General features: G+C 62.4%; 50 protein-coding genes (2 of these 50 running past the window's edge). 23 read left to right on the top strand and 27 right to left on the bottom strand.

Annotation, left to right across the window (positions count from 1 at the left end; genetic code table 11):
- On the top strand, nucleotides 1-336 hold the 3' end of the coding sequence (locus LDN90_RS08660; RefSeq protein WP_223948671.1) for a benzoate/H(+) symporter BenE family transporter. Its footprint begins 885 nt before the window's first position; only the last 336 of its 1,221 coding nucleotides appear in the window; its start codon lies off the left edge, out of view; the stop codon is at nucleotides 334-336.
- Nucleotides 337-349: 13 nt separating this feature from the next.
- On the opposite strand, the gene zapE is transcribed toward LDN90_RS08660, so the two are convergent.
- Nucleotides 350-1,390, bottom strand: coding sequence for a cell division protein ZapE (gene zapE, locus LDN90_RS08655; RefSeq protein ID WP_216923802.1), 1,041 nt, complete (start codon nucleotides 1,388-1,390; stop codon nucleotides 350-352).
- Nucleotides 1,391-1,600: 210 nt separating this feature from the next.
- Here zapE and LDN90_RS08650 point away from each other — a divergent pair, with 210 nt between their 5' ends.
- From LDN90_RS08650 to ybaK, 3 genes are read left to right on the top strand one after another with little or no spacing between them, the layout of a single operon-like run.
- Nucleotides 1,601-2,527, top strand: coding sequence for a sulfurtransferase (locus LDN90_RS08650; RefSeq protein ID WP_223948670.1), 927 nt, complete (start codon nucleotides 1,601-1,603; stop codon nucleotides 2,525-2,527).
- A 37-nt stretch (nucleotides 2,528-2,564) separates the two neighbouring features.
- Entirely contained in the window at nucleotides 2,565-3,032 is a 468-nt protein-coding gene (locus LDN90_RS08645; RefSeq protein WP_216923126.1) for a SufE family protein, read from the top strand.
- Nucleotides 3,033-3,091: 59 nt separating this feature from the next.
- The gene (gene ybaK, locus LDN90_RS08640; RefSeq protein ID WP_216923125.1) at nucleotides 3,092-3,586 is read left to right on the top strand and encodes a Cys-tRNA(Pro) deacylase; all 495 of its coding nucleotides are present in this window, start codon (nucleotides 3,092-3,094) and stop codon (nucleotides 3,584-3,586) included.
- A gap of 33 nt (nucleotides 3,587-3,619) precedes the next feature.
- Here ybaK and LDN90_RS08635 read toward each other — a convergent pair whose 3' ends face one another.
- Nucleotides 3,620-4,876, bottom strand: a complete 1,257-nt coding sequence (locus LDN90_RS08635; protein ID WP_223948669.1) for an alpha/beta fold hydrolase — start codon at nucleotides 4,874-4,876, stop codon at nucleotides 3,620-3,622.
- 137 nt (nucleotides 4,877-5,013) lie between these two features.
- Between LDN90_RS08635 and LDN90_RS08630 the strand changes: the two genes are divergently transcribed.
- The 9 genes from LDN90_RS08630 (at nucleotide 5,014) to LDN90_RS08590 (ending at nucleotide 15,176) form a co-directional block, all read left to right on the top strand.
- Nucleotides 5,014-5,505 carry a hypothetical protein gene (locus LDN90_RS08630; RefSeq protein ID WP_216923124.1) on the top strand — a complete coding sequence of 164 codons (492 nt, stop codon included), beginning with the start codon at nucleotides 5,014-5,016 and terminating at the stop codon, nucleotides 5,503-5,505.
- Between the two features lie 14 nt (nucleotides 5,506-5,519).
- Nucleotides 5,520-6,014 carry a peptide-methionine (R)-S-oxide reductase MsrB gene (gene msrB / locus LDN90_RS08625; protein WP_223948668.1) on the top strand — a complete coding sequence of 165 codons (495 nt, stop codon included), beginning with the start codon at nucleotides 5,520-5,522 and terminating at the stop codon, nucleotides 6,012-6,014.
- 184 nt (nucleotides 6,015-6,198) lie between these two features.
- The gene (locus tag LDN90_RS08620; protein WP_223948667.1) at nucleotides 6,199-7,566 is read left to right on the top strand and encodes a DUF6421 family protein; all 1,368 of its coding nucleotides are present in this window, start codon (nucleotides 6,199-6,201) and stop codon (nucleotides 7,564-7,566) included.
- A complete protein-coding gene (locus LDN90_RS08615) occupies nucleotides 7,566-8,294 on the top strand; it encodes an SDR family NAD(P)-dependent oxidoreductase (RefSeq protein WP_216923120.1) in 729 nt (242 codons plus the stop codon). Before LDN90_RS08620 ends, LDN90_RS08615 begins: the two co-directional genes overlap by 1 nt.
- Nucleotides 8,295-8,316: 22 nt before the next feature.
- Nucleotides 8,317-9,429, top strand: coding sequence for a low specificity L-threonine aldolase (locus LDN90_RS08610; RefSeq protein ID WP_216923800.1), 1,113 nt, complete (start codon nucleotides 8,317-8,319; stop codon nucleotides 9,427-9,429).
- Between the two features lie 69 nt (nucleotides 9,430-9,498).
- Nucleotides 9,499-10,158, top strand: coding sequence for a DUF3000 domain-containing protein (locus LDN90_RS08605; RefSeq protein WP_216923118.1), 660 nt, complete (start codon nucleotides 9,499-9,501; stop codon nucleotides 10,156-10,158).
- A gap of 59 nt (nucleotides 10,159-10,217) precedes the next feature.
- Nucleotides 10,218-11,561, top strand: a complete 1,344-nt coding sequence (locus tag LDN90_RS08600) for an HRDC domain-containing protein (protein WP_216923116.1) — start codon at nucleotides 10,218-10,220, stop codon at nucleotides 11,559-11,561.
- A 205-nt stretch (nucleotides 11,562-11,766) separates the two neighbouring features.
- Complete coding sequence (locus LDN90_RS08595; protein WP_223948666.1) at nucleotides 11,767-13,035, top strand: acetyl-CoA C-acyltransferase; 1,269 nt, start codon at nucleotides 11,767-11,769, stop codon at nucleotides 13,033-13,035.
- Complete coding sequence (locus tag LDN90_RS08590) at nucleotides 13,032-15,176, top strand: 3-hydroxyacyl-CoA dehydrogenase NAD-binding domain-containing protein (protein ID WP_223948665.1); 2,145 nt, start codon at nucleotides 13,032-13,034, stop codon at nucleotides 15,174-15,176. Before LDN90_RS08595 ends, LDN90_RS08590 begins: the two co-directional genes overlap by 4 nt.
- Before the next feature lie 77 nt (nucleotides 15,177-15,253).
- On the opposite strand, the gene LDN90_RS08585 is transcribed toward LDN90_RS08590, so the two are convergent.
- From LDN90_RS08585 to LDN90_RS08550, 8 genes are all read right to left on the bottom strand, one after another.
- On the bottom strand, nucleotides 15,254-16,231 hold the full coding sequence (locus LDN90_RS08585; protein WP_223948664.1) for an aldo/keto reductase: 978 nt from the start codon (nucleotides 16,229-16,231) through the stop codon (nucleotides 15,254-15,256).
- Between the two features lie 42 nt (nucleotides 16,232-16,273).
- Nucleotides 16,274-16,492, bottom strand: coding sequence for a hypothetical protein (locus tag LDN90_RS08580; RefSeq protein WP_223948663.1), 219 nt, complete (start codon nucleotides 16,490-16,492; stop codon nucleotides 16,274-16,276).
- Between the two features lie 32 nt (nucleotides 16,493-16,524).
- Nucleotides 16,525-17,085, bottom strand: a complete 561-nt coding sequence (locus LDN90_RS08575; RefSeq protein ID WP_223948662.1) for a hypothetical protein — start codon at nucleotides 17,083-17,085, stop codon at nucleotides 16,525-16,527.
- Nucleotides 17,082-17,651 carry a DUF402 domain-containing protein gene (locus LDN90_RS08570; RefSeq protein WP_223948661.1) on the bottom strand — a complete coding sequence of 190 codons (570 nt, stop codon included), beginning with the start codon at nucleotides 17,649-17,651 and terminating at the stop codon, nucleotides 17,082-17,084. Before LDN90_RS08570 ends, LDN90_RS08575 begins: the two co-directional genes overlap by 4 nt.
- On the bottom strand, nucleotides 17,648-19,621 hold the full coding sequence (gene dxs / locus LDN90_RS08565) for a 1-deoxy-D-xylulose-5-phosphate synthase (RefSeq protein ID WP_216923102.1): 1,974 nt from the start codon (nucleotides 19,619-19,621) through the stop codon (nucleotides 17,648-17,650). The genes LDN90_RS08570 and dxs overlap by 4 nt, the downstream gene beginning before the upstream one ends.
- A 173-nt stretch (nucleotides 19,622-19,794) precedes the next feature.
- Nucleotides 19,795-22,605 (bottom strand): aconitate hydratase AcnA, encoded by a 2,811-nt coding sequence (gene acnA, locus LDN90_RS08560; RefSeq protein ID WP_223948660.1) that lies wholly within the window; start codon nucleotides 22,603-22,605, stop codon nucleotides 19,795-19,797.
- Between the two features lie 266 nt (nucleotides 22,606-22,871).
- Nucleotides 22,872-24,239: a TRAM domain-containing protein gene (locus LDN90_RS08555; protein WP_223948659.1), complete on the bottom strand. Its 1,368-nt coding sequence runs from the start codon at nucleotides 24,237-24,239 to the stop codon at nucleotides 22,872-22,874.
- The gene (locus LDN90_RS08550; protein WP_223948658.1) at nucleotides 24,236-26,239 is read right to left on the bottom strand and encodes an APC family permease; all 2,004 of its coding nucleotides are present in this window, start codon (nucleotides 26,237-26,239) and stop codon (nucleotides 24,236-24,238) included. The genes LDN90_RS08555 and LDN90_RS08550 overlap by 4 nt, the downstream gene beginning before the upstream one ends.
- 88 nt (nucleotides 26,240-26,327) lie before the next feature.
- Here LDN90_RS08550 and LDN90_RS08545 point away from each other — a divergent pair, with 88 nt between their 5' ends.
- A complete protein-coding gene (locus tag LDN90_RS08545) occupies nucleotides 26,328-26,999 on the top strand; it encodes a TrkA family potassium uptake protein (protein WP_216923088.1) in 672 nt (223 codons plus the stop codon).
- Complete coding sequence (locus tag LDN90_RS08540; RefSeq protein WP_216923086.1) at nucleotides 26,999-27,733, top strand: NAD-binding protein; 735 nt, start codon at nucleotides 26,999-27,001, stop codon at nucleotides 27,731-27,733. Before LDN90_RS08545 ends, LDN90_RS08540 begins: the two co-directional genes overlap by 1 nt.
- On the opposite strand, the gene LDN90_RS08535 is transcribed toward LDN90_RS08540, so the two are convergent.
- Genes LDN90_RS08535 through dut form a run of 4 tightly spaced genes read right to left on the bottom strand, consistent with a single transcriptional unit; the run spans nucleotide 27,703 to nucleotide 30,179 of the window.
- Nucleotides 27,703-28,485: a DUF3159 domain-containing protein gene (locus tag LDN90_RS08535; protein WP_216923084.1), complete on the bottom strand. Its 783-nt coding sequence runs from the start codon at nucleotides 28,483-28,485 to the stop codon at nucleotides 27,703-27,705. The genes LDN90_RS08540 and LDN90_RS08535 overlap by 31 nt on opposite strands.
- Nucleotides 28,482-28,808, bottom strand: coding sequence for a hypothetical protein (locus tag LDN90_RS08530; protein ID WP_216923082.1), 327 nt, complete (start codon nucleotides 28,806-28,808; stop codon nucleotides 28,482-28,484). Before LDN90_RS08530 ends, LDN90_RS08535 begins: the two co-directional genes overlap by 4 nt.
- A gap of 43 nt (nucleotides 28,809-28,851) precedes the next feature.
- Complete coding sequence (locus LDN90_RS08525) at nucleotides 28,852-29,613, bottom strand: DUF3710 domain-containing protein (RefSeq protein ID WP_216923080.1); 762 nt, start codon at nucleotides 29,611-29,613, stop codon at nucleotides 28,852-28,854.
- Between the two features lie 56 nt (nucleotides 29,614-29,669).
- Nucleotides 29,670-30,179 (bottom strand): dUTP diphosphatase, encoded by a 510-nt coding sequence (gene dut / locus LDN90_RS08520; protein WP_216923078.1) that lies wholly within the window; start codon nucleotides 30,177-30,179, stop codon nucleotides 29,670-29,672.
- A 79-nt stretch (nucleotides 30,180-30,258) separates the two neighbouring features.
- Between dut and LDN90_RS08515 the strand changes: the two genes are divergently transcribed.
- Nucleotides 30,259-30,744, top strand: coding sequence for a DUF3093 domain-containing protein (locus LDN90_RS08515; RefSeq protein ID WP_223948657.1), 486 nt, complete (start codon nucleotides 30,259-30,261; stop codon nucleotides 30,742-30,744).
- Between the two features lie 78 nt (nucleotides 30,745-30,822).
- Here the strand turns inward: LDN90_RS08515 and LDN90_RS08510 are convergent, their stop codons facing one another.
- On the bottom strand, nucleotides 30,823-31,122 hold the full coding sequence (locus tag LDN90_RS08510) for a DUF4193 domain-containing protein (RefSeq protein WP_216923072.1): 300 nt from the start codon (nucleotides 31,120-31,122) through the stop codon (nucleotides 30,823-30,825).
- A 306-nt stretch (nucleotides 31,123-31,428) separates the two neighbouring features.
- On the opposite strand from LDN90_RS08510, the gene sepH reads away from it, so the two are divergent.
- Complete coding sequence (gene sepH, locus LDN90_RS08505; RefSeq protein ID WP_223948656.1) at nucleotides 31,429-32,820, top strand: septation protein SepH; 1,392 nt, start codon at nucleotides 31,429-31,431, stop codon at nucleotides 32,818-32,820.
- Between the two features lie 41 nt (nucleotides 32,821-32,861).
- Here sepH and LDN90_RS08500 read toward each other — a convergent pair whose 3' ends face one another.
- From LDN90_RS08500 to LDN90_RS08485, 4 genes are all read right to left on the bottom strand, one after another.
- Nucleotides 32,862-33,620 carry a thymidine kinase gene (locus LDN90_RS08500; RefSeq protein ID WP_223948655.1) on the bottom strand — a complete coding sequence of 253 codons (759 nt, stop codon included), beginning with the start codon at nucleotides 33,618-33,620 and terminating at the stop codon, nucleotides 32,862-32,864.
- Nucleotides 33,613-34,836 (bottom strand): nucleotide pyrophosphatase/phosphodiesterase family protein, encoded by a 1,224-nt coding sequence (locus LDN90_RS08495; protein WP_223948654.1) that lies wholly within the window; start codon nucleotides 34,834-34,836, stop codon nucleotides 33,613-33,615. The genes LDN90_RS08500 and LDN90_RS08495 overlap by 8 nt, the downstream gene beginning before the upstream one ends.
- A gap of 2 nt (nucleotides 34,837-34,838) precedes the next feature.
- Nucleotides 34,839-35,564 carry a DUF5998 family protein gene (locus LDN90_RS08490; RefSeq protein WP_216923064.1) on the bottom strand — a complete coding sequence of 242 codons (726 nt, stop codon included), beginning with the start codon at nucleotides 35,562-35,564 and terminating at the stop codon, nucleotides 34,839-34,841.
- Between the two features lie 81 nt (nucleotides 35,565-35,645).
- Nucleotides 35,646-38,333: a bifunctional GNAT family N-acetyltransferase/acetate--CoA ligase family protein gene (locus LDN90_RS08485; protein ID WP_223948653.1), complete on the bottom strand. Its 2,688-nt coding sequence runs from the start codon at nucleotides 38,331-38,333 to the stop codon at nucleotides 35,646-35,648.
- Nucleotides 38,334-38,387: 54 nt separating this feature from the next.
- Between LDN90_RS08485 and LDN90_RS08480 the strand changes: the two genes are divergently transcribed.
- On the top strand, nucleotides 38,388-40,913 hold the full coding sequence (locus tag LDN90_RS08480; RefSeq protein ID WP_223948652.1) for a DNA topoisomerase IV subunit A: 2,526 nt from the start codon (nucleotides 38,388-38,390) through the stop codon (nucleotides 40,911-40,913).
- Nucleotides 40,914-41,027: 114 nt separating this feature from the next.
- Here the strand turns inward: LDN90_RS08480 and LDN90_RS08475 are convergent, their stop codons facing one another.
- Entirely contained in the window at nucleotides 41,028-41,411 is a 384-nt protein-coding gene (locus tag LDN90_RS08475; protein WP_216923059.1) for a VOC family protein, read from the bottom strand.
- A 128-nt stretch (nucleotides 41,412-41,539) separates the two neighbouring features.
- On the opposite strand from LDN90_RS08475, the gene LDN90_RS08470 reads away from it, so the two are divergent.
- Complete coding sequence (locus LDN90_RS08470) at nucleotides 41,540-42,058, top strand: DinB family protein (protein ID WP_216923057.1); 519 nt, start codon at nucleotides 41,540-41,542, stop codon at nucleotides 42,056-42,058.
- Between the two features lie 10 nt (nucleotides 42,059-42,068).
- Here the strand turns inward: LDN90_RS08470 and LDN90_RS08465 are convergent, their stop codons facing one another.
- From LDN90_RS08465 to LDN90_RS08450, 4 genes are read right to left on the bottom strand one after another with little or no spacing between them, the layout of a single operon-like run.
- Nucleotides 42,069-43,079, bottom strand: a complete 1,011-nt coding sequence (locus LDN90_RS08465) for a GNAT family N-acetyltransferase (RefSeq protein WP_223948651.1) — start codon at nucleotides 43,077-43,079, stop codon at nucleotides 42,069-42,071.
- Nucleotides 43,080-43,088: 9 nt separating this feature from the next.
- Nucleotides 43,089-46,511: a thiol reductant ABC exporter subunit CydD gene (cydD, locus tag LDN90_RS08460; RefSeq protein ID WP_223948650.1), complete on the bottom strand. Its 3,423-nt coding sequence runs from the start codon at nucleotides 46,509-46,511 to the stop codon at nucleotides 43,089-43,091.
- Between the two features lie 7 nt (nucleotides 46,512-46,518).
- Nucleotides 46,519-47,595: a cytochrome d ubiquinol oxidase subunit II gene (gene cydB / locus LDN90_RS08455; protein WP_216923051.1), complete on the bottom strand. Its 1,077-nt coding sequence runs from the start codon at nucleotides 47,593-47,595 to the stop codon at nucleotides 46,519-46,521.
- A gap of 17 nt (nucleotides 47,596-47,612) precedes the next feature.
- Nucleotides 47,613-49,205 (bottom strand): cytochrome ubiquinol oxidase subunit I, encoded by a 1,593-nt coding sequence (locus LDN90_RS08450; RefSeq protein WP_223948649.1) that lies wholly within the window; start codon nucleotides 49,203-49,205, stop codon nucleotides 47,613-47,615.
- 280 nt (nucleotides 49,206-49,485) lie between these two features.
- On the opposite strand from LDN90_RS08450, the gene LDN90_RS08445 reads away from it, so the two are divergent.
- The 3 genes from LDN90_RS08445 (at nucleotide 49,486) to LDN90_RS08435 (ending at nucleotide 52,244) form a co-directional block, all read left to right on the top strand.
- Nucleotides 49,486-49,872, top strand: coding sequence for a BlaI/MecI/CopY family transcriptional regulator (locus LDN90_RS08445; RefSeq protein WP_189016115.1), 387 nt, complete (start codon nucleotides 49,486-49,488; stop codon nucleotides 49,870-49,872).
- A gap of 5 nt (nucleotides 49,873-49,877) precedes the next feature.
- On the top strand, nucleotides 49,878-50,879 hold the full coding sequence (locus tag LDN90_RS08440; RefSeq protein WP_223948648.1) for a M56 family metallopeptidase: 1,002 nt from the start codon (nucleotides 49,878-49,880) through the stop codon (nucleotides 50,877-50,879).
- 123 nt (nucleotides 50,880-51,002) lie between these two features.
- Nucleotides 51,003-52,244, top strand: a complete 1,242-nt coding sequence (locus LDN90_RS08435) for an MFS transporter (RefSeq protein WP_223948647.1) — start codon at nucleotides 51,003-51,005, stop codon at nucleotides 52,242-52,244.
- Between the two features lie 2 nt (nucleotides 52,245-52,246).
- On the opposite strand, the gene LDN90_RS08430 is transcribed toward LDN90_RS08435, so the two are convergent.
- Nucleotides 52,247-54,355, bottom strand: a complete 2,109-nt coding sequence (locus LDN90_RS08430) for a DNA topoisomerase IV subunit B (RefSeq protein WP_216923045.1) — start codon at nucleotides 54,353-54,355, stop codon at nucleotides 52,247-52,249.
- A gap of 220 nt (nucleotides 54,356-54,575) precedes the next feature.
- Here LDN90_RS08430 and LDN90_RS08425 point away from each other — a divergent pair, with 220 nt between their 5' ends.
- Nucleotides 54,576-54,797 (top strand): hypothetical protein, encoded by a 222-nt coding sequence (locus LDN90_RS08425; RefSeq protein ID WP_021473125.1) that lies wholly within the window; start codon nucleotides 54,576-54,578, stop codon nucleotides 54,795-54,797.
- Nucleotides 54,798-54,969: 172 nt separating this feature from the next.
- Here LDN90_RS08425 and LDN90_RS08420 read toward each other — a convergent pair whose 3' ends face one another.
- Entirely contained in the window at nucleotides 54,970-56,289 is a 1,320-nt protein-coding gene (locus LDN90_RS08420; RefSeq protein ID WP_216923043.1) for an RNA polymerase sigma factor, read from the bottom strand.
- 244 nt (nucleotides 56,290-56,533) lie between these two features.
- Nucleotides 56,534-57,671, bottom strand: partial view of a DUF4192 domain-containing protein gene (locus LDN90_RS08415; protein ID WP_223948646.1) — the 3' portion only. The gene runs 131 nt beyond the window's last position; 1,138 of the gene's 1,269 nt are visible here — the last part of the coding sequence; its start codon lies off the right edge, out of view — the gene reads right to left on this strand; its stop codon occupies nucleotides 56,534-56,536.

The following is a 57,671-nucleotide window of genomic DNA, read 5'->3' as shown; positions in this document are numbered from 1 at the left end:
GACCACGGCAGGCGCTGGATCGCGGCATTCGTGGCTGGTGTGGCCTACCTGATGCTGGCAGCGTTCTCCGCAGCCCTTGTCACAGTGGTGGCTGCCGCACCCGCCGGCTTGCTTGAAGCGGTCGCAGGCCTGGCGTTGCTCGGCACGCTGGCCTCAGCCATCTCCTCCGCATTGGCAGTTGCCGAAGAACGCGTACCCGCGTGCATCACTTTCCTGCTTGCCGCCTCAGGGATCAGCTTCGCAGGAGTGGGTGCGGCATTCTGGGCGTTGGCGGGAGGCATCCTGGTCCGCTGGTTGCTGAAAGACCGGGAACCGCTGACGCCTTCACACAAGTAAAGCCGGAACCGAATCAGGCAGGTTCGTGGTTCTGTCCCTCTCGGGCAAGAGCCGTGAGCCTGGACACGGCACGGAAGTACTTCTTCATGTACCCGCCGGTCATCATTTCTTCGGTGAAGAGTTTGTCGAAGGGGACGCCGCTGGCAAGAATCGGCACATCTTTGTCATAGAGACGGTCGGCGAGGACAACGAAGCGGAGGGCCACTGCCTGCTCGGTAATGGTCTCGACGTCGCGCCACACCACGGCCTCGACGCCGGAGATCAGCTGCCGGTAGCGGCTGGGATGGACGCCAGCGAGGTGGTGCACAAGAGTGCGGAAATCATCCACGGCAACTGTTTGTCCGTCAAACTCGGCGTGCATGCGGTGCTTGAGCTCTTCAGTCTTCAAAGGTGACGGAGCTGCGGGCAGGCCACGGTGGCGGAAGTCTTCGCCGTCGATCCTGACGACGTCGAACTGGTCGGCAAGGACCTGGATTTCACGTTGGAAGTCCACGGCTGCGAAGCGGCCTTCGCCCAAGGAACCCGGCAGTGTGTTGGAGGTAGCCGCCAGCTTTACGCCGGCGTCGGCCAGTTCGCGCATCAGGCGGGACATCAGCACAGTGTCGCCGGGATCATCGAGTTCGAATTCGTCAATGCAGACAAGCTTGTAGTTGCTGAGGGCTTCGACGGTCTTCCGGAACGAGAGCGCGCCTACGAGGTTGGTGTATTCAACGAACGTACCGAAGGCCTTGGGACCCGGAGACCGGTGCCAAAGGGAGGCCAAAAGGTGGGTCTTGCCGACGCCGAAGCCACCGTCGAGGTAAATGCCGGCACGGGTGGCGGGGGCCTTCTTGGCGAACAACTTCTTGAAGAGGCCACCGCCGTCATCGGCCCCCACACCGTCAGCGAATGCCGAGAGCAGCTTGACCGCATTGGCTTGGCTGGGCTGGGCGGGGTCCGGGCGGTAGCTGTCGAACGATACCTCTCCAAATCGCGGAGACGGGTAGAAACCCTTGAGGAGTTCCTCCACGGAGACTGCCGGTGTGCGGGCAGCCAGTTGTTCGATCTGTACCACGGTGGTCCGTTCTTCAGTATTTGGGTCCCCAGCAAGAATACCGGCATCGGGCGTCCCGAAAACGGTGACGTGACCAATGCCATGTTTCACCATGTGACCAGCGGGGAAGCATTCCGCGCGGCCCGTGGTTAGTGTTGGAGCACGCCGGGCCGGCAATTGATGCAGCTTCCAGGGCCTGGCTCCGCCCGTTGTCAGTGAAAGGCCATCACCATGTCCTACCCCGTTGAACAAAACGAAAAGTTCGCGTCCTACGCGAACCCTGAACGACTCGTGTCCACGCAGTGGCTTGCCGAAGCACTTGCCGATGACGCCATCGCCGATGGCAAGCTGGTGGTTGTGGAGTCCGATGAGGACGTCCTGCTGTACGAAACCGGCCACATTCCCGGTGCCGTAAAGATCGACTGGCACACGGACCTGAACGATGAAGTGACCCGCGACTACGTGGACGGCGCCGCATTCGCTGCTTTGGCAGCATCCAAGGGCATCTCCCGTGACACCACCGTGGTGATCTACGGCGACAAATCCAACTGGTGGGCCGCCTACGCCCTCTGGGTCTTCACGCTGTTCGGACACGACGATGTGCGCCTGCTCGACGGTGGCCGCGACAAGTGGATCGCTGAAGGCCGCGAATTGACCACGGACGTATCGACGCCTGCCCCGGGCACCTACCCCGAAGTAGAGCGCAACGACGCTCCCATCCGGGCCTTCAAAGAGGACGTCCTGGCTCACCTGGGCAACCCGCTGATCGACGTCCGCTCCCCCGAGGAGTACACGGGCCAGCGCACCCACATGCCCGCGTACCCGGAAGAAGGCGCACTGCGTGGCGGCCACATCCCTACGGCTGCTTCGATTCCGTGGGCCCGTGCTGCAGCTGAGGATGGCACCTACCGTTCCCGTGAGGAACTGGAAGCCCTCTACCTGGGCGAAGCAGGTTTGACGGCCGGCGACGACGTCGTGGCGTACTGCCGCATTGGCGAGCGGTCCAGCCACACCTGGTTCGCGCTGAAGTACCTGCTGGGCTTTGAAACCGTCCGCAATTACGACGGTTCCTGGACCGAGTGGGGCAACGCGGTCCGCGTACCCATCGTCAAGGGCGCCGAGCGCGGTTCCGTGCCGGCAGCCTTGGTCCGTAACTAGCAATGCAATCAGCGCCGTTGTGCGTAAGCTGGAAGTGATGAGTACCAACACCTTGCCCGCCGCACTGGCGGAAATCGTCGATGACTTCCAGGCACTGACGGAGCCTGACCGCCTGCAACTGCTGCTCGAGTTCTCCCGTGGGTTGCCGGAACTTCCGGAGCGCCTCAAGGACCACCCGGAGCTGCTGGAGCAGGTTGTGGAGTGCCAGTCACCTTTGTTCCTCACGATCGAATCCGAGAAGAACAAGGACAATGCCGAAGGCCCGCGCGCCTACCGGTTGTTTTTCAAGGCTCCGCCCGAGGCTCCCACTACGCGTGGATTCGCCGGGGTGCTGCACGAAGGACTCGATGGGTTGACGGCCCAGGAAATCCTGGACGTTCCGGATGACATGCCGGAGTTGCTGGGATTGACCAGGGCCATCACTCCCCTGCGTATGCGCGGCATGACCGCCATGCTGGGCCGTATCAAGCGGAAAGTTGCAGCCGCAAGCCGCTTGGAACACTAAACAGCTTCTGTAAGCAAAGCGGACTTTCTGCAAGGCAAAGCTGAGAGGCGTCCTGGCACATGGCCAAGAAGATGGCATCACAGGGAACGCCGGCCACTGCAGCACTAGCTGCGGCCGGCGTTTCCTTCGTGCTGCACCCGTATTCCCATGATCCCTCGGCCGCCAGCTATGGGTTGGAAGCTGCCGAAGTCCTGGGCATCGATCCCAAGCGGGTTTTCAAGACATTGATGGTGGAAGTCGAAGGCAAACTCGCCGTGGGCATCGTCCCCGTTTCAGGAAACCTGGACCTCAAGTCAGTGGCGGCAGCCCTGGGTTCGAAGAAGGCAGCCATGGCCGACCCCAAGGCGGCAGAGCGTCGTACCGGCTACGTCTTGGGCGGAATCTCCCCCTTGGGCCAGCGCCAGCCCTCCCCTACCGTCCTGGACGAGTCCGCATTGTCCTATGACACCATTCTGGTTTCCGGTGGGCGACGCGGCCTCGACATCGAAATTGCCCCAGGGGACCTGATTCGACTGACCAAGGCAGTGACGGCGCCCATCGGCGCCAAGGGCTAACGTCGCCCCGGGTAAGCTCACCCAGCCTGCCCGTTACACACCCTCTGACTGCCCAGGGTTGTTCCGGGGAGCCAACTGGCGCTGCAGCCACGAGCGAACCAGCCGTTCCCATTTCTCCGGGTCAACGTTCCACTCCTTCGTGTGCCGCGCTCCGTGGAACGGTTCGAACGTCACCATTTCAGGGTTCTTCTCTGCAAGGCTGGCGGAAGGTTCAAAGGGGACGTAGTCGTCGTCGACACTGTGTATCAGCAGGGTTGGGGTTCGTAACTCAATGGCTCGTGCTTCCCAGTCCATCGCTTTGAAATCCACGGGAGCGGAAAGTCCAGTGAGCCTGCGGCCCAGCGGATGTCCGAGCATCAGCTGTCCGTATCGGCCTACGTTATAGGGGATCCTGTTCATCTCTGCATGGTGGGCCATCACGTTGACCCAATTGATCACTGGCGCGTCCAGCACCAAAGCACGGATCAGGTGCCTGTACTTGGATAAATCGGCTGTTTGGAGGCTAATCGCTCCACCCATGGACCAGCCGAACAGGACCACTTCCCGGGCGCCATGAGCCATCGCATATTCGATAGCGGCTTCCACGTCCCGCCACTCCGTGGAGCCCAGGCCGTACCGCCCATCAAGTGCCGATGGCGCAAGCCCGTCATTCCGGTACGAAATCAGCAGGCTGTCCAGTCCCAACTCCCGCGCGGTCCGGACAGCTCTGAGGCATTCAAGCCTGGTGGCACCCCGGCCGTGCACCATGATCGCCCAGATGGGCGCGTGGGCAGCTGCATCCGCCCGGACCAGCCATGCCGGCGCCTTCCCGACGTCGAGGTCAATCTCCACGTCATCGGCGGCCAGGCCGATGGCCGCGGGATCCGGGTACGTTGCGCCGCTCCACCATCCCCGGCGGGCTTCAGCGAGGTTGCCACTGTAAACCTCTTCGACCTCGCGCAGCACCGTTTGTTCAGCTGGCGAGTAGGAGACGATCCTGCCAATCCTGGCATGGCCTTTTCCGCCCTCGAAGAAGAGACTGAACACGCCGTCGATGGTGGTGTCAGGGGTGGCCGCAAGGATGACCTGCAGTCCCTTGTCGCTGCGGATGACGGCGAGAACCTCCTGGTCCTCATGACGGGCAGCGGGCGTAATGACGCGGCGGGCAAAATACACTGCGAGCGCGGAAGATCCGGCACCGACGAGTCCTGCGAGTGTCCCTCCGGTGAGGATTCCGGCGATGGCCCATTTGGTTCGCACGGACATTTTCTTCTCTGCAGCCTCGCTCGCTGACCGGGTATTCAATGCCATGGCTCCATTGTCGCCGTTCCCTGGCCGTCGTCCATGCAGGTGGGGGGCGCGCGGCGGATTGGTTGCCGGGAATGCTCTGGCAGGAATTGAGTGCCGAAAATCTGCGTCGTCTCGTTCGGCGGGACTACGCTGTAGCCATGAGCGATCCCATCGTCATCCTGACAGAAGAGCCCCTTGGTCCCGACGACCGCGTCAACATCGCCAAATTGGTCGACGGCGGCGACGCACCCTTGGTTGTCCTGGTCCCGGCCAATACCGAGCGACATCTCCTGGTTGATTTCCTGGAGAACCTTTCCATGCTCGATATTGCCAAAGCGTTCCGGGAACTTGGTGGCCAGTCCCCCAACCCGGATGCTGAGAGGGCGGAGGCGTCGGAAACCTTGGCAACGTCGTTGGCTGCGCTGGAAGGTTTGGGCGGCGGTGTCACGGGGGAGATTGTCGACGGCGGTGCCGTGGCCGGCTTGGTAGCGAAGGTCCGGGCCTTGGATGCCGCGCAAGCTGTGGTGGTAACACGTCCGCACGCAATCGCGGATACGTTCCACACGGATTGGGCCAATAAGGCGCAGGACCAGTTGGGCCTTCCCGTTCTTCACTTGTATGCGGGTTCGGGATTTATCGGCGACTCGTGAGCGTTGCATAAGACATGAACACTCCTGAGAACACCAGCAAGACCACCGGCGTGCCCTTGGAGAAGTCCGATGCCCAGTGGCGTGAAGAGCTGACTCCGGATGAGTACCGCGTGCTGCGTCAGGCCGGTACTGAGCGGCCTTACACCGGCGAGTACTGGGACACGCATACCGAAGGCGTTTATCAGTGCCGCGCTTGTGGCAGCCAGTTGTTCACCAGCCACGAAAAGTTCGATTCCCATTGTGGTTGGCCGTCCTTCTGGGCGCCGTTAGCCGAGGGCACGGTGCGTTACCTGCATGACCGCACGATGGGGATGGACCGTGTGGAAGTCCGGTGCGCGAACTGCGACTCGCATTTGGGTCACGTGTTTGAAGGCGAGGGCTACGGCACTCCCACGGACCAGCGGTTCTGCATTAACTCGATTTCGCTGCGGCTTGTGGAGTCGAAAGAGCCGGTTGAGTCCAAGGACCCGGTTGAGTCCAAGGAGCCCGCTGAATCCGAAAGGAAGTAGGCAGCTTCCGGGCGGGCCCACATGCGGGGCCCGTCCCGGAAAGCGCATTGCTACATCTCGGACGCTTTGAAACAACCCTTTGCACCAGAGTTTCTTACGCTCAACCCTTTTTTGGATTAGCTAAACTTTTCGGTTGCTACGCTCACATCAGAAGCAAGAACCACTTCTGAAAGGACGAGCATCAATGACCATCACCGCCACCGCCGCCCTCCCGCGTGTCACTGCCGACAACGCGGAATGGACTGCGCTCAAGGCCGCCGCCACCGCACTCCAGGCATACCAGGAGCAGGACGGCTCCATTACGGATCCGGCTGCCCACCATGAAGCTGCCCAACTGGTGGCAACGATTTCGGATGCCATTAACGCGCTGGCCCCGCACTTCGCGCATGACGCCCGGTACCTTGAACTGTTGGTGGAAGACTTCAGCCGCTGGGTCCAGGGAGGCTTTGGAGTTCCGGACTTCCTTGACTCCCTCCAAGCCTTCCAGCCCCAGAAGCAGCGGGTGGATGGACTCCAGCATCTGGTGGTCTTCCCGATGTACACCCAGAACGGCAGCACCAACCGGCTGGTCGAAGCTGTCTTGATCGAGGTCATTTGGCCGGAGTTCATTGGTGGACTGGAAGCTGGCGAGTACTCCAACAAGTTGTTCGTTCCGATCCGTTTTGTGGATTTCACACCGGGCTACGACACCAATTCGGCAGTCCTCTTCCCGGAAACAGTGGCTGTCCGCGAGACGCCGACGTTCACGTGGGGCGCCATCTTTGCAGACCGCGAAGCGGCCCGCTTCCGCCGCGTACTCAAGGCTGCGGCTGCCACCACGTCACTTGAACTCCCTGCGGACGCCGCGGAGCTCCTTGAAGACCAGGAACTCACCCAGCGCACCTTCGTCATGTGGGACTTGATCCACGACCGCACGCACATGCGCGGCGATCTTCCCTTTGATCCGTTCATGATCAAGCAGCGCATGCCGTTCTTCCTCTACTCTTTGGAAGAGCTCCGATGCGACCTGACGGCCTTCCGCGAGTCCGTACGCATCGAAAAGGACGAGAACGCCGATCCTGATGCCCGCAAGCACGCCAAGCTCGTGCAGTACGCTGTGATCTTTGACCGGATCTTCCGGTTCGCCATCACAGGCAGCCGGGTCCGTAATTACGACGGCCTTGGTGGTCAGCTCCTGTTCGCGTGGATGCACCAACACCACGTGCTGCACTGGACGGACAGCAAGCTCAGCATCGACTGGGATGAAGCAGCAGAGGTAGTTGTGGAACTTGGTGCCAGGATCGAGGAGCTGTACTGGCGTTCCATCGATCGCCCGAAGGCCGCCCACTGGCTTGCGGCCTATGAACTCATTTCCGGTACAGTAACTCCACACCCGGCGTCGATCTGGGCCAAGGGCCCTGAAGCCCTGCCTTTGAACGGTGCTCCCCGCGGCCTTACCGATCAAGTCCTGGACGATGAGTTCCCGCTGTCCATGTTCTACGAAGCATTGGAGAAGAAAATGCGACCTGTCATCGAATCCACCACCGGCATCACTGGCGCGACGGCGGCCTGATGAGCCCACTGACAGTCCTCGTGACCGGCGGCAGCAGCGCGTCCGGCGTCGCCGCGGCGCGCGCTTTGGCGGCCGCCGGTCACAGGGTTTTCACTATCGGTTCGGACGACGTCCGCATCAAGACCGCAGCCTTGGAGGCCGGAGATGGGGTGACTCCGCTGGTTTGCGACCTCGCAAGCCTTGACGCCGTCGGCGAACTTGCAGAGACGATTCGTCAACTCGGCGTCGACCGGGTAGACGGCGTCATCCATCTTGTGGGCGGCTGGCGCAGCGCGACCGGCATCGAGGACCAGTCCGACGACGACTGGGAGTCCCTTCAAGAGGGCGCGATTACCACCCTGCGCAACGTCTCGCGCGTTTTCTATCGCCAGTTGGAAGAATCACCCCGCGGCCGCTTTGCCATGGTTTCATCCACTGTCGCGTCCGCACCCACCGCCGCCACAGCCAGTTACGCAGCTGCCAAGGCCGCCGCGGAGGCCTGGACCCTCGCGGTAGCCGACGGTTTCCGGCAAGACCAGTCAGGAAACAAGCAAGCCCCGGCACCCCAACACAGCGCCGCCGCGATTTTCGTGGTCAAGTCCCTCGTCGATGCCGCCATGCGGCGCGAGCACCCGGAGCGGCGGTTCCCCGGCTACACGGACGTCGAAGAACTGGCCGCTGCCGTGGTCGAACTCTTTAACGAACCGGCGGCCACCCTCAACGGCCAGCGCATCCTGTTGGCCAAATAGACTTGAAAGCGTGAATGAACCAGTGACGAGCACAACAGAGGCGCTCCATAGCGCCACCGCCACAAACGGCCACGGCCAACTCCACGACCCCTCGGTTCGAGGCTTTGCGTCGGACAATTATTCCGGAGTCCACCCCGAGGTCCTGTCTGCTCTGGCTACCGCCAACGGAGGCCACCAGGTCTCCTACGGCGAGGACGTCTACACCGCCCGGCTCCAGGAGGTCCTGGAACAGCAGTTCGGCAGCGGCATCGAAACCTTCCCGGTCTTCAATGGCACAGGCGCCAACGTCCTGGCCCTGCAATCGCTCCTCCCCCGCTGGGGTGCCGTCATTTGCGCTTCCACGGCGCACATCAATATGGACGAGAACGGGGCGCCCGAGCGGGTTGGCGGTATCAAGCTCCTGCAGGTACCCACGGAAGACGGAAAGCTCACGCCTGCATTGATCGACCGCGAAGCCTGGGGCTGGGGAGATGAGCACCGCGCCCAGCCCCTGGTTGTCTCCATCACCCAGACCACAGAGTTGGGCACGTGCTACACACCCGAAGAAGTGCGCGCCATCGCCGATCACGCCCATGCCAAGGGCATGAAGTTGCACATGGACGGAGCACGGCTGGCAAACGCCGCAGCTCACCTTGGAGTCCCCCTACGTACGTTTACGCGCGACGCCGGTGTGGACGTCCTGTCGTTCGGCGGTACCAAGAACGGACTGCTTTTTGGTGAAGTCGTGGTTGCCCTCAACCCCGAAGCCGCCGACGGCCTGAAGTTCCTTCGGAAAATGAACATGCAGCTGGCCTCGAAGATGCGCTTCATCTCCGCGCAGTTCATAGCCCTGCTTGAGGACGGCCTGTGGCTGCGGTCAGCTGCCCACGCCAACGCGATGGCAGCACGCCTGCGCTCGGCCATCGAGGGTATCGACGGCGTGGAGCCCACCCAGGCCACGCAGTCGAACGGCGTCTTTGCGATTCTGCCGGCCGGAGTCGCCGACCGCCTGCGCTCATCCTTCGCCTTTTACGATTGGGACGCTGCCCGAGGTGAAGTCAGGTGGATGTGTTCCTTCGATACCACGGAGGAAGATATTGATGCCTTCGTCGCCGCCATTAAGCGGGAGATGGCCAGCGATTTGGCGGCCAGCTAACAAGTGAACAAGGAATTGTCCGGGGCGGCGAGCCTACAGGGATTCGCCGCCCCGGACGCATAATCTGCGATGGTGAACGCCCTCGCCCAGGTTCCCTCGGAATTTCTTTTCGCCTTGGGAACGCTACGAAAAGCACAATGCCGCAGCGAATTGCGGTTGGACGAAATCCCCGCGCCCGCCCGTCTCGCACCATATGCGGTAGCCCTTGGAGCGGAAGTCTTCAGCCCCACGGCAGCCACCCGGCAAGTACCGGTCCATGGCCCTGCAGCCAAAGCCTTCGCCGAAAAGCAGAACGCCGGCCCTCCGGATGAAGAGGATGAGGAACTGGCCACGGGCCGTTTCATCCTGCTGTACGATCCCGATGGATCAGCCGTTTGGGAAGGCGAATTCAGGATTGTCACCTACATCCGCGCCCAGATGGATGCCGAAATGGGAAACGACACCATGCTGGGTTCCGTGGCCTGGACCTGGCTGGTGGAAGCCCTCGAAAACCATGCTGCCCAGTACCGGGCTGCCGGAGGGACCGCAACGAGGATTCTCTCGGAGAGCTTCGGTACCCTGTCCGATCGCCCCGACACGATAGATATCGAATTGCGCGCCTCTTGGACCCCTGCCACGGCCAATGTCCAAGCGCATCTGGAGGCCTGGTCTGACATGGTTTGTACGTTCGCCGGACTGCCGCCCCTTCCGCCTGGGGTCACTGGACTACCCAACAGGAGGCTCAATTGAATGCCCTGAATTCGTCCGCAAGGGCCTGCAGCAGCAGGACTCGGTAAGCTTAAGCCACCATGACCCCTGAAAACCTGGATAAAACCACAGCCGGCGATCCGGTTGCTGATCCCACGACCCACATCAAAGTTGAAGGCTTCGACAGCCACATCCCTGAAGTCATCGATCTCGATACCCCGCGCGAAGGCGTGCCACTGGTCATCGATACCTTGGCAGGCCTGGAGCGATGTGCCGCAGCTATTGCGGCCGGAACCGGTCCCGCCGGCGTCGATGCTGAACGCGCTTCCGGATTCCGCTACGGCCAACGCGCATTCCTGGTACAAATTCGGCGCGAAGGCGCAGGCACCTGGTTGATCGACCCCGAGCCCTTTGACAACCTGGACATCGTCAATGACGCTCTGCGGGGCGTCGAATGGATCCTGCACGCAGCCACCCAGGACCTTCCGTGCCTTTCGGAGCTGGGCATGTGGCCGGACAAACTCTTCGATACCGAACTCGCGGCCCGTCTCGCCGGACTTCCCCGCGTAGGGCTCGCTGCCGTCATCGAACAACTCCTTGGATTCGGTCTCGCCAAAGAACATTCCGCGGCAGACTGGTCCACCCGGCCGTTGCCGGAACCCTGGCTGCGCTACGCCGCCCTCGATGTCGAAGTCCTGGCTGAACTGCGCGAGGAACTTATCGAACTTCTGGAGGCCGACGGCAAGCTCGAATTCGCCGAGCAGGAATTCGCAGGGATCCTTGCTGCTGGTATCGCACCGCCCCGCGTGGATCCATGGCGGAAGACATCCGGGCTGCACCAGATCCGTGACCGCCGCCAGCTGGCCGCCGTTCGGGAACTGTGGCAGGAGCGTGATCAGCTTGCCCGCAAGCGTGATGTCGCTCCCGGGCGGCTCATCCCGGATTCCGCACTCGTCGCGGCAGCCAAGGCGCTTCCCACCACCGTTCCCCAGCTTCTGGCTACCAAAGGCTTCCACGGCAGGTCAGCCCAGCGCGAAGCCCCGAGATGGCTGCGCTGCATAACAACAGCCCGCACGCTCACGGACTTGCCTCCACTGCACTTGGCCACCAATGCCCCACCCCCGCCGCGCGTATGGGCGGACAGGGATCCGGCAGCTGCAGCACGTCTTGCCACAGCCCGCCCTGCGCTCCAAGCAAAGGCTGACGAACTCAAGCTTCCTATCGAGAACCTGCTCACCCCGGACTACCTCCGGCGCGTGGCGTGGCGGCCGCCGTCGGACGTCTCCCTGGAATCGGTGGCCGATGAGCTACGCTCCCTGGGCGCGCGGGAATGGCAAATCTCCTTCGCCGCACCAATCCTGACTGAGGCATGCCTGAACCCCAAGCCATTGCCCGGCAAGGAGTCCAAGCCGAAGGAAACGCAGCAATCCAAGGATTCTGACTGAATCACTACCCCGCTCACAGGTCCGTCACGCGAACTACGGTTCGACGCGGCGGGCCTTCTGCGTCCCGGGACACGCCTGGCATTCATCGCACGCTGGTTCCTCAGTACCTTGCAAGCTAAGTTACTCACGAGTAACATTGACATCAATGCCAAACGGAGTTCCTCCCTACGGAATCCGGCACCATGTCTCAACGAGGAGTTAACACATGAGTCCATCACGCAATGCTCAGAGGAGCGTCCGCGACGTCGTGTTCGTGGATGGTGTGCGGACACCCTTCGGTAAAGCCGGCGAGAAAGGCATCTATGCGGGTACGCGCGCTGATGACCTCGTCGTGAAATGCATCCGGGAACTGATGCGCCGCAATCCGTCATTGCCTGCTGACCGCATTGACGAGGTAGCCATCGCCGCGACCACCCAGACGGGCGATCAAGGCCTCACCATTGGCAGGACGGCGGCCCTCCTGGCAGGCCTTCCCCGCACGGTGCCTGGCTTCGCAATCGACCGCATGTGCGCCGGAGCCATGACAGCAGTGACGACGACGGCGAGCGGCATCGGCTTCGGCGCGTACGACGTCGTCATTGCCGGCGGCGTGGAGCACATGGGCAACCACCCTATGGGTTCCGGCGCTGATCCCAATCCGCGGTTCATGTCCGAGCGGCTCGTGGATCCAGCAGCACTGAACATGGGCAACACGGCCGAGAATTTGCACGACCGCTTCCCTGACATCACCAAAGACCGAACGGACGCATACGCGGCCGCGTCCCAGGCGAAACTGGCCGAAGCATATTCCCGCCAGCAGATCCAGGAAGACCTTGTCCCAGTCGCCACCAAGAAGCCAGGGCAGGGTTGGGCACTTCACACCCAGGATGAGCCGCCCCGCCCAGGAACCACGGTAGAGGATCTCGCCGAACTGCGAACGCCATTCCGGGCCCATGGGCGGGTTACGGCGGGCAACGCAGCAGGCTTGAACGACGGCGCGACGGCTGCGGTACTCGCTTCGGCAGAAGCCGCTGCGGAATTGGGCCTGCCGGTCAAGATGCGCTTGGTTTCCTATGCCTTCGCGGGAGTGGAACCTGAAGTCATGGGAATCGGCCCCGTGCCAGCCACGGAAAAGGCCCTCAAGAACGCGGGCCTCACCATCGAAGACATCGGACTATTCGAGATTAACGAGGCCTTCGCCGTGCAGGTCTTGAGCTTCCTTGACCACTTCGGCATCGCTGATGACGACCCCCGGGTCAACCGCTACGGCGGGGCGATCGCCGTAGGACATCCGCTCGCTTCCTCAGGCGTTCGGCTGATGAACCAACTGGCCCGGCAGTTCAAGGAAGACCCCTCTGTCCGTTATGGGATTACCACCATGTGCATCGGCCTGGGGATGGGTGCCACAGTGATCTGGGAGAACCCGAACCACGCTGACTTCGAATCATCCGTCCAGGCTTCAGGCCAGACCACCACAGAAGGAGCCGCCGCATGAGCGCCACAGAATTCCAGAAGCTCGCCTCCCTCTTTCCTGACGAGATCGTGACGCATTCCTACGTTCAGGACATCCAGCTTCCAGGCGGTGCAGGCACCTTTGCGTTAATCACCCTGGACAACGGACTGGACCACTCCAAACCCACCACCTTGGGTCCAAACACGCTGGTGGAACTGGGCGAAGTCCTCGAAGGGCTCAAGGAGCGCGCCGCCAAGGGCGAAATAGTCGGAGTGGGCGTGACCGGCAAACCATACTTCCTGGTCGCTGGCGCAGACCTGTCTGCCGTGAAGACCCTCAAAGAACGGGATCACGGCCTGTGGATGGCCCAGCTCGGACACTCGGTCTACTCCACCCTGGCCAACCTCGGGGTGCCCAGCTTCGCCTTCATCAACGGCCTTGCCCTTGGCGGCGGCCTGGAGATCGCCCTGCAGTCCACCTACCGGACCGTCTCCACCGGCGCAGGCGCCCTCGCACTGCCTGAGGCATTCATTGGCCTTGTTCCGGGCTGGGGCGGCGTTTACATTCTTCCCCGCCTGATCGGACCCGAAAACGCCGTCAAGGTTATGATCGAGAACCCGCTCAGCAACAACCGCACACTGACCGGCCCACAGGCATTTGAGCTCGGTCTTGCCGATGCCCTCTTCGAGCCGGCAGACTTCGTGGAGCAGTCCCTGGCATGGGCTGCCCGTGTCATCGCCGGCGAAGAAACACCAGCGCGGAAGAACGCCGTCGACCCCTCGGACGAGGACGTCGCCCGCCGCTGGGCAGCAGCGGTCTTCGCAGGGCGAACCTTTGTGGAGGCGAAGACCTCCAATGCCTCGCCTGCGCCTGCCAAGGTGCTGGACATCATGGAAGCAAACCGCACCATGAGCCAGGGCGAGTCGGCTGGACTGGAATGTGAAACCCTTGCTGGCCTGATGCAGACGGATGAGTTCCGCTCCACCGTGTATGCCTTCCTGGACCTCGTCCAGAAGCGCTCCAAGAGGCCAGCAGGCGCCCCGGACCGTAAGCTGGCCAGGCCTGTCACCAAGGTGGGTGTGCTAGGCGCGGGGCTCATGGCAAGCCAGTTGGCCTTACTTTTCGCCCGCCAACTCAAGGTGCCTGTCGTGATGACCGACATTGATCAGGCCAGGGTGGACAAGGGCGTTGCGTACGTCCACGCAGAAGTCGACAAATTGCTGGCAAAGAAGCGAATCAAGCCCGACGCCGCCAACCGGACCAAGGCGCTCGTCACCGGTTCGGTATCCAAGGAAGTCTTCGCTGATGCCGACTTCGTCATCGAGGCCGTGTTTGAAGAACTGAACATCAAGAAGCAGGTCTTCGCGGAAGTGGAAGAGATCGTCTCCCCCGAGTGCATCCTCGCCACCAACACTTCCTCGCTGTCTGTTACCGCCATGGCCGAGGACCTCCGCTACCCGGAGCGGCTGGTGGGCTTCCATTTCTTCAACCCTGTTGCCGTCATGCCTCTCCTGGAAATTGTCAGGGCGCCAAAGACTGACGACGCCGTACTTGCTACGGCTTTTGAACTCGCCAAGGGCCTGAAGAAGACCGCCGTCCTCGTAAAGGACGCGCCGGCGTTCGTCGTGAACCGCATCCTGCTCCGCCTCATGGGCGAGGTTATCGCCGCATTCGACGAAGGCACCCCGGCAGAGGTGGCAGACACTGCTTTGCGGCCCATGGGCCTGCCAATGACTCCCTTCACCTTGAGCGCCATGGTGGGGCTACCGGTTGCACAGCATGTGCAGGAGTCCCTCCATAATGCCTTCGGAGACCGTTTCCCCGTTTCACAGAACCTGCAAAAGCTCATCGACAACGGCGTCACGTCCCTCTGGGCCCCCGGGCCCGATGGAGAGCCCGTCATCCCTGCTGAGACCCTCGCCATCATGTCCTTCGGTAACAACCCCTCTACACGCGAGGAAGTGCTGCGGCGAACACAGGATGCACTGGCCGAAGAAATCGGACTGATGCTTGAAGAAGATGTGGTTGCCGGGCCAGAGGACATCGACCTCTGCGTCATTCTGGGCGCCGGCTGGCCCATGTTCCTGGGTGGCATCACTCCCTACCTGGACCGTGTCGGCGCCTCTGAACGCGTCAACGGGAAGCGATTCCTGGAACCGGGCGTCGCCTCCGCACCAGCCTAAAGCGGCAAGAGAGAAGGGCAGTGGCCGGAGCGAAAGCCCGCGCCACTGCCCTTCCCCTTCTATGAGCCTTTTACGGTCTAGAAGAGTGCCACCTTGGGAGCACGCGGGAAGATCTCGTCCAGTTCCTCGCGCTCCGCCTGGCTCGGGATCCAGCACACTGCTTCCGCGTTCTCACGAATCTGCTCCGGACGCGTCGCTCCAGCGATGACACTGCTGACGCCGGGTTGGGCTGCCAACCACGAGAACGCCAGCTGGAGTTCGGTGATGCCCCGTTCCTTGGCGAACTGGCCAAAGCGGCCCAGCTGCTGCCAGTCAGCATCATGCACCAGATTGGTCCGTGTGTGGCTCAGGCGCGAGCCCTCGGGGGCATGACCGGCGGAGTACTTGCCGGTGAGCAAGCCGTTGGCCAGGGGGAAGTAAGGAAGCACGCCAAGCGAGAAGGCGCCTGCCGCCGGAAGAACCTCGAGCTCCGCGCGGCGGTCCAGCAGGTTGTAGTGGTTCTGGGTTGAAATGAAGCGAACCCCTCCAGACTGCCGCCCAACGTACTCGGCCTCTGCGATCTGCCACCCTGCGAAGTTCGAGTGTCCGATGTAGCGGACCTTGCCGCTGCTGACCAGGACATCCAACGCTGCAAGGGTTTCCTCGATGGGCGTCTGTGGGTCCGGGGTGTGGAACTGGTAGAGGTCGATCCAGTCTGTGCCCAGCCTGCGTAGGGAGGCTTCCACTGCCTTAAGAATGTAGCGCCGGGAACCACGCGCCCCAAGGTCGTTGCCATTGGCCCCGTGCATATCCATGCCAAACTTGGTACCGATGACGACGTCGTCGCGATGTCCCTTCAGCGCTTTGCCAAGCATGGCCTCGCTGAGGCCAGGCTCCCGGCCGTAGACATCTGCGACGTCGAAGAAGGTGACGCCGGCGTCGATCGCAGCATGAACAACGGCATCCGTGCCTTGCTGCGACTCGGTGGGAGTGTTGGCGCGTCCCAGGTTGTTACAACCAAGCCCTACAGCTGATACGGTCAGTCCGGAGTGGCCAAGGCGTCGATATTCAGTCATGGAACCCAGCCTATAACGCTCTTCCAGTGGCTATGGCCGACGTTAAAGCGAGCCGAAAGTGATGCCGGATTCCTCCATTGCCTCCTCGAGTTGGGCTATGGCTACCGGTCCCATACCGTGGAGCTTGGAGGCCTTCTGCTCGCCATACTCGGCCAACTGTTCCAAGGTTTCGATGCCCTCATGCGCAAGCGCCCGTTTTGCCGGGGCCGCAAGGCCTTTGGGTAGCGGCGTATGCCCGGGCCAATTGCTCTTGGACGACATGGAACATCCCTCCTGAGTGCGTTGGATCCTACTTAGAGGGTAAAGCCCACACCTTGCTTGGGCGAGTGCTTCAGGCGGAATGCGGTGGGGTCGCTGTGCGGAGCCGCTGCGACGGAGAGCTTGGTGAAATCCAGGTCCTCATTGCGAACGCAGATCTTGATGGCATTGACGGCCTTGTTGACGTCCGGGCAAAGGCAAAAGACATTCAGTCGCGAATTTCCGATCTCCGTGCGGTCCACGATTCCCAGTCCTCGCCAAGCCAGTTCACCAGTCAGCGCCGCCTTCGCCTTGCGCTCGAAGTGACGGTCACGTTCGGTGCCGTCCTTGGTCTTCAGGGCGAACTGTGCCACCACCCAAAACTGCTCGGACTCGGGGATCTCGGCGAATCCGTCCTCCTCACACTGGGCAGCGAAAGCCGTCATCAAACCATCTACGGAAGAGTCGTCGTCGACGTCTGTTTCATCCGTCTTGCTTTGGTGGCCCACCACACCGTGATTGATCACGAACTGCTGGTCGTCCTCGTCGTACCAAGCTTCACGGAAGTGAAGTACTCCCTCATCGTCGCGCTTGTATGCCCGGATAATGCCGCTCATGTCCGTCCTTTCCTGAACCACTCTGCACTGGTGTTGCTGGTGCCCTCGACGTCGAATGGAGCCTTCATGGCGTCCACTGCTTCACGAAGGGCTGCGCACTCCGCACGCATGGTTTCCACGGTTTCTGCGGGATATCCCATGCCTACCCTGTGGTCCTCAAACTCATCCTCGTCATCGACGAACACACCGTGGAGGGTGGAGCGGATGACGTCCAGGTCCATATCAATCATGTGGAACTCGGTAACGCCCGGCTTGATGGTGTTCCATCCATGACCGGTTGCCAGGTCTACGTAAACCCGGAAGTCACCCGGATACGTGTCGTCATAGAAAGTGGCTACGAATTCGCCGGTCCGCGGTACCAGCAGGACCGCATCCGAGGCTGTGTAGAAGGCAGCACCGGGACGCGAACAGAACTCCCCCGCGCGTTGGAAAATCCACCACCCGTGGATGTCCTCACCCAGGTAGCGGCCCGGCACAACCCAGTGTGCCTTGCCATTCCACTTCCTGTTTCTCGCCACCACGAGGTCGCCGGGCTGCAGTGAGCCCGGCTCGCGATCGGAGCTCACAGCTTGGGCAGACTGCCGGTGGTGGGGTGTTCCTGACCTGGCAGTGGCCGTGCAAAGGGGACCTTTGTACCCAGGACCTGGGCTACGACGTCGTGGGCTATCTTCTGGGCCGTCAGTCCGACGCGCTCCAGGACCTGGCTCCTGGATCCGTGCACCAGGAACTCAACAGGCAAGCCAACCTCGTTCAAAGCCGTGTCAACGCCGGCTGCGCGCATTTCCTGGCGGATGCGCGAACCCACGCCGCCTGCACGGACGCCGTCTTCGATGCAGATGACCAGGCGATGCCGGGCGGCAAGGGCGATGATCGATTTGCGGACGGGCAGGAGCCAACGGGGGTCAACCACTGTGGAGCTGATTCCCTGGGCGCCAAGACGGCCGGAGACATCCAGGGCGAGCTCGGACATGGCGCCAACGCTGATGATGAGGACATCGTTTTCGGTGGAACCCTCGGGACGGCGTGCCAGGATATCCACGCCGTCATGGAGCCGCTCAATGGCCTCCACTTCAGAGCCAACGCTGCCCTTGGAAAACCGCACCACTGTGGGGGCGTCATTGATGGCGACCGCCTCGCGCAGTTCTTCCCGGAGCCGGGTGGCGTCGCGCGGGGCCGCCAAATGGAGTCCGGGAACAATCTGGACCATCGCCATGTCCCACATCCCGTGATGACTGGGACCGTCCGGCCCTGTAACACCTGCACGGTCCAGGACAATCGTGACCCCTGCCTTGTGGAGTGCGACATCCATCAGCAACTGGTCGAAGGCACGGTTCAGGAAGGTTGCATAAACGGCCACCACCGGGTGCAGGCCACCGTACGCCATCCCCGCAGCAGACGTGAGTGCATGCTGTTCGGCGATACCGACGTCGATAACGCGTTCAGGATGGCGCTCCGCGAACTTGTGCAGACCGACAGGTATCAGCATTGCCCCGGTGATACCGACAATGTCAGGACGCTCATCAGCGATGTCGGCGATTTCCTCGGCGAAGACCGAGGTCCAGGACCTGGCGCCGGGCCTTTCGGTCGGCTCACCCGTCTCTGGATCGATGATTCCTACGGCGTGGAATTGATCGGCCTCATTGGCAAGGGCCGGAGCATATCCATGGCCTTTTTCGGTCATCGCATGCACGATCACCGGGCCACCGTAGGCCTTGGCCGTGGTGAGGGCGTGTTCCATGGCCTGGAGGTTGTGTCCGTCCACCGGACCGATGTACTTCATGCCCAGATCTTCAAACATTCCCTGGGGCGCCCACCAGTCCTTGATGCCCTTCTTCATGGCGTGCAGGCTCTTGTAGGTGAACTGACCTACGGGACCACCGTTCTGGAGCTTCTTCTTCCACCAGTCAAGCATCCGCTCATAGGCCGGCGTCGTCCGCAAGGTGTCGATGGTGGGGCGCAGCGATGCCAGGTAGTCGGCAAAACCGCCCACAGTGGGTGCATAGGAGCGGCCGTTGTCGTTGACCACAATCACCACGCGGCGCCGCTTATCAGCCGCAATATTATTGATGGCCTCCCACGTCATTCCGCCAGTGAGGGCACCATCACCTACAACCGCGACGACGAACCGGTCGCCTTCGCCGGTTAGCTGGCGGGCCCGGGAAATGCCGTCCGCCCAGGACAAAGACGAGGAAGCGTGGGAGCTTTCGACGATGTCATGCTCGGATTCTGCGCGGTCGGGGTAACCGGAGAGGCCACCCTGCTGCCGGAGCGTACTGAAGTCCTGCCTGCCCGTGAGGAGCTTGTGGACATAGGACTGGTGCCCGGTATCAAAGACAATGCTGTCCCGGGGAGACTCGAAGATGCGATGCACAGCAAGCGTGAGCTCGACGACGCCGAGGTTGGGACCCAGGTGTCCACCCGTAGCGGCTACGTTGGTAATCAGGAAGTTCCTGATCTCGCCGGCCAGCTGTTCCAGCTCTTGGCCGGATAGTTTGGCCAGGTCCTGTGGATCCTTGATGGTTTCCAAGAGTCCCAACGGCCCTCCTTAGGGTGAATGACGTGCCTGTTAACTTTAGCGCGTGCCCGGGGCAGGCGTTTCGCGCCGGCGCGAGGAATGAATTGACGTCCGGAGACGCAGGAGCCCCGGCTGGTCGGGCGACCAGCCGGGGCTGCCTGGTTTGGAGAATCAGCTGAAAACCAGCCGGCTCGCTATGCTGCGGAGATCTGCCGCAGGACGTACTGCAGGATTCCACCGTTGCGGTAGTAGTCCGCTTCACCCGGGGTATCGATGCGCAGGACGGCGTCGAAGGACTTGGACGTGCCGTCCTCCGCCGTTGCCGTTACCTTTAGCGTCTTGGGCGTGGTGCCGTTGTTCAGCGCCGTGACGCCTTCAACCGCGAAGGTCTCCGTGCCGGTCAGGCCCAGCGTTGCAGCGGACTCGCCGGCGGGGAACTGCAGCGGAAGAACGCCCATGCCGATGAGGTTGGAGCGGTGGATGCGCTCGTAGCTCTCGGCAACGACTGCCTTGACACCCAGGAGTGCAGTGCCCTTGGCTGCCCAGTCACGGGAGGATCCGGAACCGTATTCCTTGCCTGCAAGGACAACCAGCGGCGTTCCCGCAGCCTGGTAGTTCTGCGCGGCATCGTAAACGTAGGCCTGGGGTGCGCCTTCCTGGCTGAAGTCGCGGGTGAAGCCACCCTCGACGCCGTCCAGGAGCTGGTTCTTGATGCGGATGTTGGCGAAGGTACCGCGGATCATGACTTCGTGGTTACCACGGCGGGAGCCGTAGGAGTTGAAGTCCTTGCGCTCCACGCCGTTTGCCAGGAGGTACTGGCCAGCGGGGGTGTCCGACTTGAAGGAGCCGGCCGGGGAGATGTGGTCCGTGGTGACGGAATCGCCCAGCTTCAGCAACACACGGGCGCCCTGGATGTCCTGGACGGGGTCCGGCTGTGCCTTCATGCCCTCGAAGTATGGGGGCTTGCGTACGTACGTGGAGTCCTCGGCCCAGGCGAAGGTGTCGCCTGCAGGCGTGTCGAGTGCCTTCCAGCGCTCGTCGCCGTCGAAGACGCCCTCGTAACCCTTGGCGAACATGGCTTCGTCGATCGAGGAATCGATGACTTCCTGGACCTCGGTGGGGTTCGGCCAGATGTCCTTCAGGAAGACCTCGTTGCCCTCGGAGTCCGTGCCCAGGGCATCGGTGTCGAAGTCGAAGTCCATGGAACCGGCCAGGGCGTAAGCGATGACCAGCGGCGGGGACGCCAGGTAGTTCATCTTGACGTCCGGGTTGATGCGGCCTTCGAAGTTGCGGTTGCCCGAGAGGACGGCCGTCACGGAGAGGTCGTTGGCCTGGATAGCCTCGGAAATTTCCGGTTCCAGCGGGCCGGAGTTGCCGATGCAGGTGGCGCAGCCGTAGCCCACGATGTAGAAGCCGAGCTTCTCCAAGTACGGGGTAAGACCGGACTTCTCGTAGTAGTCCGTGACAACCTTCGAGCCCGGAGCCACGGAAGTCTTGACCCACGGCTTGGCAGTCAGGCCCTTGTCAACAGCGTTGCGTGCAAGCAGCGCAGCGGCCAACATGACGGACGGGTTGGACGTGTTGGTGCAGGAAGTGATCGAGGCGATCGACACGGCACCGTGGTCCAACTCAAATTCACGGCCATCTGCGGTCTTCACGTGCACGGGTGCGGACGGACGGCCCTGCGCACCGTTGGCGGCGGACACAACGCGTGCCGTTTCCGTGGTGTGCGAGTCGGCGTGGGTGAAGGACGGAGCATCCGAAGCCGGGAACGATTCGTCCAATGATTCGTCCACGCTGCCGTCTTCAATTGCGACGTAGTTGTGGATGTCCTTGCGGAACTGCTCCTTGGCATCCGTCAGCTCGATGCGGTCCTGGGGACGCTTCGGACCGGAGATGGAGGGAACAACCGTTGAAAGGTCCAGCTCGAGGAACTCGGAGAAGCGCAGCTCGCGGGAAGGATCGTGCCAGAGGCCCTGTTCCTTGGTGTAGGCCTCCACAAGGGCGACATTCTCTTCGGACCGGCCGGTCAGGCGCAGGTACTCCAAGGTGACATCGTCAATCGGGAACATAGCGGCCGTGGAACCGAATTCCGGGCTCATGTTTCCGATGGTGGCGCGGTTCGCCAGCGGCACAGCGGCAACGCCTTCACCGTAGAATTCAACGAACTTGCCCACCACGCCGTGCTTGCGCAGCATTTCGGTGATGGTCAGCACGACGTCCGTTGCGGTGGCGCCGGCCGGGATGCTGCCGCTGAGCTTGAAGCCCACAACGCGCGGAATCAGCATGGAGACGGGCTGGCCAAGCATGGCAGCCTCTGCTTCGATGCCGCCGACGCCCCAGCCCAGGATGCCCAGGCCGTTGACCATGGTGGTGTGGGAGTCGGTTCCAACGCAGGTGTCCGGGTAGGCACGCAGCACGCCGTCGATCTCACGGGTCATGACGGTGCGGGCCAGGTACTCGATGTTGACCTGGTGGACAATACCGGTTCCCGGGGGAACAACCTTGAAGTCATCGAAGGCCGTCTGGCCCCACCGCAGGAACTGGTAGCGCTCACCATTGCGCTGGTATTCGATCTCCATGTTGCGCTCCAGTGCGCCGGAGTTACCGAAGGCGTCGATCTGGACGGAGTGGTCGATGACCATTTCGGCGGGTGCCAGCGGGTTGACGCGCTTGGGGTCGCCGCCAAGTTCCTTCACGGCCTCGCGCATGGTGGCGAGGTCTACAACGCAGGGTACGCCGGTGAAGTCCTGCATGATGACGCGGGCAGGGGTGAACTGGATTTCCGTGTCGGGCTCCGCATTGGGGTCCCAACCGGCCAGGGCGCGGACGTGGTCAGCCGTTATATTGGCGCCATCCTCAGTCCGCAGGAGGTTTTCAAGCAATACTTTGAGGCTGAACGGAAGGCTGTCTGCGCCCTCTACGGAGTTCAACCGGAAAATTTCATAATCGGTGCCGGCTACATTCAGTACGCCTTTGGAACCGAAGCTGTCCACAGTGCTCATGGCAGGACTCCTCTCGCAACAGTTTCATCTTTGTCGCGTGGTTGGCCGCTAGCCAGTTAGGCGCACCTTACTTAGCCGGGCGGCACTCTCAGTTGGTCAACCCCTGTCCCCCGCGCGGAACCATGCGGAGCGGGGCTGCTATGTGGGACTACTATGCCCATCGTAGTGGCATCGATCACGTTCAAGCACGGCTGCACGGCAGCTCCACTAAATGCGGCACCCCACGTATCGCCCGCCATCCGGTGGCGTGGCGGGCGATAACCGGCCTAACCGGCGGGAACGATGAGGCTGACGGTCTCCAAGTGATGCGTGTGGGGGTACAGGTCGAATGCCCTCAATGACTCCAACCGCCAACCGCCTTGCTGGAAGTAACCCAGATCACGTGCAAAAGAAGCCGGATCACAGGACACATAGGCAATTGCCCGGGGATGTGAGGCCATGAGTTGGTTTACCACCGCTTTTCCGGCCCCCGCGCGCGGTGGGTCAAGGACCAGGGAATCGAAGTTCCGGGGACGCTGGTGCAATACCCGCTCCACTCGTCCCTGCACGATCTCAACGTGGGATTCTCCGTGCAGGTTCTTGCGCGCGTCACGGCTGGTGCCGGGCGATCCTTCAACGGACAATACCGAGCCCGTAATGCCTACCGCATCAGCCAAAGGAGCCGTAAACAGGCCGGCACCGGCGTAGAGGTCCGCCACCGCAGCACCGGGTTGGAGATACCCTCCGCCTGCGAGGTAGCCGGTCACCGCGTCCACCAGGGTCTCCGGCGCGTCCTTATGAATCTGCCAGAAGCCTTCGCCCGTCACACGGTACTCATGCCCTGCCGCCGATTCCTGCACCCAGGTCCGCCCCCGAAGTTGCAGCACCTGGCCCTTGCCGGGATCGAAGCTCGCTACGGAGACGTCATTCGGCAACTGCGAAAGGACGCTGTGCAGCCGCTTGGGACTGGTCGTTTCCTCCGGCGCCAGCAGCACCAGCGGCCTGGAGCCATTGGCAGGCGTCGCCACTTCTACGCGTGCTATCCCGCTGAGATCGAGGTCCCACAGCTTGAGGTCGTTGATTCCCGGAAGCGCCAACGGCATCTCCCGGATGGGCACCACGACGTCGGAACGGTGGGCGTGCATGCCCAGCCGCCCCTTGGGGGTCACAGCAAAGCTGGCGCGCGTACGCCAGCCGAGTCCGCCGTCGTCGTTCGCACCTACACCCTCAACCTCCACCCCAAGGTCCAGGCCAGCGAGTCTCTTGAGCTGTTCGGACAGCACTTCAGCCTTAAGGGCGCGCTGCCGCTGCAGGGAAATGTGGCCGAGCTCGGCACCGCCCACGGGCGGATTTCCGTGCTGCCAGGCCGTCAGCGAATCCGCCGGCTTCCAGAAGTGCGGCACGCGGTCCGGCGAGGCTTGCAGGACCTCCACGACGTCGGCACGCCAGAATCGGGACGAGTCGCCGGAGTCGGTCAATCGAATCCGGACCTTCTCCCCTGGAATGCCGTGGCGTACGAAGATGACGCGACCCTCGTGGCGTGCGACGAAATGGCCGCCATGCGCGACAGGGCCAACGTCAACGGTCAGCTCGGTGCCGGGTGCACCTTGGCCTCCGCTGGTGTCAGTGACGGGTGAAATGCTGTGGGAGGTCATTGGGTATCCTGCAGTGCCTTTGCTTCTTCGGAGGACTTTAGCTGCCACGGAACGCTGGCAACCATGACTCCAGGTTCAAAGTGGAGCCGCGTCTTGATTCTGAGTGCCGTCTGGTTGTGGACCAACTGCTCCCACCATTTGCCCACGACGTACTCAGGGATGTACACCACGATCAAGTCGCGGGGTGAGTCGCGTCTCATGTTCTTGATGTACTCCATGATGGGAGTCACGGTTTCACGGTAGGGGCTGGCCAGTACCGTGAGCGGTACTGGAATTTCCAGCTTCTCCCAATCCCGGACGGTATGTTCTGTCTCTTCGGAGTTGATATCCACGGTGACCGCGTCGAGTCGCGAAGGCCGCGAGGCCCGGGCATAGGCCAGGGCACGCAAAACAGGCTTGCGGACGTGCGAAACAAGCAGTACGGCGTGGACACGGGTAGGCAATGCGCGCGGCGATGAATCCTCGTCAACTGCCAACTCCTTGGCAACATTGTCATAGTGTGCCCGGATACTCCACATGATGAGGAACAGCACGAACATTGCCAGAAGGGCGATCCAGGCACCTTGCTCAAACTTGGTGATCAGGACGATGACCAAGACCAGCCCGGTCATGCCGAAGCCCACCATGTTGATGGTCCTCGACTTGATGATCCTGCGGCGGACCGATTTGTCCCGCGCCAGTTTCAGTTCACGCCCCCAGTGGCGGACCATGCCAAGCTGGCTGGCGGTGAAGGAAATGAAGACACCCACGATGTACAGCTGGATGAGCTTGGTGACATCAGCGTTGAACGAAAGGATGAGCACCAGCGCTCCGGCAGCCAAGGCCAGCACACCGTTGCTGAATGCCAGCCTGTCGCCGCGGGTGCGGAGCTGGCGGGGAAGGTAGCCGTCCTGCGCCAGGATGGAACCCAGGACAGGAAAGCCGTTGAAAGCGGTGTTGGAAGCGAAAACAAGAATGACGCCGGTGGCAGCCACCACGATATAAAACGGGATGGAACCTGCCCCAAAAATGGTGTCTGCGATCTGGCTGATGGCCGGGTTCTGGATATAGCCCTCGGGCAACGGCTTGCCATCAAGAAGGAACTCTTTGGCGGGATCCAGAACAATGTGGACCTTCGTGGCGTTGGCGAGGTAAAGGATGCCGGCCAGCATGGCGGCCGCGATCGCTCCCAGTAACAGCAGGGTTGTGGCAGCGTTCTTGCTCTTGGGCTTCTGGAAATTGGGCACGCCGTTGCTGATCGCCTCCACGCCCGTCAAGGCCGCGGCGCCCGAGGAAAACGCACGGAGCAACAGGAACGCACCGGCAAGTCCAACGAGACCTTCATCGAAGCCGGCCTGGGGCACGATGGTGAAGTTGGCGGACGGCGCCTGGCCCAGTTGTCCCGTAAGGGCCTGGAAGATGCCCACGAGGGTCATGCCCAGGATGGACGCCATGAAGATATAGGTGGGGACGGCAAAGACCGAGCCGGCCTCCTTGATGCCACGCAGGTTGACCAAGGCGAGAATGATCACGCCCACAGTCGCGATCATCGCCTGTTGCCCGTGCAATGAAGGGATCGCCGTGGTGAGGTAGGCGGCGGCGGACGACATCGACACCGCAACGGTCAGGACGTAGTCCACCAGGAGCGCCGAAGCGACGGTGAGCCCGGCATATTTGCCCAGGTTGACGTTGGCGATCTCATAGTCGCCTCCGCCCGATGGGTAGGCGTGCACATTCTGCCGATAGGAGGCAACCACTGTGAGCAACACCACCATCACGGCCAAGCCGACGAAGGGGGAGAATGCCACGGCACTGACACCGGCGAGAGCAAGGGTCAGCAGGATTTCATCCGGCGCGTAGGCCACTGAAGACAGGGCGTCCGAGGCGAAGATCGGCAAAGCGATGCGTTTGGGCAAGAGGGTGTGGGATAGGCGGTCATTCCGGACTGGCCGGCCCACCAACACACGCTTCGCAGCATTCAGTATTGTCAACACTTTCGCAAAACTACTCTGAATCCCCATCGATGTCATGACGGCGGTCTCCGCCTTACGTCCATCGCACCGGTAAAGTCTTACGCAGCGGCACGGTAAACACACATAAGGAGACACGGTGGCTCACTTCGTGATCATGGGTTGCGGCCGTGTTGGCGCAACCCTGGCACACACTTTGGAAGACGCCGGCCATTCGGTGGCCATCATCGACCAGGACGAGCGGGCGTTCCGTAGGCTTCGCAACACGTTTACCGGCCGCAAGGTCACCGGCGTGGGTTTCGACAGGGACACACTCAAGCAGGCCGGAGTGGAAGAGGCTTACGCATTCGCCGCAGTTTCCAGTGGTGACAATTCCAATATCCTGGCCACCCGGGTAGCACGTGAGACTTTCCATGTGGCACACGTCGTGGCCCGCATCTACGATCCCGGACGCGCCGAAATTTACCAGCGCCTCGGCATTCCCACCGTAGCTGCCGTGCGCTGGAGCGCCGACCAGGTCCTCAGGCGCATCCTTCCCGAACAGCACCTCGCCGGCGATTACCGGGAGCCATCCGGGCGGCTCGTCCTGGCAGAGGTGGACCTGCACGAGGGGTGGATCGGCCATAGCCTGACGTCCATTGAAGCTGCCGCGGGGATTCGCGTCGCCTTCCTGACCCGTTTTGGTGAAGGCCTCCTGCCCCTGCCGGGCACGGCCTATCAGGAAGGCGATACCGTCCACGCAATGTTGAGCCTGGACAGGACCTCGGAGATCAGCCGCGTCCTCGCCAAAGCACCGGCCAAGGAGTCTTAGTGAAAGTTGTCATCGTTGGCGCAGGCAGCGTCGGCTCGTCCATTGCCCGTGAGCTCCTGGCCCACAACCATCAGATCCTGCTCATCGACCTCAAGCCTGAAGTCATTGGCCGCAGCGGCCTTCGGGGTGCGCGCTGGCTGGTGGGCGATGCCTGCGAACTCAGTACCCTGCAGGACGCCAAACTTGAGGATGCCGACGTCGTGGTTTCCGCGACGGGTGATGACAAAGTGAACCTGGTGGTGTCCCTGCTGGCCAAGACGGAATTCGCCGTAGGGCGCACTGTTGGACGCGTCAACAACCCCAAGAACGACTGGATGTTCAATGACTCATGGGGTGTGGACGTCGCCGTCAACACTCCCCAGCTAATGACTGCCCTGGTTGAGGAAGCCGTGGAAATCGGCGACATCGTCCGGCTGTTGACTCTGCAGACCGGCGTCGCCTCGATTGTGGAATTCACCGTTCCCCACGACTCCCACGTCATTGGGAGCACAGTGGGCGCAATCGAATGGCCGGAAGACGCCACCTTGGTAGCCATCCTGCGCGATCAGGCACCCATCACCCCAAGCCGGGACGATGTCCTCGATGGTGGCGACGAGCTGTTCTTCGTCACCACCATCCAGGCAGAGGACGGCCTGCGCGCCCTGTTGTCACCGGCGTCGATGGCAGGCCAAGGGCCCCGCGACGGCGATGCCAACGTTGCGGATCAGGCCGAGGACGACGGCTTCGACGGCTGAGGTGCCGGCTTGGTAACAAGCCAGGCCACCCACAGGCCAAGGATGTACAGCGGTGCACCCATGAGGAGCCGGGTAGTAGCCAAGGCCGTCAGGCCTGGCTCACCCAGGAAGTACAGGGGCACCTGCACCACCAGCCGCAGCGCCAGCACCGCCACAACAATCCAGGTGCCAAGCTGGTACGCCCGCAGGCGTTCGGGATCCTTGCGCCATTCGAGACCCTCATTACGGACGAATCCGAACAGCAACCCGGCAAGGGGCCACTTGAGGACGATGGAAAGCACCATGCCCGCGATATAGGCAATGTTGGTGAAGAAGCCGAGAACGTAGAAGTCCTCGGCCTTCCCTGTAGTGTTGGCCAACCAAGCAGAAATCCCGACGCCGACCACACCGGCGAGTGCCTGCGTCAACGGGCGTCGTTGGATCAGGCGGACAACAGTGAAGATTGCCGCCGTCGCCAGCGCCGCCACCAGGGAAACCGTCAAGTCGCGGCTTACAGTGAAGGCCACAAGGAAAACGAGGCCCGGGAGGATACTCTCCGCGATGCCTTGCACTCCCCCGGCAGACTTCAACATGTCTACATGGCCGGCACTGTTGCGCTGAAGCCCTGCCTTCTCTGCATAGCCCGCAGCCAAATCCGCGACCCCCGGGGTTTCGACCGCCGGGGTCTTGGCTGATCCTGTGGCAGTGGCTTCACTCTTGCCTGGCGTAGGCTGTGCGGAATCCTTCGGCTCTGATCCATTGGCCACGGTCATAGGTGCTCCTGACGGGAAAGTATTTCGTAGCGTGGATTGAACATCGCAGGCAGGCCGTCCACTTGCGTCACCATGCCGTTCAAGCGCAGTTCCACTCCTGCTTCAATCCCGGGTACACGGTTCCTGCCCAACCAGATGACGCGCAACCGTGCATAAGGCCTTTTAACTCCCCCGCCACCAACAGAGGGCTGGAAACTGTGCTCCAACGCATCCACCACAACTGCTGAAAAGAAGGGTTGCTCACTTGGCGGCTGATGCGTGACAGACTCGATGAATCCAGTGCAGGTGGCCCTGCCGCGGGCAGGGAGATCACGAACCCCCACTGGCGGAGACTGCTGGCCTGCCGGTCCTGGCGAGCCGGGCTTATCAGCCAATCTGGGTGATCTCCGGTCCCCGCTCCGGCTGCTGCATGGCAGGACCGCCTTGCTGTGCACCGGGATCGGGAACGTGGGATGGAGCCTGGGCGGCAGCGTCCTTGGGCAGACGCAGCTGCAAGAGTTCGCGCGGAGGCATCGGATTGTCGCCGCGGACAACCACTACTCGCCGGAAGAGCTCCTCCAAGGCAGCCGCAGCGTCCCGATCCAGTGCGGCTTCGCCGCCGAGGACACCACGCAGGAACCACCGGGGACCATCCACGCCCATGAAGCGGGCAGCGCGGAAACCCCGGCTGCCGTCCGTAGCTTCCGCGGGGAGCTTGGCGACGAGTTCCGTGCCAAACGTTCCAGCTACTTCTTCTGTCTCGCCACCCTGGCTGGCTACGGATTGGCCGATCTGCTCGCGGATCTCGTCCCACAGACCCTCCGAACGCGGAGCAGCGAACGCCTGGAGCTGAAGGCTTGAGCCAGCCAGGTCCATGGTCACAGCCACCACGCGCTGGGTAGCTTCTTCCACCTCCAGCCGCAGCTGGAGTCCGTCGGAGGGTGCGATCAGCAGAGCGCCGAGGTCCACGTATCCGTCGCGGTCCTCGATCTCATCGATGTCCCAAGGACCTTTGCCAAGCCGGAAATCACCCTTGGTACCGGACGGGCCGGTTGCAGGGGCTGTTGCCTCAGCCGCGTCGTTTTCCTCGACGGTGCCAGCGGTTTCCAGCCGCTCGGCCTTGGACTTTTTACCGCGCCCAAAAAGCATTGGGTTGTCTCCTTAGTAGTGGTCTATCCCCAAGTAAACCGCAACCCCGTGGGTTATCAGGCCACCGGTGCGTTGAATCCGCCAGTGGAACCAAAGCCGCCCGTACCGCGGGCGGAGTCGGATAGATCATCAACCATCACGAAGCGTGCGTACTCGACGCGCTGAATCACCATTTGGGCAATTCTATCGCCGCGCTTGAGCTCAATGGCCTGGTTTTGGTCAGTGTTCAACAAGGTGACCGCGATTTCGCCGCGGTAGCCTGCGTCCACAGTCCCGGGTGCGTTGACAACGGTGAGGCCATGTTTGGTCGCGAGTCCGGACCGCGGGTGGATCAGTGCCACAAAGCCATCCGGGAGGGCAATCGAAACGCCCGTCGGAACCAATTTCCGTTCCCCAGGGGCAAGTTTCACGTCCTCGCGGGCCCGCAGGTCCGCGCCGGCATCGCCCGGGTGCGCGTAGGACGGTGCTTCCAGCCCGGCGTCGAGCATTTTCAGCTGAACGTCCAAAGTGGGCGCGCCATACGCTGCGGTGGTGTCATTACTGAATACTGCGGTCTCGTTGCTCACAGTGGTTCATTCTACGTGGGGCACATCCATGCGGGCACTCCGGGCATATAGCCGGTCCAAGGGCCGATAAGCTGGACCCATGCCTACGTCTGACCAGTCCGCCCCCATGCCTGCCCGGAATACCGCCTCCGAGGTGCTGTTCACCGAGAAATTATGGCCGACCATCTGGATCTGGGTTGTCGTCGTGGGCCTCTCGAGCGCTGGAATCCTGATGTTCGCACCCATCAGTGCCGCCGCGGGCATCATCGCCGCGCTAGTGCTTCTGGCCGTCATGACTACCCTGTTGGTGGTCACAACACCCACCATCACCGTTACGCGGGACAGCCTTAGGGTGGGACGCGCCACTATCGACCGCAAATTCGTCGGCACCGCCGAGGCCTTCAAAAAAGGTGAGGCCACCGCCGAACGTGGAACCCGCCTCAATGGCCTGGCCTACATGTGCTTCCGCGGGTGGATCGATGCCGTAGTGAAAATCGAGATCACCGATCCCGCCGATCGTACGCCCTACTGGCTGGTGTCTTCGCGCAGGCCGGATGAACTCGTCGCTGCGCTGGGCGGGAATTAGCGACTGGGCGGGCACTAACGCTGCGCACGGCCGGCACCAGTTCCGCCCCGTGCCTGGCTCCTGAAGGCGCTGATACTGCTAGCTCTCGCATTCCGTGCAGTACAGGTGTCCGTCCCTCTCGGTGGCGATCTGGGAGCGGTGCTTCACAAGGAAGCAGTTGTAGCACGTGAATTCGTCAGGCTGTGGTGGCATGACTTGAATGAGGAGCTCTTCCCCGGAGAGGTCCGCTCCCGGGAGCTCGAAGCCATCGGCAAGATCGGTCTCATCGACATCCACCGCGGAGGATTGCTTCCCCGACTGGCGCGTCTTGAGTTCCTCAATCGAGTCCTCACTGACGTCTTCCTCGGTCTTTCGAGGGGCATCGTAATCCGTGGCCATGGTCCTTCTTCGTCCTCCGTACTTGCTCCGGGTAGGATTCCGGCCTGGCGGATTTTACTGCCCGCCGCCGGTCTAAGGGTGTAACGCCGGACGCCCCGGATTTGTGCCCGATATCGGCCAGATTGTCCTCCCATGCCCGGCGATTGTCCAGAGGCGGCAAATTGCGCTCGGATTGCGGGGAAGGATCCGCCCGGCAATCTGCCATTTTCGCCGGAATATCACGGCACGCCCTTTGTCCTAGTAGGAAAAGGGCAATGGGGGTGGCAGAGTTTCGAATGTCAGTTATGCCATGTGGTGGAGGGTGTTATGCAGGATCTACGGCTGGTAGGCGTCCACGACGACGGCGGGCATCTGCTCCTGAGCGGACCCGGCGGTGCGATGTTCCAGCTTCCGATCGACGAGGCACTTCGTGCCGCGACGAGCAGGACCCCCGCCCAGGTCGCTGCGCGGGCGTCAAACAGCCCGATTGCCATGTCCCCCAGGGATATTCAGTCCAGAATCCGCAGTGGAGCCACGGCGGCTGAAGTAGCGGAGTTGTCCGGTCTGCCCCTTGCCAACGTGCAGCGCTACGAAGGCCCTGTCCTGGCCGAGCGTGAGTACGTTGCGCAGCAGGCCAGAAACATTGAAGTAGCTTCTCCGGCCCCGGGCCAGGACATCTATCGCTCCGCCTTTGGCGACAATCCAGCGACCCTCGGCGAAATGGTGGCCCACCGCCTGTCCGCGCACGGCATCGATTCTTCAACGGTTGAATGGGACTCCTGGCGCCGATCGGACGGTTCCTGGACCGTCGTCGCGCGCTTTGAAGCGGTCCCCGGTACGCACGGAAGCATCGGCGAGGAGCCACCGGCGATGTGGACGTTCAGTCCGCAGCGGAAATCCCTGCATAACGCCAACCGCTGGGCTCAGCAGCTCAGTGAGTTGGAGCCTCTGGACGGGCCCGTTCCGGCACGCCGGCTTGCCGCCGTCTCGGACCGCCCTTTCGACTTCGAGACCGACGCCGAAACCGCGGCGCGCGCGTCTGCGAAGGAATCCGACAGCCTCCTGGAAATGCTCCGCTCACGCCGGGGGCAGCGCCTGGGCGTGGACGAAGACGGCGACGACGCCTTGGCCGTCCTGCTCAGCAACGTTCCGGCAGCCCACCCACGTTCCGGCGTTGAAGATCAACACCCGGCCGAGGAACCCGCCGGGGATCAACCAGAACCGGAAGCTTCTCCTGTGGCTGAGCCTCCGCGGAAGGAAGGACGTCCGTCCATGCTGTCCCGGCTAAGCCTCGCGCCCCAGAACCATGACTCAGACGACGACGACTCACTGAAGCTCCACGACGGCGTCAGCACGGAGACGCGCGAAATCACCGTTGTCGCCAGCCCATTGCGGCCCGTCACTTCCTTAACCGATCGCAAGCCGGGGGCGGCCAGCGCTCCTGATCCCAAAGATGCGGATCGAATCGATTCCGGGACCACCCAGACGCAACGGGCAGGGCTGGATGAACTGCTTGGTGGAGCCACCACCCCGCAAGCACAGTCTGATCGTGCTGCATCGCATTCAGAGACAGCAGCAGAGGACAAGACATCCCTTGATGCCGGGGACCATAACACGCACAAGGACACTGAGGCAGCCGTAGAGCGCCAGCCCTCCCGTCCAAAACGGTCAAGTATCCCCAGCTGGGACGAGATCGTCTTCGGCGCCCGCGGCGACTAGCGCCTGCCGCGCCGACTAGCCTCCACCGCGGCCACTACTCCCTAACGCGGCGTCAAGCCAGTGCCGGAACCGGCTCCCGGCCAGAGGCAGGCATCGATGTCGAACGGAAGAGTTTGGTCTCCGCCGGCCATCAGGTTGGCCCCGTGGGCTGTCACGCGGCGCATGTAATGGCGCCGGCACAATGTCTCATAGCCAACCACGGGTTCGTGGCCAACAACTTCCCCTGCATGAACTTGATCGCCCACGCCCGGGAGATCACCGGCAGTCCGGGGAGCAACATCGCCAACCATGACCTGGTCCCCTTCCACCACCATGATGCCGTCTACCGTTCGGGCATTTTGAGTTGCCCTGCGCCCGCACCAGCACAGTGCCTCGACCTGCAGTACCTGTACTTTGTCGGCGAGCTCGATCAGACGTTGGGAGCCGGGAAACAGGGTGGTGCGAAAGTCCGAGGTGATCCCGAACGCGAAGACGTCCACCTCCATCTCATCCACCAGGCGCGCCAACTGCTCCACTTGGGCAGCGGAATAGAACTGGGCTTCATCACAGATCAGGTAGTCCACGCGGAGCCCACTGGTCCGGCGTACAACCACTTCGTCCCAGAAATCAGTATCGGTCCGGACCTCGACGGCGTCGGTCTGGAGGCCCAACCTGCTGGAGATCCTCGAATCACCGGCACGGTCATTGCAGCTGAAACGTACGCCGCCTCTGCCCCGCGCACGGTGGTTGTAATCCATTTGCAGAGCGAGAGTGGACTTACCGCAATCCATGGTGCCGGAAAAGAAGACGAGTTCAGCCACGTTTTCCCTTTTTACCGGCCGCGGGGAAGCAAAGGAACGGCACTTCGCGTTCCGCCTTAGTCAAGGAACCATGCTGGCCGACTACTTCCAGCGATGCTGGACGGACCCTGCGGGTATCGTAAAGGGCCAAGGTATCCCGGGCGGCGATCATCACATCACCGATCCGCGGTGCCACCTCTGGTTGGACATCACCGAACAAGCCAGCGCCTATCGCCTGCTCGCGGGTGAAGGCCCAGATGCGTTCGCCAAAACGAGTACGCCACGCCGAGATCAGGGACTCGCGCTGCGGATCGGTAACGTCCGGTTCAAGGTAAAGATGAACCATGCGGGGCTCGCCTGCAGTGTGGCGGACCCCTGCAACGAGTGAAGCATCAGCTGAGTAGTCAATGCGCTGGGACTCGGGAACGTCCAGCATTCCGTGATCCCCGGTCAGGACGATGGTGGTTCCCGGGGGCAGCGTGGCGGACAGTCTCTTGACAGTGGAGTCGAGCTCTTCAAGTTGGTGTTCCCAGCGGTCGGACTGGCAGCCGTAGCGATGACCGGCTTTGTCCAACTCGTTGACATAGAAGTACATCAGGGAGCGGCCACCACCGGACATTGCCTCTGCTGCGGCGGCTGTGCGCGCATGCAGGCTTGTGCCGCCCACGAAACGGCTGCCCCGGAGGGCTGCCTGCGTCATCGGGGAACTGCCGAACTGCGGGAGGCTCACGGTGACGACGTCGGCTTCGGCAGCTATGCGTTCGAACACGGTAGCGTGCGGCTGCCAACGCGCAGGGTCCACGTGGGCGTCCCAGTTGCCAAGCAGGTTCACGACTTTGTCCTGGGAAGGATCCAGGACGTCATAGCCCACCATGCCGTGCTGCCCGGCGGGAAGCCCTGTACCCAGGCTTGCCAGTGAAGCCGCGGTGGTGCTGGGAAAAGCCGAATCAATCCAGTTGGGGACGCTGCCCTGTCCGCCGGACAGGATGGAACGCAGGAACGGTGTATGCGAAGCCTTTTGCTTGAGCAGGCTGCGGCCCAGGCCATCGGCGAGGACTACACATACACGTTGCGCGGCCGGCAGGTGAAGCTGGTTGGCAAATCCGGGGATGCCCATGCTCGCGGCAGCACTGGTGAAGACTTCGGCGATCGATCTGCTCCCAAAAAGCGGGGGCGCAGGGAGGTCGGAGGCCGGCGCGGTACCGGACGTTGGCTGCGTGTGCTCCTGTGCAGTCACCCTCAACGCTGGTGTCCGCGGCTCAAGCGGTTGCTGAAGACCCCCGAACGTGGCCGCGGCGCGGGGATGCCGGTGTGTGGGACGGGTGTGGGATTTGCCGTGTTCACGGCACGAAGGGCGCGCGCGAAGACCTTGGCGTCCTGGACCGCTTGGAGGCCGTCCGCTTCGGCACTGATGCGCAGGACGATGTCCTCCTGCGCGATGGTTCCGGTGTATCCGTGGTCCGCTTCGCACTGCGGATCACCGCAGCTTGCCGGGCCCATGTCCAGGCGCTGCCCACCGGACCAGGCAATGGACACCGTCATTTCCCGAACGGGATCCGACGGCTTGTAGTCCTGCGGCTGCGAATACATGTAGCTAAGGACCACAGAACGGATCTGCGCCACAGGTACTGACTCCGTGGAAATCTGGGCGACGATCTGTTCCCCGGCTTCATCCAACTGCTGATCGTCAACGTGGGTGATCACCAACATGTCTTCCGTGAGCACCAGCACGGTGATGTGACGGCGAACTTCGGCGCGATCAAAGTGCGTCTCAAGGTGCACCAGGTGTGACAAGCAATCGCGGCCATCCAAGGCGTCATCCACGACGTCGGCCACCAGCCGGGGGTAGAAACCAGCCTGTTGGAGCGCTTGGTCCAGGCTCTGTCCCTGCAAGCTGTGGTTATGGGCGCTGTGGGGCCCGGCATTGGACGGACGGGACTGAGGCGTCGGAGACTGGGTGCTCATTCACCCATTTTCACAGATCCACTGGGGACTTCCTAACTGCCGGCTTCGCCACTGGGCTGGTCGCTGGCGTGCAGGAAGCGCCTATCCACGCATTGCCCTGCGAGCGCTGTCGGTGCGCCTGGCCGCGTTTCCTATCCACACATCGGCGCCCAGAATCGTTGCACCGGCAGGGCCGGCGAGCACAGGGTTGAACTCCACCAAGGCAATTCCGGGGTGGTCATCCTTGAGTTTGGCCAGTCTGGCGGCGATGTCCTCAAGGGCAGGCACGTCCACGGCGGGGAGGCCTTGGTAGCCGAACAGTTTTCTGGAGGCCCGCGGTGAGCGGATGAGGTCGTGCAGGTCAGCCGCGGACAACGGTGGGACCCGGTGCGCCCAATCGTCCAGCAGATTCACTGCATCCCCTGCCAAACCGAATGACACCACTGGGCCCAGCAAGGGATCCTCCATGGCGCGGAACGTGCACGCCTGGCCTACTGGGGCCATTGCCTGAACTTCAAGGGATGGCGAACCATAAGGTTCCAGTGCCCGCTTCATTTGTGCGATGTTCTGCAGCAAGGAGTCTGCATCCTGGATGTCCAACCGGACGCCGCCCAGGTCCAAACGGTGCCTCAGGGCGGGATCTGTGGTCTTCAGAACCACTGGCCAGCCCACTCGTTCGGCTGCTTTAACGGCGTCCTCCGGTGTTCCGAAGCCGATTGTCGGCACCACGGCAATACCGTAGCCAGCGAGTAACTCTGCGGCAGCACCGGCGTCGAGCTTGCGGAGTTTCTCGCCTGTCACGCCGGTCAGCATCCTGGCCAGGGTTTCCTGGGTCCCTTCGGCGTCGCAGCCACCGGGCTCGACAAAAAGGCCTTGGTCGCGATCCAGCCATTGGGCGTAGCGGACGATTGCGGCCAGGGCGCCTACGGCGGCACCTGCATTTGAATAGCAGGGCAGTAACGCACCATCGGCGCTGCCTACCATTCCTTCCACGGGGATGGAGGGGTCCAGAATGCCTGTGAACACAGCCACCACAGGCTTGCCGGCCTCCGCCGCGCACTCGGCCAGGACTCCGGCCAGCGCTTCTACTGTGAGTCCACGCGCAGGCAGGAGTGCGGCCACGATGGCGTTGACAGATTCGTCCGCGAGGCTTGCCTGCAGGCTCGCCCGGAGCGCTGGAAGGGCGAGCGACATGCCGGCGTCGAGGTCCACGTCCGTCACCATCCGGTTGACATCAAGCCCAAGGGGTCCCGCACTGTCAGCGACGACCTTGGCCAAGGCGACGGAATTGGAGTAGACAGCCAGACCGGGGCCGGCGGGCAATGCCTGGGAGGAGACGATCTGGGCGATGTCCATCAATTGCTCGATGGTTCCCACCCTGATGACCCCTGCCTGCCTCATCATTGCGTCCACTGCGGCGGCGGGTGCCTGGGTGGTCCGGACTTCATGTCCGGGCGGAAGGCGGAGGCCCGTGACATCGGATTTTGCGACGATCACTGGTTTGCTCCGGGACAGCCTGCGGGCAAGCCGGGAGAACTTACGGGGATTCCCGATTGACTCGAGGTAGAGCCCCACAGCGGAAGTATCGGCGTCGTCCTCCCAGTACTGCATGGCGTCGTTGCCCGAGACATCCGCGCGGTTCCCGGCGCTGAGAAATGTGGACAGACCCAACCGGCGCCGCCTGGCCGCCGCGTAGACGGCAACACCCACGGCGGCAGACTGGCTGAAAAGGCCCAGTCCCCCGCGGGGTGGCATGCTCGGAGCCATCGAGGCGTTCAGGGATACAGCAGGATGGGTGTTCAGTATCCCCAGGGACTCGGGCCCAATCACCCGCATGCCATTGGCCCGGGCGCGCCGCACCAACTCATGTTGGCGCGCAAGGCCCCTCTCGCCGTCATCGGCAAATCCGGCGGTTGCCACCACGATTCCCTTGACGCCTGCTGCTGCGCACTCGTCCACTACTTTGGGAACTTCCTCGTAGGGAACTGCGATGATCGCCAGCTGCACGGGCCCGGGGATCTCCGATAAGCGTGCAAAGGAGATCATACCGGCGAGCTCGAAGGCCTCCGGGTTGACCGCATAGACGGGGCCCTCAAAGCCACCCTCAATAATGTGTTCCAGGAGTTGGTAGCCGACTGTCCCCCACTTGCGGCTGGCCCCAATGACGGCCACCGACGACGGCGCCAGTAGGTCGCGCACGCTGCGCGCCTCTGCGCGGTGCTCACGCGATTCCATGACGGCCCGCGATTTCTCGGTGGGGTCGATATTGAACTCGACGCTCACCACGCCGTCGTCAAACTGGCGTTTGAGGTCGTAGCCGGCGTCGGCGAATACCATCAGCATCTTGCGGTTTTCCGGTAGAACCTCGGCTGTAAAGCGGCGGATGCCGTTTTCGCGGGCGGCAGCCGCCAGGTGTTCAAGGAGGATCGAGCCGATGCCGCGCCCCTGATGGGCGTCGGAAATGTTGAAGGCGACCTCCGCCTCTGTGGGGTCATCGAGCCGGTCGTAGCGGCCAACGCCCATGATTTCACCGCCGATGGTGATGACGAATGCCACCCGGTTCACATGGTCCACTTCGGTGAAGCGCCGCACTTCCTTGCCGGAAAGCTTGGGCTTGAAGGAGAAGAACCGCATGTAGATGGAAGCCTGCGATTGCCCGGCGTGGAAGGCCTGCAGGGCATCGGCATCCTGGGGCCGGATGGGGCGGATGTGGGCTGTTCCGCCGTCACGCAGGACGACATCGGCTTCCCAATATTCCGGATAAATGCCGACGTCGGGCTGATCCACCATAGGCTTAGCCTAGCTAAAACATCCGCAGTACATCTTTAAGGATCCACCGACCCCATGGCCCGCAGCCAAACTTCCGCACGCAAAGGCGAGCCCCTCGGCGACTTCACCGAGAACATCGTCGACATCGACGTCACTTCCGAGATGGAAGGCTCCTTCCTGGAGTATGCCTACTCGGTGATCTATTCGCGCGCCCTCCCGGACGCGCGTGATGGCCTGAAACCGGTTCAGCGCCGCATCCTGTACATGATGGCGGACATGGGCCTGCGTCCGGACCGTGGCCACGTCAAGAGTGCGCGCGTCGTGGGCGAAGTCATGGGAAAGCTCCACCCGCATGGTGATGCCGCGATCTATGACGCCATGGTGCGTATGGCCCAGGACTTTTCCCTCCGCCTGCCGTTGATTGACGGCCACGGCAACTTTGGATCGCTCGACGACGGTCCTGCCGCCCCGCGTTATACGGAGGCGCGCCTGGCCGCCGCCGCGCTGACGATGACGGACCACCTTGACGAAGACGTGGTGGATTTCGTCCCCAACTACGACAACCAATTGACGCAGCCTGACGTCCTTCCTGCAGCGTTTCCCAACCTGTTGGTTAACGGCACTACGGGCATTGCAGTGGGCATGGCCACCAACATGGCTCCGCACAACCTTGTTGAGGTCATTGCCGCCGCGCGCCACCTGATCGCAAATCCTGATGCCACGCTGGATGACATCATGAAGTTCGTCCCGGGTCCGGACCTTCCCACGGGAGGCCGCATCGTGGGCCTGGACGGCATCCGTGACGCCTATGCCACGGGCCGTGGTTCCTTCAAGACACGCGCCAAGGTGGAAGTGGAGCAGCTGTCTGCCCGCCGCACAGGCCTCGTGGTGACGGAGCTGCCCTACATGGTGGGCCCGGAAAAGGTCATCGAAAAAATCAAGGACGCCGTCAACGCCAAGAAGTTGACCGGCATCAGCGATGTCGTGGACCTCACGGACCGCAACCATGGCCTGCGCCTGGTCATCGAGCTGAAGAACGGTTTCAACCCCAACGCCGTCCTCCAGCAGCTGTATCGCTATTCGCCCATGGAAGATTCCTTCGGCATCAACAATGTCACCTTGGTTGACGGCCAGCCGCAGACTCTTGGCCTGCTGCAGCTCCTGCAGGTTTACGTGGACCACCGTCTGAACGTGGTCCGGCGGCGGACGGCGTTCCGGTTGGGCAAGAAGAAGGACCGCCTGCACCTGGTGGAGGGCCTGCTGATCGCGATCGTCGACATCGACGAAGTCATCCAGATCATTCGCTCCTCTGATGAAGCGTCCGCAGCCCGTGAACGGCTGATGTCCATCTACGACCTCACCGAGATCCAGGCCAACTACATCCTGGAACTGCGCCTACGGCAGCTGACCAAGTACTCCCGCCTTGAATTGGAGAAGGAGCAGGACGAGCTGCGCCGCGAGATCGAAGCCTTGGAGGCCATCCTTGGCTCCGACGAGCTGCTCCGCGACCTCGTTTCCGGTGAGCTTGCCGAAATCGCCACCAAATACGGTACTCCCCGACGCACCGTGCTCCTGGAGTCCGAGGCCGTCTCACCCACGGTCGCCGCGGCCCTTGCAGCTGCGGTACCGGGACCCAAGGGCAAGGCCGCAGCCCTTCCGCTCGAAATCCCGGACGACCCCTGCTGGGCCCTCCTCAGCGTATCCGGACAGATCGCACGGACAACCAACCAGGAACCGCTGGCCGAGGCTGGTCCGCGGGCGAAGCACGACGTCTTCCGTTCTGTGGTGAAGACCACGGCCCGTGGCGAGATTGGCGCCGTCACTTCCCTGGGCCGGATGTTGCGCCTACAGGTCATGGACATGCCTGTCCTACCCCCTGTAAGCGGCCTTCCAAACCTGGCCGGTGGAGTGCCGGCCAAGGATTTCATCACCCTGGTCAAGGGCGAGACGTTGGTTGCGTTTGTTCCGTTGGATGCCATCCTTGCCATCGGAACCGTACAGGGCGTAGTGAAGCGTGTTCAGCCGGAGTACCCGCTGAACCGTGAGGACTGGGAAATCATTTCCCTTAAGGACAAGGACACCGTTCTTGCCGTGGAACCCGCGCAGGAGGACGACGTCGAACTCGTCTTCGTGACCAAGCAGGCCCAATTGCTGCGGTTCAGTGCGTCGAACGTGCGTCCGCAAGGCCGGACCGCCGGTGGCATGGCGGGCATCAAGCTCGCCGATGGCGACGAAGTCATCCACTTCGGTACCGTCCGCGCAGACGATCCAGCCGCCGTCGTTGTCACTATTGCAGGAACCAATGGCGCGCTGCCGGGCACGGCCCCGGGGACCGCGAAGGTGACGGCATTCGAAGAGTATCCGTCCAAGGGGCGCGCCACCGGCGGTGTCCGCGTGCATCGCTTCCTCAAGGGCGAAGACACCCTGCTCCTTGCGTGGGCCGGACACGGGCCGGCAAAGGCGTCATCGGCCGCCGGTGTTGCCAGGGCACTGCCGCACGAGCACGGCCGCAGGGACGGGTCGGGCGTGCCGCTGTCCCAGCCAGTGGAGGCGATCGGTCCGAGCATGGCCTGGGCTGAAACGTCAGTGTCTGCCGAGTAAGCCAGCGGCCAACGACGGCACGGGAACAGTAACAAGGCCGGCGGTTGCAGACCGCCGGCCCTGCTTCTTGCCTTAGCCTGGCAAGCTGCCCCTGTCAGGCCACTTCCGGCTGGGTTAGCCGTTTTGGTTGATGCTCAGTATGTTTCCCTCTGAGTCCAGGAACCAAGCTGCTGCGCTTCCGTCCGGCATCGTAGCAATGCCGTTTTCAGTCTTCAGGCCCGGGAAATCGTAGTCCTCGAACTTGACACCCTTCCCGCGGAGTTCTTCCATCGTGGCCGCGACGTCACTGACCATCCAGCCCATCTGGGTATTCTTGGCGGTCCCTGCGTTGGATGTTTGGTAGATGAAGAATCCGGTCCCGTCTCCGCACCTGTACTGAAGGTTGTCCTCGGCGTCTGGATTTTCTGGTTCGAGTCCGAGTTTCTCGCTGTAGTACGCGCGGGCCCGGGCAATATCCGATGCCGGAAGAACGGCACCCACTTGCTGATCCTTGAGCATGTTTTTCTCTTTCCGACTCTCTCCCCGGAGCGAACTTTACTCCTGGGCGGCAACGAAGTCAGTGGCAAACAGATGCAGGTTTTACCCCTTGCCTGAGATTGCCAGCGGTGACCCCTTAGACTGGCGACATGCCGATCATCCCTGACGAAAAAGACTGGACATGGGTGCTTTCAAGGCCCTGCCCCGAATGCGGCTTTGACGCCTCCACCGTGACGCCTTCCACTGTCCCGGGCACTGTGCTCAATATGCTTCCGAGGTGGCGCGCCGTCCTGCGCCGCGAGGACGTCGCAGTACGCCCGAACGATCACACGTGGTCTCCCCTGGAGTATGCATGCCACGTGCGCGATGTCTTCAGCCTTTTCGATAAGAGGCTGAACCTGATGCTGAGTGATGACAACGCCGAATTTGCCAATTGGGATCAGGACCAAGCGGCCATCGACGGCGAATATGGACGTTCGGACCCCCGGACCGTCTCTGACGAGTTGATCGCGGAAGGTGAGCAGATCGCGGAGTCCTTCGCACGGGTGGTGCAGGATGAATGGCAGCGTACAGGGCGGCGAAGCAACGGTTCTGAATTCACTGTGCTCACGTTCTCGCAGTACTTCCTGCACGATGTTGTCCATCACCTCCACGACGTTGACGGCTAAGCGCGACTGGCTATAGCCTCTTCTCCCACGTCATGCTCCGGTTCACGGGGCTGTAGCCCATGCGCAAATAGAGAGCCAGCGCGCCCGTGGGATTGGCGGAATCCACATCGAGTGACGCAATGTCCATGCCTGCGTCCGCGAAACGCCGCAGGGCGTCGGCCAGAAGGGCTTGCGCTATTCCCCTTCCACGGAAGGCGCGCCGCACACCAAGGAGTTCCGTATAGCCCTCCTTGAATCCCCTGTCCGCTGCAGCATCGGCATCGTAGCTGGCGAGTTGGTATCCTGCTACCTCGCCAGTCGCGGAATCAACCACCACGGCGCTCCAATCGGGCCGTGCTGTGGGTTCCTCAACGGTGAACCGCCATGATTCCTCGTCGCGTGGCTCGCTTCCCCAGTGGTCCCTGAAGGCATCGTTGTGGGCAAGGCGAACCGGTTCGTGGAGGGAGGCGTCCAATGTCCGCAGCTCAAGTCCCGGTTGGAGGCTGGTGTCGGGCGCGGGTACGGACAAAGGCCGGTGCATCTCATTGAACCAGCGGACGATGCCGTAGCCCTTGGCTTTCAGCAGTTGCGCCTGGTGACGGTGCTGTTCCTCGGTCCTGATGCGAAGACGTGGCGGGGCGGTGATGGCTCCTTCCGCGGCGTCGGATTGGAACCGGATGCGTGTCTGTGCCTCTTGCCAGGCAAGGACTGCTGAGCCGATGCCTCGGCGTTGCCAGTCCGGGTCCACGCAGCCGATGCCGAGCGCCTTGTCCCCTCCTGGGTTCTTCGTGATTCTCCCGTACGCGCGGGCAACGCCATCCGCATCGAATCCCAGAAGCGTGTTGGTCCTGGGATCATTTTTGGTGGACTCCAGGACGTGGACGAGGTCGCCACGCTTTTCGAACCAGACAGGATGCTCGACGGCGGCAGTCCGGGCGATCAGTTCCGCCCAGTTGTCGAGGTCCGCAGTTGTGGCAGGCCGCCACTGCAAGCCCGTTTGGCTGGCATCGGGCTGAATCAGGGGTGGAACCTCAGAAGGCATGCCAACAGGCTACTGGGGAGTAGGCACTCTCACCAGTTCAGCCGCGCTGGGGAGTTCAAGCCTGGCATCGGCTGGATCGATGTCCTCAGGGTTGTGCGTCACCAACACCACCGTGACGTTCCGCAAACCTCGGCGAAGGGTGGCCATCATCTCGCGTGCAGCTGCAGCGTCAAGGTGCGCCGTAGGCTCATCCAGCAACAGCACACGCGCGCCCGTCAGGAGTGTCCTGGCCATCGCGAGGCGCTGCCGCTCACCACCGCTGAGGAATGCCCCGGCTGATCCAATACGCGTGTCGAGCCCTTCCGGCAAAGAGTCCACCAACACGTCAAGTCCCACGTCCTTCAAGGCCTGGTGCATTTCCTGTTCGTTGGGCTTCTTCGCCGCGGGCCTCGCCAGGAGGAGATTACCCCGGATGGTGGAGTCGAAGAGGTGGGCTTCCTGCGGACACCACGCCGCTGTCCCTGTGAGCATTGCCCTGCCTTCCTTCACAGGAAGGAAGCCCAGCAGGACGGAAAGAAGCGTCGATTTGCCGGCTCCCGACGGGCCGGTGACTGCCAGCCATCGGCCTGGCCCGGCCTCAGCGGTAACTCTTGAGAACACCGCGGGGCCATCTGGCCATGCTGCGGCAATTCCATTCAACTCCAGCCCCGCCTTGCCATCGCGGTCAGGCAAAGGGTGCGTACCGGCGTCGTGATCTGCGTTGTCCGCATCGGCGGGGGCGGACAACGCGCCGGTAGCTGCTACCCGCCCCAGGACGTCTGCGAGCGCAGGGCCTTGGCGGACGGCGGAAACGGTTGTCGCAAAAGGCTCCACAAGGGCCAGTTGCATGAGCACAATCACGGCAACCAGGGCAGGAGCGGCGGAACCATCCTGAACGGATTCAGCGCCCAGGAGTGCCGCCCACAGGGCAGCGAACGAGCAGGCCAGGACGGTGACGGCCTGGCCGAGACCTTCCGCCCAGGCAGAACGTTGCGCCGAAACAGTAGCGGCACGATCCTTGTCCCTGAGTGCGGTCAGGATGCGTCCGGCCACCCCGTTGGCGGTTAGTTCGGCGCGGGCATCGAGGGCGGCCGCAACACCGCGGAGCACCACCGAGCGCAGCTGTTGTTCGGCCTTGGCGGCGTTCCGGTCAGCGAGTACGGCAAGGAGCGGCGCAACAATGAGTCCCGCTACGGTGGCAGAGGCGACGGCGGGCACGGCAACGGGCAACACCATGGCAGTCGCGACGATGGCCGCAGCGCCGACGCCCGCGGCAGTCAACGGCGGGAGCGCGACCCTCGGGAGAAGGTCCCTGAGCCTGTCCACGTCGTCCACGATCGAGCCCAGGACGTTGCCACCCTGCAGAAGACGGCGAAGTGAGAGTGCACGGCGGCTCAGGGTGGCCCAGAGCGCCCCGCGCAGGCGTGTCATCGCAGCGAAGACGGCGTCGTGGGTCAGCAGACGCTCGCAGTAGCGAAGGACGGCCCTGCCGATGCCGAAGAAACGCACACCAACGATCGCTCCCAGAAGGTAGAGAATGGGTGGCTGTTCGCTGGCCCGGATGATGAGCCACCCTGACAGGCCGGACAGGGCGACCGCGAAAAGTGCGGCGAGGACTCCCACCAAGCCCGCCGCGGCGAACTTGGCCTGAACAGGCCGGAGGACCAGTGCGAGCCGTTCCACGTTGGGAAGCCATCCCTGGTTGAAGGCTGTGTGGAGGGCCCCGTTCTGCGCTTTCAGGCCGCCTGCGTTCGCCTCGGCTGTGACAGCAGGGGAGGACTGATACGTGGTGGTTGAACCGACGGCCGGGGTAGATGCAGCACTTCGTTCCGCTACGTCAGCGGGCCCCTTTGCTGCGGTTAAGTGCTCCACCCGGACAACGTGGTCGGCGAGCGCCCTGGTGCCGGAGTCGTGTGCTATCAGGATTACGGTGGCAGAGCCTCTAAGGGACGTGATGGCCGAGCGGACAACGCTGGCTGAGTAGTGGTCCAAATGTGCGGTGGGCTCGTCCAGAAGCAGCACGGTAGCACCGGACTCGAGCCGGGCCAGACCACGGGCAAGGGCCACGCGCCGCAACTCCCCCGGGCTGAGTTCGGCAGGGTGCTTGGCGGCGAGGTGGTCCGCTGAGACCCTCCGCAGGATGCTCGCCACAGCGTGTGCGGTATCCGCTGTCCGTTCCCGGCCAAGGTACAGTTCCATCTCCTCCTGCACGGTGTCGGCCACCATTACAGGGTGTTGCGGCACCCAGGCCACGGTACCCGTTGCTACGCCGGTTACGGTGCCGGTCACGGATGCGCTGGGGCCCGGCCCGATATGGCCGGCCAGGGCACCCAGGACTGTGCTTTTTCCGGCGCCGCTGTCTCCATCCAACGCCGTGACCGAGCCTGCGGGGGCGGTGAAGTCCAAACGCTCGACGGCGGGTGCGGACCGTCCCGTATAGGTCACGGTGAGGCCTTTGACCACGATGTCGGCCAGCCCAGCGTGAGACGTCACGTTGTCGGTAAGACGCTGGTGAGTGGGGGCCTTCAACACGGTGTTGGCAGTTTCCAAGGCCGCCCTGCCGTCATCGCTGGCATGGTGTGCGGTACCGAGCTCACGCAGGGGCAGGTAGCAGTCTGGAGCGAGGATCAGTGCCAAAAGCCCGGCTTCCAGGGCCATGTCCCCCGCAACCAGCCGTACGCCGATGAAGACCGCTACGACAGCGACTGAGATTGTTGCTATGAGTTCCAAGGCAAGGGCTGAGAGGAACGCCGTCCGGAGCGTGACCATGGTGCGGCTGCGGTACTGCTCGGAAATGTCTTCAAGTGCTTCGCGTTGCTCGCTGGCCCGCCCCAAACCCACGAGCACAGGCAGGCCTTTGGCAAGTTCAAGGATGTGCCCGGACAATCTGCGCAGCGTGGTTTGGGCGTCCCTGACGCTATCTTCCGTGTGGCGGCCTATCAGGATCATGAACAGCGGCACCAAGGGAACGGTCAAGACAATGACAACGGCGCTCACCCAGTCGGCAAACAGTATCCGGGCGCCGATGAGCAGCGGAACGGTGGCGCAGTTCACCAAGGCCGGCAGGTATTGGGTGTAGTAGTCATCCAGTGCGTCCAGGCCCCGCGTGGCGAGGATCGCCAGCCCGCCGTCGTTTGTGCCCTCAACAGCACTTGTTCCACCCGTGTCCAGTGAGCGCTTGAGAAGTTGCGACCGCAATTCCTCCTTGACCCCCAACGCGGCACGGCGCGACGCAACGCCTTGGCCCCAGACGGCCAAGGACCGTAGCACCGCTCCAACGGCCCCCCACACCAGCCCGCTGGTCCAATCGGAGGGACTTCCGGCCAAACCGGCCAGTGCACCCGCCACCGCCTGCGCCATGAGCACCAGCGAAAGTGCCTTGAGGGCTGAGAGCAGGCCTATTCCGTAGAGCGCGGATCGCGTGGCCGGACTGGAGGGGAACACGGGCTTCATGACGTGGCTAGGCTCCCGGGTTGGAAGGGCTGGTGTTTTCCTTGGCAACCAACACCTTGGCGGCGATGGCTGGAAGGAAACCGTGGGCTTCGGGAATGTGCGCTGAGCTGACACGGCGCCGGAACACCCAGTATGTCCAGGCTTGGTAGGCAATAACCAAGGGAAGTCCCACCGCCGCCACGATGCTCATCAGGCCCAGCGTGTAGTCGGAGGAGGAAGCATTGGAAATGGTCAGGCTGAACGCGGGATCCATGGTTGAGGGGATGACCACCGGGAACGCGGCTCCGAAGATCGATGCCGTGGCGCACACCACGAAAGCTCCGATCGCGGCGAACGCCCGGCCCTCGGACCCGTTGCGGGCCCACTGCCAGGCCAAAACAACTGACGCCACTCCAGCCACCACAATGACCCAGGTCCAGGCCTTGCCGCTCAGGAACTGCACCGCAACCATCCAGGCGAGCATGGGCAGGACGGCAACCGGCACCAGCCGCACAAACCAGCGGCGGGCACGCAGCCGCACCTCGCCGTCGGTCTTCAACGCCAGGAAGGCCAACGCGTGAACCACAGCGAACGCGACAACCCCGAAGCCACCCAGGAGGGCGTAGCCGCTGAACCAGGCGAACGGGCCGCCGCTGCGGTCCCCATTGGCATCCAGTGGCAACCCGGTGGTGGTCAGGGCCAGGGCTGCGCCGATGCCAAAGGCGGCCACAAAGGATCCAACGGCGATTGCCCAGTCCCACGTGGTGCGCCAGCGTTCAGTGTCCACCTTGCCCCGGTATTCGAAGGCGACCGCGCGGAAGATCAATGCCACCAGGACGCACAGGAGCGGAAGATAGAGCGCCGAGAACAACGAGGCGTACCACAGGGGGAAAGCTGCAAACGTGGCTCCGGCTGCAGTGAGAAGCCACACCTCGTTGCCGTCCCAGACGGGGCCGATGGTATTGAGCAGCACGCGCCTGTCCGTGTTGTTCCGCGCAAACAGCTTCATGAGCATGCCTACCCCGAGATCAAAGCCCTCGAGGAAGAGGTAGCCGGTCCACAGTACTGCGATGGCCACGAACCAGATGGTTGGCAACAATTCCATTGTCTGTTCCTCTGTTTCTAGTAAGCGAACGCCAGGACGTCGTCGGCTTTGTCGGGGCCGGGTGCGCCGTCGTCGTCCTTGCCACGGTCCTCGCCCTTGGTGTGGGCGAGTTCGGGCATTGCCGAGGCGACGCCGCCACGGACGTACTTGACCAGGAGCTTGACTTCCACCACCAGCAGGACCGCGTAGATGGCGGTCAGCACAACCAGGGAGGTCATGAGTTCGCCGGCACTGACACCGGGTGAGACGGCAGCAGCGGTGAACATGAAGACCTGGTCAATGCCGTTCATATCAGGGTTTGGGGCTACGACGAAGGGTTGCCGGCCCATCTCCGTGAAGATCCAGCCAGCGGCGTTGGCCCCGAATGGTGCCAGGATTCCGAAGACGGCAAGGCGCATGAGCCACTTTGACCCAGGGATGACGCCCTTGCGGGTAACCCATAGCGCTATCAGCGCTGCCAGGGCGGCGACGCCACCGAAGCCGATCATCATCCGGAAGCCCCAGTAAGTGACCTCCATGACGGGCACGTACTGGATTTCCTGCCCGGCCCGGTCACCATAGAGCGGGTTGTCCGGCAAGTGCGTGCCGTACTTCTCCTTGTACTCACCAAGCAGGCTGTTCACGCCCTTCACCTCGGTGGTGAAGTCGCCTTTGGCGAGGAAGGAAAGGATCCCGGGCACTTCGATGACAGCCACAATGTCGTCACAGTTCTTGGCGCCCAGGTTGCCGACGCTCAGTACGGAAAAGCCGGTGCCGTCGTGGCATGCTGCCTCCGCGGCAGCCATTTTCATGGGCTGCTGCTCGAACATGAGCTTGCCCTGCAGGTCTCCGGTGAGGGCGGTGCCGGCAAAGGAGATCATCGCCACCACGGCGCCGATCCGAAGGGAACGGATCCATACGGTGTAGTCACCCTTGTCGCGGCCCGGGATGTTGGCCTCGCCGGCGACCAGCCGGCCGTCCGCGCCAATTACGTCAATGCCGTCATGGCGACGGCGCCACAAGTGGTACCAGGCGATGCCGAGCAGGAAGGCACCGGCAACACCAAGGGCACCGAACAGAGTGTGCGGTACGGCAACCAGCGCAGTGTTGTTGGTAAAGACCGCCCAGGCGTCCGTCATGACGGGCCGGCCATCCACCATCTCAACGCCCACAGGGTGCTGCATCCACGAATTGGCCACGATGATGAAGTAGGCGGAGAAGACGGAACCGATCACGGCAATCCAAAGGCATGCCAGGTGGACACCGCGCTTGAGTTGCTTCCAGCCAAAGATCCAGAGTCCAAGGAAGGTGGACTCGACGAAGAAGGCCAGAAGGGCTTCGAGGGCCAGCGGTGCGCCAAAGACGTCACCAACGAACCGGCTGTATTCGCTCCAGGCCATGCCGAACTGGAATTCCTGGACGATGCCGGTTGCCACACCCATGATGAAGTTGATGAGGAAGAGCTTGCCCCAGAACTTGGTCATCCGGAGATACTCGGGCTTTCCCGTGCGGTACCACAGGGTCTGAATGACGGCCACCACCAGGCCAAGGCCGATGGTAAGGGGCACCATCATGAAGTGGTAGACGGTGGTGATCCCGAATTGCCAGCGTGCGATTTCCAAGGCGTCCATGGCTGTCCTTTGTCCGGCGGCCCGAAGTGCGGTGCGCTTACTTCTACGTTGCGTAGAAAACTATTGTTCTACACAGTGTAGAACAAGTAGCCGAACCACATGCCCATTCTTCAAGTGGCGTTACGCACCTGCAAGGGTGAATCCACATCCGCGGCGCGCCGATAGTTCTACCTCACGTAGAATGAAGGCCTGAAAAGCGGTAGATTTATTGTGGAATGTTGGATCATCGCTCCCGGGTTGCGGCTTTTGCCACCGGGACGCGGAAGGTAGGGAAGTATTGATGGCGAGTCTTGGGGAACTGGAACGGGCAGTGATGGACCTGCTCTGGGCGGGTCAAGAGGCTGCAACTGCCAACACCCTGCGTGATCTTCTCGCGCAGGACTCCGAAGCCGGCGACGGCACAGCAGGACACCAGGGCAAAGACCTGGCAGTGACCACCGTCCTGACCGTGCTCTCCAGGCTGGAGAAGAAGGGCCTGGTGGAACGCGAACGCGGCACCCGCCCACACCGCTACCAGGCCGTTTCGAGCCGTGCTGACCACACTGCGGAACTCATGCACGAAGTCCTTGGCTCAGCTCCCGACCGCGAAGCAGTCCTTGCCCGCTTCATTGGCTCAGTCTCCGAAAGTGAAGCCGCTACCCTGCGCAAACTGCTCGGCTACAATTAGCCAGTATGTTCTGGACCTCATACTTCCTGGCGGTCCTGGCTTTGATACTGGCGTGGCCGGTACCCGTTTTGCTTTCGCGCGCGCAATGGCCTGCCCGCTCCCCATTCACCGCAATGGTCCTCTGGCAGGCCATTGCCCTCGCAGGTGGCCTGTCCATGATCGGCGCAATGCTGGTCTACGGACTGGAACCGACCGGTGACAACCTCATTGCGGGTCTCAGGAGCCTGGCCGGCATGGTTTTCAACAATGAGCCAACCACAGTGCTGGGCTTCTGGCACCTCTTCGCCCTGTCTGCGGCCGCACTCTTAACGGCGCACTTGGTGTTCACCCTGCTGTTGACTTACTACAAGATTGAACGACAACGCGGGCGACACCGCGAATTGCTCACGCTTCTGGCATCACCCTCGGACGACGGCCCGGGCACCGTAGTGATCAACCACGACTCCCCTGTGGCCTATTGCCTGCCCGGCGGCGCACGTTCGGTGACAGTATTGTCCGACGGCCTCATGGCCGCCTTGGAACCTGCGGAGTTGCGGGCTGTGCTCATCCATGAAAACGCCCATCTTTCCCAGCGTCACGATCTCCTGCTCTGGGCGTTCGCAGCATGGCGGCAGGCACTCCCCTGGTTCCCCACCACACGGCTTGCCCAGACAGCCGTGAACTCCCTGATTGAAATGCTTGCGGACGACGTCGCGCTCAGGACCGAAAGCAAAGGCACGTTGATCAAGGCCATCGCCATAGTCTCCAGCGGGTCCTCAACGCCAGGGCCGGGCGGCCAGCCACTCAGCCCGCGGGCGCTCAGCGGCGTGGGCGCCGTCGTCGAAGGCGGCAGCATCAGCGCCACCGGCGGGGCAGATTCACCGCGTACGACGGCGTCACGCGTCAGCCGCCTTCTCTCACCAGAGCCTCCGCTCGCCACCGCTCTTCGCGCCCTGGTCTTGGCCACGTCCGCCTTGCTCCTCGCCGTACCCACGGGACTCCTTATTGTCCCGGGGATGCTTGGTTAAGGACGAAAGTTTCCGCAGGGGCACGGTGCTGGATCCTTTAGGGAAGAGTGGCGTCATGGACCAACGACGAATACCCCTCCAAAGCGGTCACGACCAACGCCCATTTGCCTTAGATTGAGAGGCGTGAACGACGACAAGTCACGCCTGAGTGCAGACATATCCCCCAGCCGCCGATGGCCCCTCTATGCGGCCGGCTTCACCACCGCATTTGGAGCCCACGCCGTGGCCGCCGGACTTGGCGCCGAAAGCGCGGACATCGGTTTGAGCCTGCTTGGCCTGGGCGTCCTGTTGGCCCTGTACGACATCGCGGAAGTCTTCCTCAAACCGGTCTTTGGGGCCGTCAGCGACCGCATCGGGCCCAAACCCGTGATCGTCGGAGGGCTCCTGGCCTTCTCAGCCGCGTCCCTGATCGGATTGTGGGCCGACGAACCGTTCATGCTGGCCGCAGCGCGTCTTGGCCAAGGCATGGCTGCCTCGGCATTCTCGCCGGCATCTTCTGCAGGCGTTGCCAGACTGGCAGGCAAACATACCGGGCGCTACTTTGGCCGCTATGGTTCATGGAAGGGCCTTGGCTACGCGATCGGTCCTCTGTTGGGCGCTGTCGCGATCATCGCAGGCGGGTTCAGTCTGCTCTTCCTTATCCTCTCCTTTGTGGGCTTGGCCGTAGCCGTCTGGGCGATCATCACGGTGCCGCGCTTGGCTCCCCTGCCCCGCCCCAGATACACCATCATTGATGTCTGGAAGCAAAGTACCGAGCGATCATTCCTTGGACCTACCGTGGTGTTGGCGGCCTCTACTGGCGCCTTGGGCGCAGCAGTAGGCTTTCTCCCGGCGCTGGCCGCACGCGAAGGGCTCGGCACCGCCGGCAGCGTCGCCGTCGTAACGGTATTGGCCTTGGCGTCATCGCTGGTCCAGCCAAGGATCGGACGATTGCGGGATCGGGGAGTCCTCGCAGACCGGCCGGGCATGGTGGCCGGTCTGCTGGCCATAGTCCTTGGCGTACTCATCGCCGGCCTTCTACCCGGAGCACTGGCTACGGACGGCGCCATGTATCGCGCCGTCCCGATCTACTGTGCTGCCGTTTTTATCGGCTTGGGAATTGGCATTGCCACCCCACTGGCATTCGCGCACTTGGCCGATGCGACTCCCGCGGAACGCCTCGGCCGCACGATGGGTTCGGCTGAACTTGGCCGGGAGCTTGGCGACGCCGGCGGTCCCTTGTTGGTGGGAGGGGTTGCCGTAGCCGCGGGTCTCCCTTGGGGCCTGGGTGCGCTGGCTCTGGCGGTAGGAGCAGCGGCCTTTGCGGCACCGGCTTCCGCGGCTTCCGCCTCCGTCACGAAAACGGGCCGGAAACCGCGGGTCTGAACCTAGGCGTCGATGCGTTCCCGGTCCAGCGTCGCTGCCCCTGCGATGATGAATTCCTTACGAGGCGCGACGTCCGAGCCCATGAGGAGATCGAAAACCTCTTCAGCACGCTGGGCACTGTCGATACCCACCTTCCGAAGGGTCCGGTGGCGCGGGTCCATAGTGGTCTCGGCGAGCTGCTGTGCGTCCATTTCGCCCAGGCCCTTGTAACGCTGGATGGGCTCCTTGTAGCGCTTGCCCTCCTTGGCCAGATTGGCCAGAAGAACATGCAATTCTGCCTCGGAGTACGTATAGATCATCTCGTTGGCCTTCTGGCCCGGATTGATGACCTCCACGCGGTGAAGGGGCGGAACTGCGGCGAACACCCGACCCTCCTCGACCATGGGCCGCATGTAGCGGAAGAAGAGCGTCAGCAGCAGCGTGCGGATGTGCGCGCCGTCGACGTCGGCATCCGTCATCAGGATGACCTTGCCGTAACGCGCTGCATCAAGATCGAAACTCCGACCTGAGCCTGCGCCGACAACCTGGATGAGTGCAGCACATTCTGCGTTGGAGAGCATGTCCCCTACAGACGCCTTCTGGACATTAAGGATCTTGCCGCGAATAGGAAGCAGGGCCTGGAAATCCGAAGACCGGGCCAGCTTGGCAGTACCGAGCGCGGAATCGCCCTCAACGATGAAGAGTTCGGATCGCGCCACGTCATCAGTGCGGCAGTCGGCAAGCTTGGTGGGCATCGAGGAGGTTTCCAGTGCGTTCTTTCGGCGCTGGGTCTCCTTGTGCACCCTGGCCGAAATGCGCGACTTCATCTCCGCCACGATCTTTTCCAGCAACAGCGCCGACTGTGCTTTGTCATTGCGGTTGGCAGAGGACAACCTGCTCGAAATTTCCTGCTCGACCACCTTGGCGACGATGGCGCGAACAGCCGACGTGCCGAGGATTTCCTTGGTCTGGCCTTCGAACTGTGGTTCGGCCAAGCGGACGGTGAGCACGGCGGTGAGGCCGGCCAGGACGTCGTCTTTCTCGATTTTGTCGTTGCCTGCCTTCAGCTTCCTGGCGTTCGTTTCTACGGCCTTGCGGAAGGTTTTCAGTAGGGCTGCCTCGAAGCCCGCCTGGTGCGTCCCGCCCTTGGGGGTCGCGATGATGTTGACGAAGCTGCGCATCGTGGTCTCGTAACCGATCCCCCAACGCAAGGCAATATCGACTTCGCAATCGCGCTCAACTTCGGCGATCTTGCTGTGCCCGTTTTCGTCAAGGACAGGGACAGTTTCTTTGAACTTCCCCGAGCCGTGGAGGCGCCACACGTCAGTCACTCCGGAGTCGGCCGCGAGGAACTCTACAAATTCCGAAATGCCGCCGTCGTGGTGGAAGACTTCCTCATGCACACCGTTCTCACCGGGGGTGCCCGCGAGCTTGCGCTCATCGCGGACAGTGATCTTCAATCCGGGGACCAGGAACGACGTCTGGCGTGCACGCGATGTGAGGTCATCGTAAGAGAACTTGGCATCGGGAGTGAAGATCTGGCGGTCGGCCCAGTACCGCACCCTTGTACCGGTGACCCCGCGTTTGGCCTTGCCAACTACGTCCAATACAGAGTCTTCAACGAACGGCTCAAAGGGCGCGTTGGGGCTGGGCTTGGCGCCGGAATCAATGAAACGTCCCGGCTCACCACGGCGGAACGACATCTGGTACGTCTTGCTGCCACGATCGACCTGAACATCCAGCCGGCTGGACAAAGCGTTGACCACGGAGGCGCCCACGCCATGGAGGCCGCCGGAGGCCGTGTAGGAACCGCCGCCGAACTTGCCGCCTGCGTGCAGCTTCGTGAAGACAACCTCGACGCCGGACAGTCCCGTCTTCGGTTCGACGTCAACAGGGATGCCCCTGCCGTCGTCATGAATCTCGACCGAATTGTCTGCATGCAAAATGACTTTGATGTCATGCCCGAAGCCGGCCAGGGCCTCATCAACAGCGTTGTCGATGATCTCCCACAGGCAGTGCATAAGGCCACGGGAGTCGGTGGAACCGATGTACATGCCCGGGCGCTTGCGAACGGCTTCCAGGCCCTCCAGGACAGATAGATGCCGGGCGTTGTATTCAGAACTCGGTGCCACTCGCGGTGTGCTCCTTCGGGGTATATCTCAAGGCAAACACTGCCCATCTTAGGCTAGTCGCGGTCCCCCATCGGCACCGGTTGCCACTCCCGGAAACCGGCATTCTACTTCGTTACGTTACGCACATGTGATACGCGGACAGCGAAAGTGATCCATCCTTGCCATGGTTCTGCTCCGAATACTGGTTATATGGATGTACAGAACTACTAAGGAGGCCGACATGACAACAGCAGTTGCAGACCGCACACTGAACGCAGCTGACCGATGCGATCGTTGCGGGGCTCAAGCATATGTCCGCGTTGTACTCGAGTCCTCCGGCGGTGAGCTGCTGTTTTGCGGCCACCACGCACGCGCAGTTGAGGCCACGCTTCGGCCCCTGACCTCCGACTGGCACGATGAGACCGAGCGCCTCAACGAGAAGGCACCCGTTCCGGTCGACTAGACAGGGCTGACGGTAAGGCTGGACACTCTCCTGCCACATCACTTCGAGCAAGAACAGGGCTCCTCCCATCCGGGAGGGGCCCTGTTTAGTTTGAAGCCAGGATGCCCCAAAAAAAGGTAACGGCCCGATCGGATAGTCCGATCAGGCCGTTAACGTTTGTGAGTGGACCTCTTTAATCCAGGTAGTCCCGCAGGACCTGCGAGCGGGACGGGTGCCGCAGCTTGGACATGGTCTTGGATTCGATCTGGCGGATGCGCTCACGCGTAACGCCATAGACCTTGCCGATTTCGTCTAAAGTCTTAGGCTGGCCATCGGTCAAGCCAAAGCGCATTGCTACGACTCCGGCCTCACGCTCGGACAGTGTGTCCAGAACCGAGTGCAACTGCTCTTGGAGGAGCGTAAAGCTCACGGCATCAGCCGGAACAACAGCTTCAGAATCCTCGATGAGGTCACCGAACTCGGAGTCGCCATCCTCACCCAACGGCGTGTGGAGCGAAATCGGTTCACGGCCGTACTTCTGGACCTCCACGACCTTCTCAGGCGTCATGTCCAGTTCCAGCGCCAATTCTTCAGGCGTGGGTTCACGGCCCAGGTCCTGAAGCATCTGCCGCTGCACACGGGCGAGCTTGTTGATGACTTCCACCATGTGCACCGGGATGCGGATGGTGCGGGCCTGGTCAGCCATGGCGCGGGTAATGGCCTGGCGGATCCACCACGTGGCATACGTGGAGAATTTGAAGCCCTTGGTGTAGTCGAACTTCTCCACCGCGCGGATGAGGCCCAGGTTGCCTTCCTGGATGAGGTCCAGGAAGAGCATGCCACGGCCGGTGTAGCGCTTGGCCAAGGAAACGACGAGGCGAAGGTTGGCTTCGAGCAGGTGGTTCTTGGCCCGCTTGCCATCGTGGATAACGAATTCAAGTTCACGCTTGAGCTTCGGGTCCATGGAACCGTCGTCGGCGTTGATCTTCTCTTCAGCAAACAGGCCGGCTTCGATACGAAGCGCCAGATCGACTTCCTGTTCGGCGTTCAGCAAGGCGACCTTACCGATTTGCTTCAGGTAGTCCTTCACCGGGTCAGCCGTGGCACCGGCCGACATGACCTGCTGGACAGGGGCGTCGTCGTCATCGGCGTCCGAGTAGACGAATCCGGATCCGGAGGGCGCTGCCTTGTCTTTGCCGGTTACGGCGCCGTCCTCGACATCGTCGTCTCCGACTTCAACTTCCTCAGCTGCTGCGGGATCGAAATCCTCGTCCTCGACAGCCACTTCTTCGGTGTCGGCCTCGGGATCCGAAGACTTGTTCGCGGCTTCAGCCGCGGCCTTGGCGCCGGGCTTGGGTCCACGCTTCTTTGGTGCCGGCTTGTCAGAGGTGTCCTCTGAGGCCTTGGTGGCAACACGTGTCGCCGCACGCTTTGCCGAAGTGGCCGCCTTGTTTTCCTCAGCGGACAGTTCGGCCTGGGCGGCGGGTTCCTTCTCGACGGAAGACGGGGTCACAGAAAACCTTTCTAGCGGCGGTCTGTGGAATCACCATGCGGGCAACACCACTATGACCCTGTCAAGTCCGCGATCAATTTCAAATGCGATCGCCGTCTGCAGAGTCACTATGTACAACTGCCAACGACACCGTAATGTTCCCGGATTCCGGGCCCATTACGGGCATTCAAACGCGGACCCAACCGGGTCTCGGCATCCATTGTCTCACGGTTTTATGAATCCCACGCTTGATGAAGCGTAATGGCTATCGAAGAGATCCTTTATAGGTCCCCCAGGCGGACTCGGGACGACTTGCCCAGTCGCAGATGCTGCCGTGCCCCAGAATCTCGTCCAGCAATGCGGCGAGCCTGTAACCGGGGCTGGCCGAATTGGCATGCATAAGGCAAGCGTGTGCAGAGGACCCACTCCCCTTGCACCAGGCAATCCAGCCTTGCAAGGTCAATGCAGCTGCAGCAATTTCCCCCATTTCTCCTTGGACGTACAGGTACGACAAGACGCGCTGCAGGGCATCAAGCTGCCCCCAGTCGGGAATAGCTGGTTCAATGCCTAGAAGGATGTCTGCGTAGGCATAGATGCTGAGCATCCCGTTTGATTCAAGGGCCGCCCCAGCCCCTTCATGGGTGTCGGTTGGGGGCAATGCCAACTCTCCGGCGTCGAAGGGAAGTGGCTCAGAGCCATCATCGCTACTGCACAATCCGAACGCTGCTGCCCCTGCCTTAGCGGAACCGGTTCCGGCAGCCGCCATGATCATGACAGCGTCCCGCCATCCGGGCACAGCAAGGGTGGACCTGAGGAAGCCCGCGAGTTGCGGCGTGAGCAAATCTACGGTCTCGCTGTCGGGACGGATGCGGGCATTGTCCAGCACCTGACGCCACACCGCCAGTACGGCATCAAGGCACCTCCCACTGCGCCGTGACGTTCGCATCCGTTGTGCAAAATCCGACTCGGCTTCCGACACTGCGGGATCGAGGGCACCCGGACGTCCCGGAACGGGCGGATTTTGCTTACTCCTTGGAGAAGCTCCGATGGTACTGCCTCGATAGACCATCTCTGCGCTGAGCCGGCTGTTCCGGATTCGTTCTATCGGCAGGCCCGGCGCCGGGCAGCATTCCTGGTCGAAGCAGAACGCGCCGCGCCAATACTCAGGACCAACCAACCACGCATCCCGGACAGGCAAATCAGCGTGGCCAAGTGTTTCCTGAAGTTCAGCCAGCAGTGGGAGTGTTTTGGTGACAACCATGCCGTCCTCCCAACCGTCGCCGGTGTAAAGGGCAAGCACCACGCCGTCGGCAAGGGTGTCCGCCGCTAAGTAATGAAGTACGTGCTCCGCAAAATCAGCAAGCATGCGGTTAGAAGCCCGGGCAGGCAGGTCGACGCGGAGA

It is taken from the genome of Arthrobacter sp. NtRootA1, from assembly GCF_019976975.1.
In the GTDB taxonomy this organism is placed as follows: domain Bacteria; phylum Actinomycetota; class Actinomycetes; order Actinomycetales; family Micrococcaceae; genus Arthrobacter; species Arthrobacter aromaticivorans.
The sequence above is the reverse complement of the archived record's forward strand: the minus strand, read 5'-3'. Positions and strand labels throughout refer to the sequence as shown.

Excerpts from the sequence above, each read along its gene's own strand:
- LDN90_RS08650 (WP_223948670.1), top strand. The coding sequence starts at position 1,601 with ATGTCCTACCCCGTTGAACAAAACGAAAAGTTCGCGTCCTACGCGAAC.
- LDN90_RS08645 (WP_216923126.1), top strand. The coding sequence starts at position 2,565 with ATGAGTACCAACACCTTGCCCGCCGCACTGGCGGAAATCGTCGATGAC.
- ybaK (WP_216923125.1), top strand. The coding sequence starts at position 3,092 with ATGGCCAAGAAGATGGCATCACAGGGAACGCCGGCCACTGCAGCACTA.
- LDN90_RS08635 (WP_223948669.1), bottom strand. The coding sequence starts at position 4,876 with ATGGCATTGAATACCCGGTCAGCGAGCGAGGCTGCAGAGAAGAAAATG.
- LDN90_RS08630 (WP_216923124.1), top strand. The coding sequence starts at position 5,014 with ATGAGCGATCCCATCGTCATCCTGACAGAAGAGCCCCTTGGTCCCGAC.
- msrB (WP_223948668.1), top strand. The coding sequence starts at position 5,520 with ATGAACACTCCTGAGAACACCAGCAAGACCACCGGCGTGCCCTTGGAG.
- LDN90_RS08620 (WP_223948667.1), top strand. The coding sequence starts at position 6,199 with ATGACCATCACCGCCACCGCCGCCCTCCCGCGTGTCACTGCCGACAAC.
- LDN90_RS08615 (WP_216923120.1), top strand. The coding sequence starts at position 7,566 with ATGAGCCCACTGACAGTCCTCGTGACCGGCGGCAGCAGCGCGTCCGGC.
- LDN90_RS08605 (WP_216923118.1), top strand. The coding sequence starts at position 9,499 with ATGGTGAACGCCCTCGCCCAGGTTCCCTCGGAATTTCTTTTCGCCTTG.
- LDN90_RS08600 (WP_216923116.1), top strand. The coding sequence starts at position 10,218 with ATGACCCCTGAAAACCTGGATAAAACCACAGCCGGCGATCCGGTTGCT.
- LDN90_RS08595 (WP_223948666.1), top strand. The coding sequence starts at position 11,767 with ATGAGTCCATCACGCAATGCTCAGAGGAGCGTCCGCGACGTCGTGTTC.
- LDN90_RS08590 (WP_223948665.1), top strand. The coding sequence starts at position 13,032 with ATGAGCGCCACAGAATTCCAGAAGCTCGCCTCCCTCTTTCCTGACGAG.
- LDN90_RS08585 (WP_223948664.1), bottom strand. The coding sequence starts at position 16,231 with ATGACTGAATATCGACGCCTTGGCCACTCCGGACTGACCGTATCAGCT.
- LDN90_RS08580 (WP_223948663.1), bottom strand. The coding sequence starts at position 16,492 with ATGTCGTCCAAGAGCAATTGGCCCGGGCATACGCCGCTACCCAAAGGC.
- LDN90_RS08575 (WP_223948662.1), bottom strand. The coding sequence starts at position 17,085 with ATGAGCGGCATTATCCGGGCATACAAGCGCGACGATGAGGGAGTACTT.
- acnA (WP_223948660.1), bottom strand. The coding sequence starts at position 22,605 with ATGAGCACTGTGGACAGCTTCGGTTCCAAAGGCGTACTGAATGTAGCC.
- LDN90_RS08555 (WP_223948659.1), bottom strand. The coding sequence starts at position 24,239 with ATGACCTCCCACAGCATTTCACCCGTCACTGACACCAGCGGAGGCCAA.
- LDN90_RS08550 (WP_223948658.1), bottom strand. The coding sequence starts at position 26,239 with ATGGGGATTCAGAGTAGTTTTGCGAAAGTGTTGACAATACTGAATGCT.
- LDN90_RS08535 (WP_216923084.1), bottom strand. The coding sequence starts at position 28,485 with ATGACCGTGGCCAATGGATCAGAGCCGAAGGATTCCGCACAGCCTACG.
- LDN90_RS08525 (WP_216923080.1), bottom strand. The coding sequence starts at position 29,613 with ATGCTTTTTGGGCGCGGTAAAAAGTCCAAGGCCGAGCGGCTGGAAACC.
- LDN90_RS08515 (WP_223948657.1), top strand. The coding sequence starts at position 30,259 with ATGCCTACGTCTGACCAGTCCGCCCCCATGCCTGCCCGGAATACCGCC.
- LDN90_RS08510 (WP_216923072.1), bottom strand. The coding sequence starts at position 31,122 with ATGGCCACGGATTACGATGCCCCTCGAAAGACCGAGGAAGACGTCAGT.
- sepH (WP_223948656.1), top strand. The coding sequence starts at position 31,429 with ATGCAGGATCTACGGCTGGTAGGCGTCCACGACGACGGCGGGCATCTG.
- LDN90_RS08490 (WP_216923064.1), bottom strand. The coding sequence starts at position 35,564 with ATGAGCACCCAGTCTCCGACGCCTCAGTCCCGTCCGTCCAATGCCGGG.
- LDN90_RS08485 (WP_223948653.1), bottom strand. The coding sequence starts at position 38,333 with ATGGTGGATCAGCCCGACGTCGGCATTTATCCGGAATATTGGGAAGCC.
- LDN90_RS08480 (WP_223948652.1), top strand. The coding sequence starts at position 38,388 with ATGGCCCGCAGCCAAACTTCCGCACGCAAAGGCGAGCCCCTCGGCGAC.
- LDN90_RS08475 (WP_216923059.1), bottom strand. The coding sequence starts at position 41,411 with ATGCTCAAGGATCAGCAAGTGGGTGCCGTTCTTCCGGCATCGGATATT.
- LDN90_RS08470 (WP_216923057.1), top strand. The coding sequence starts at position 41,540 with ATGCCGATCATCCCTGACGAAAAAGACTGGACATGGGTGCTTTCAAGG.
- LDN90_RS08465 (WP_223948651.1), bottom strand. The coding sequence starts at position 43,079 with ATGCCTTCTGAGGTTCCACCCCTGATTCAGCCCGATGCCAGCCAAACG.
- cydD (WP_223948650.1), bottom strand. The coding sequence starts at position 46,511 with ATGAAGCCCGTGTTCCCCTCCAGTCCGGCCACGCGATCCGCGCTCTAC.
- cydB (WP_216923051.1), bottom strand. The coding sequence starts at position 47,595 with ATGGAATTGTTGCCAACCATCTGGTTCGTGGCCATCGCAGTACTGTGG.
- LDN90_RS08450 (WP_223948649.1), bottom strand. The coding sequence starts at position 49,205 with ATGGACGCCTTGGAAATCGCACGCTGGCAATTCGGGATCACCACCGTC.
- LDN90_RS08445 (WP_189016115.1), top strand. The coding sequence starts at position 49,486 with ATGGCGAGTCTTGGGGAACTGGAACGGGCAGTGATGGACCTGCTCTGG.
- LDN90_RS08440 (WP_223948648.1), top strand. The coding sequence starts at position 49,878 with ATGTTCTGGACCTCATACTTCCTGGCGGTCCTGGCTTTGATACTGGCG.
- LDN90_RS08425 (WP_021473125.1), top strand. The coding sequence starts at position 54,576 with ATGACAACAGCAGTTGCAGACCGCACACTGAACGCAGCTGACCGATGC.